Here is a 54,303-nt window from a genome sequence, read left to right on the forward strand (position 1 = left end):
CGCGAGCCGGTTTCGGCGACCGCTGCGCCGTCAGCGTCGGTGACATAAGCGAGCGGTGCGTCGGTCTGTTCGACGACCGTCGAGTAATGAAATTCATGGCCACGCAGCCGCGTGCCCGCCGCCAGCGCTCCCACCGGCGCGACCAGTTCGGCAAGGCGATAGCCCAGATGCATGCGGCGCTGGGCATGGCTGGTGACCAGCCCGAGCAGACCGGCCATGCGATGCGCTGCGCCGTCTTTGTCGATCAGCGCCGCGCCCAGCACCATATAGCCGCCGCATTCGCCGTGGACCGGGCGCGTCTCCGCATGGTGGCGAAGGCCACCCAGAAAGGTTGTGGCGGCGGCGATCGGCCCTGCGTGGAGTTCGGGATAGCCGCCGGGCAACCACACCATGTCGGCGGTGGCATCCGGTGCTTGATTGGCGAGCGGCGAGAAAGGCAAGATTTCCGCGCCGCCGCGTCGCCACCCCTCCAGCACGTGCGGATAGACGAAGGAGAAGGCGGCATCGCGCGCGATCGCGATGCGTTGGGCTGGCGGCGCGGACAGGAGCAACCGGTCGGGCGTGTGCGCCCGTTTCTGCGCGGCGGCGGCGCAAATCGCGTCGAGATCGGCATGGTCGCGCAGGAAGGCGGCATAATCGGCGATCGCGGCATCGAGCGCGGGATGTTCGATCGCCTGGACGAGCCCCAGATGCCGCTCGGGCAAGGTCAAGTCGCCACGGCGCGGCAAGGCCCCCAGCACCGCAATCCCCACCGCCTCCAGCCCGCGCCGTACCAGCCGTTCATGGCGTGGGCTGGCGACGCGGTTGAGGATGACCCCGGCGAGCGGGACAGTGGGGTCGAGCAGCTTGAAACCAAGCGCGATCGCTGCCGCAGACTGCGCCTGGCCCGATACGTCGATTACCAGCACGACGGGCCAGCCCATGCGGCACGCAATGTCGGCGCTCGCCCCGTTGCCAGTGGCCCCGGCACCGGCAACGCCATCATAAAGCCCCATCGAGCCTTCGGCGAGGACGAGATCCGCGCCCGCTGCTTCGCCTGCGATCGTATCGAGCAAACCACCCGTCATCGCCCAACTGTCGAGGTTGAACGACGCGCGCCCGCAAGCCGCGCGGTGAAAGGCCGGATCGATATAATCGGGTCCGCTCTTGAACGGCTGCACCACCAGCCCGCGTGCGCTGAGCGCGCGGAGCAGGCCGAGCATGACCGTTGTCTTGCCCGTGCCCGATGCCGGGGCGGCGATCATGAGGCCCGGCACGCTCATTCGGCAGACTCCGCAAAACGCGAGGTTGCATCCTGCGGCCGGAAGCGCCGGTCATAGCCGTGGGCGTAAAGGCTGCTTTCGGCGAAATCCTCGGCTGCCAGCACGCGGCCGACCAGAATCAGCGCGGTGCGCTCCATGCTGCCCGCGACCGCATCCGTGATCGTCGCCAGCGTGGCGTGCACGATACGCTGATCGGGCCAGCTCGCCCGCCAGACCACCGCCACCGGACAGTCCGCGCCGTAGGCCGGGGTGAGATCGGCGACGACGCGATCGAGCGCGTGGATCGACAGATGGATCGCCAGTGTTGCCCCGGTGACTGCGAAATGGGCGAGGCTTTCCGCAGGGGGCATCGTACTGGCGCGTCCCGGCGTGCGCGTCAGCACTACAGACTGGGCGAGCGCGGGCAAGGTCAGTTCCGCCTCCAGCGCGGCAGCGGCCGCGGCAAAGGCGGGCACGCCGGGGGTGACCGTGACGGGAATGTCCAGCGCGCGCAGGCGACGCAGTTGCTCGCCCATCGCCGACCATAGCGACAGATCCCCCGAATGCAGCCGCGCGACATCGTGCCCCAGCGCATGGGCGGTGGCGATTTCGGCGATGATCGCGTCCAGGTCCATCGGCGCGGTGTTGATAATCCGCGCCCCCGGCGGGCAGTGGCGCAGCACCGCTTCGGGGATAAGCGACCCCGCATACAGGCAGACCGGGCTGGCGGAGATCAGATCGCGCCCGCGCAGCGTCAACAGATCGGGCGCGCCGGGGCCAGCCCCGATGAAGTGAACGGTCATGGCAGATGTCCTTCGGCGATTGCGCACGTTGCCCGGCGATCGGGCGAAACGTGGCGCGGGCCGAGCAGGCGCGCGCCGCGCCCTGCGGCGCACAGCGCGCTGGCCTCGGCGACGCTCCCGCTGGCATAGGCGGCCAAGCTGGCGATGGAGCGGGTCGGCGTGGCGACGCTGGACAGTGCCTCGGGCGAGATCGCAAGAACCGGTAAATCCAACGCCTGCCCCAATGGCGACAGGCCGGAGAGTTTGTCTGTCACGGTGGCGAGGTGGGTGACGGAGGGATGCCCCCGTTGCGCCAGCCGCAAGGCCGCGCGCAGCGACTCCAGCGGTGCACCTGCCCGAAATCCGAACCCGGCGACGATCACAGGATGACACTCCATTGCACGACGGGATAGCTCGACCGCCAACCGCGGCGGCGGCCCAGCAGAGCAGCCTGAGCGAGCTCTATCCGCAGCAGTGCACCGCCCTTGGCGCTGTGCCAGGCGGCGAGCAGTGCTTCCGATTCCAGTGTCACCGCATTGGCGACGAGCCGCGTGCCGACCGGCAGGCGTGCCCACAGCGCCTCCAGCAAATCTTGCGACAGGCCACCACCGATAAACACCGCAGCGGGCGCGGGCCCTTCGGGCAAGACCGAAGGTGCGGTTCCGATCAGCACCTCCAGCCGATCGACACCCAGCGCGCTGGCATTGGCGCGGGCGCGTTCGGCGCGGGGCGCATCCGCCTCGATCGCCAGCGCGCGGTTGGCTGGGTGCGCCAGCAGCCATTCGATCGCGATCGATCCCGATCCAGCCCCGATGTCCCAGAGCGTTTCCCCCGGGCGCGGGGCCAGCGCCGACAGCGTCAGCGCCCGGATCGGGCGCTTGGTGATTTGGCCATCATGATCGAACAGGGTGTCGGGCAGGCCCGATGCACGCGGCACAACGGCCCCCGAACCCGCGCATTCGACTGCGACTGCGACCGGATGGGCGATATCGACAACATCGAGCGTATCGGCTTGCGCCGGACGGATGCGCTCGTCCGGTCCACCCAGTCCCTCCAGTACGTGCAGCCGCGACGCGCCAAAGCCGAGATCCCGCAGATAGGTGGCGAGAGCCGCCACCGCTGCGCCATCGCGCACCAGCACCAGCAGGCGCGCGCGCGTGGCAAGGTGTGGGCGCATCCGTTCCAGCGGCGCGGCATGGAGGCCGAGACAGACGGTATCCTGCAATGCCCAACCCAGGCGCGCGGCGGCGAGGCTGAAGGTGGAGGGCGTTGGATGCGCCACCCATTCATCGCGGGCGAGATGGCGGGTCACGCTGCTGCCCGCCCCGAACCAAAACGGATCGCCCGACGCCAGCATCACCATTTTCCGCCCGCGATGCGCCAGCAACAGCGCAATGCCCTCGGCAAAGGGCACTGGCCATTCGATCACGGGGCAGGTAATCGCCGGGAACAGCGACAGATGCCGGGCCGATCCGATGACCAGCTCGGCCTCGGCCAAAGCCGTCTGGCTGGCGGGCGAAAGGCTCTTCGGGCCTGCCGCCCCGACGCCCACAATCGTCAACCACGGCTGTTGCCGAAGCTGCGGAGCCGTTTCAGCCATGCGCAAGGTCCTTTTGCTGGGCGGAACGACCGAGGCGAGCGCGCTCGCGGCGCTGCTGACGGCAAACGGCGTTGATGCCACGCTCAGTTACGCCGGCCGGACGCAATCGCCCCGTCCGCAACCCGTGCCGGTGCGGATCGGCGGCTTTGGTGGGGTTGCCGGGCTGGTCGCCTATCTGCGCGAGCACCGGATCACGCATCTGGTCGATGGGACACATCCCTTCGCAGCGACGATGAGCACCAACGCCATCGCCGCTGCGCGTCTGGCGGGAGTTGCCCATATCGCCCTGACCCGGCCCGCCTGGGTGCCCACCGAAGAGGATCGCTGGAGCCACGTCGCCGATATTGCCGGTGCGGTGGCGGCGCTGACGGTGCCGCCGCGTCGCATCTTGCTGGCGCTGGGGCGGATGCATGTGGACGCCTTTGTCGCCCAGCCACAGCACCGTTATCTGCTGCGCTTCGTCGATGTCCCGGATCAGCCACCGCCGCTGCCGCACTACAGCTTGATCGTGGATCGAGGACCGTTCACCGTCGACGGCGACGTCGCTGTGCTGCGCGATCACGCGATCGATCTGGTGGTGTGCAAAAATGCAGGCGGAAGCGGGGCGGAGGCCAAGTTGATCGCCGCCCGGCGTCTCGGTGTGCCGGTGCTGATGATCGACCGCCCGGCCATGCCCGAGCGGCACCAAATGTGCGATCCCGCAGCGGTGCTGGATTGGCTGCTTCATGACACGTCTGCCGAACGCGGCGTGTAGAGAAACACGCCGCTGGAGCGTTGGATCGTCCGCGTCTGGCTCGATCCTACGATCACCATTGTCCGCATGTCGGCCATCTCGGCGCGCGCCTGCCCCAAGGGCACGATTTGCAGATGTTCCTCGGGGGTCGAGACGGCGCGGGCGAACAGGACCGGGCGATCGTCGCCACATGCCGCGCGCAACACCGCGAGGACGCGGGCAAACCCCTCGGGCCGCGCCTTTGAGCGCGGGTTGTAAAAGGCCATGGCGAAATCCGCCTCTGCCGCCAGCCGCAGGCGTTTCTCGATCATCGTCCACGGCTTGAGATTGTCCGACAGGTTGATCGCACAGAAATCGTGGCCGAGCGGGGCACCGGCACGCGCGCCGGCGGCGAGCATCGCGGTGATCCCCGGCAGCACCCGGATATCGAGGTCGCGCCATGCGGGCAGCCCCGCCTCGACCGCCTCGAACACGGCTGCTGCCATGGCGAACACGCCGGGGTCGCCCGACGAAACCACCACCACACGCCGACCCTGCGCCGTCAATGTCAACGCGTGCGCCGCCCGGTCCAGCTCGACGCGATTGTCGGAGGGGTGCAGCGTCAACCCCGCGCGCGGCGCGACCCGTGCGACATAGGGAAGGTAGCCGATCACGTCGCTCGCGCTGGACAACGCGTCCGACACTTCCGGGGTGATCTGCGCCGCGTCGCCAGGGCCCAGGCCAGCGATAGCGAGCCAACCTGCGCTCATGGCCTGCGCCCCTGTCCGTGGATCAGCAGTATCGAGAAATAGGGCGTGACGCTGTCGGCCTCGGCCAACCGTGTGACTTTCTGCCCCGGCATGGCGGCATGTTCGACCAGCCACGCCGAATCCGCGCGCCCGGCGGCGGCGACAGCGCGGCGCAGCTTGGCCAGATGGCGTCCGATTTTCATCACGACCAGCGCGTCGGTATCGCGAATCCGGCGGACGAGTTCCGTTTCCGGCAAGGTGGCCATCGCGACCGTCAACACGTCGTCGCCCCAGGTGATCGGCATGGCGGTTGCGTTCCACGCCCCGGCCATTCCGGTAATGCCCGGCACCACCTCCACCGGCACCACGCCCGACAGGCGCGCATGCAGGTGCATGAACGACCCGTAGAAAAAGGGGTCGCCCTCGCACAGGACCACAACGTCCGCGCCCGTTTGCGCCAGCGCGGTCAGCCGCGCGCTGCAGTCGGCGTAGAAAGCGGCAAGGCAGGCATTGTAGCGCGGGTCGGTCAGCGGAATTTCGGTCGTCACCGGATATTCCATCGCCAGCTCGATCGCGTCGGCGCGCAGCATTCCCTCGACGATGCGCCGCGCCTGTCCGGGGCGTCCGGCCTTGCGAAAATAGGCGATATGGGTGGCACCGCGCACCAGCCGATCGGCCCGCACGCTCAGCAAATCGGGCGCACCGGGGCCCAGCCCGACGCCGTAAATGGTGCCCACCCGCGCGCTCATTCGGCGCGGCTCGCGAGTGCGTTGACTGCGGCAACGGTGATCGCACTGCCGCCCAGCCGCCCTGCCACGACGCAGCATGGCACAGGCTGTACGTCCCACAAGGCCGCCTTGGATTCCACCGCGCCGACAAAGCCGACCGGGCACCCGATGATCGCGGCGGGACGCGGACAGTCCGGGTCCTCCAGCATGTTGAGCAAATGGAACAAGGCGGTCGGGGCATTGCCGATCGCCACCACCGCCCCCGCGAGATGCGGCCGCCACAACTCCAGCGCCGCCGCCGACCGCGTATTGCCCATCGCCCGCGCCAGATCCGGTACGTGCAGATCGTGCAGCGTACACAAGACCGGGTTGGAGGCGGGCAAGCGCACGCGCGTAATCCCCTCGCTCACCATGCGCGCGTCGCACAGGATCGGTGCGCCCTCCGCCAGCGCGGTGCGCGCTGCGGCGGCGAAGCTAACGGAAAACCGGATATGCGGGGCCAGTTCCACCAGGCCCGAGGCGTGGATCATGCGCACCGCGACCGGTTCTTCTTCAGAGGTGAAGGGAGCAAGGTCCGCCTCGGCGCGGATCGTGGCGAAGGACTGGCGATAGATTGCCGCGCCGTCGGTTTGATAGTGGTACGGCATCAATTGCTTCCGAATTGGGCGAGCAGCGCGGCGCAGCTGAGCGCCGTGCGCACCGCCGGAGCCCCGGCGCGCGCGTTGAGGGAAAGGTCGTAAAGGCCATCGCGCCCGGTCACTGTGACGTCGGCGACGCGTTGTGATGCGCAGCCCTTGGCGCAGCCCGACACATGCAGTCGCCCGGCGATCAACGGCGCCAGGCGAGCGGCCAGACTGCGGGTTTCGACGCTTGCTTGCGGGCAATATGGCGCACCGGGACAGGCATCCGCGCGCAGCAGGAAGTCGGACGGGTCGGCCAGCATTCCGTGCGGCGGCGATGGCGTGCGGTCGCCCTCGACCAGAATCAGCCGCCACGGCGTGATCCGCACCGCCGCGACGGTCGACCCGGGCGTGACAAGATCGGCAAGCACCGCCGCTGCGATCTGGCCGAAGGGCAACCCCCATGCCATGCCGCGCTGCCACGTGCCCGGCTGAAGTGGAGCGAGCGATGACGAGGGGGGCAGTGCGCCCGTCGCCCAATCCGGCAGGGCCGCTTCGTGGCGGGCCATGCGTCCGGCGACCGCACCACCGCTGTCCATGAACCACCGCGCCAGCGCGATCAACGCGGTGGCCTCGTCCCCGCGTGCCACCGCAACCCCGGTCGCCCGGCCATCGGCGCGCAGGATCAACGCCCCGTCGGCTGCGCGCTCGACCCGGAAATCGCCGGTCTCCGTCCCCAGCACGCGCGTGGCTCCGGCATCGACGACGAAACCGACCTTGGCCGGCAGATCGGGTGCGGTGTGCAAATGTTCGACAAGGTCGCAGGCGATGCGGTGGGTGTCGTCGCCCTCCTGCCACTGAGGCGCGACGAGGATCATCCGCCGCTTCTCGCCTTCTGCATCGGCATCGACCAGATCCAGTGCGATCAACGCCTGCAAAAGCGGCTGCCAGCCATCCTCCGACACGCCGCGAAGCTGCAGATTGGCGCGCGATGTGAGGTCGATCACGCCGCTACCATAAGCGATCGCCGCCGCGCACAGCCCGCGCACCTGGTAGGCTGTCAACCGGCCAAGCCGGGGCTTCACCCGCACCAGCAGTCCATCGCCCGAGCGCATCGGTCGCCACGCATCGGGGCACCAGCCCTTTACGATGAAGGGGCTCATGCGACCCCCTGCAACTGCGCGAGGATCGAATTGCGGCGCGTCGGCCACAGCCCGGCGGCATGGAGCGCGGCAAAGCGCGCCTCCATCGCCGCCAGCGCGCCCGGATTGTCGCGCTCCAGAAACGCCCGCACCTCGGCTTGGCCGAGCGTGGCATCGTAATAGAGGTCGAACAGTTGTGGCGGCACGCTGGCGGAGAGGTGCGCGAACGTGCCCAGATGGTCCAGCGTCGCCGCCAATTCCGCCCCGCCGCGAAACCCGTGGCGCATCATCCCCGCCACCCAGCCCGGATGCGCCGCGCGCGCGCGGACCACCCGCGCCAGTTCCGCGGTCAGCGTGCGCGCTGCGGGCCGAGCCGGATCGCGATGGTCGAGATGGTAGAGCGCGACGGGTGCGGCCACGATCGCCCTTGCGGCGGCGAACCCCGCTTCATGCGCCGCATAGTCGGCGGCCAGCAGCAGGTCGGTTTCGGGCAAATCCTGGAGATGGACGAACGCATCCGTCTCCGCGACCCGATCGCGCAAGCCCTGGGCGTCGGGCCCCGCCTGTCCCTCCGGCAAATCGAGCGGATAGGCAGATGCCGCAAGCCAGGCTTCGCCAGCCGCGCGTCGCGCGTCGTCGGTATATAGATCGATCGTCTCGCCAAGCCCAACGCCATAAGCGCCGGGCCGCGGCCCATAGACTCGCGCCGTCGCGATCCGGCCTGCAAAGGGATTCCAGTCGGGGGGTTCTTCGCGTGCGGCGAGCGCGCGCACCGCTTGTCCGAAGAGCACCGGCAGCGTGGGGAAGGCATCGCGGAACAGCCCGGACACGCGCAAGGTCACGTCGATCCGTGGATGGTCGAGCAGCGCGAGCGGCAGGATTTCGATTCCGCTGACTCGCTCCGAGGCGGTGTCCCAGACCGGCTTTGCCCCAAGCAGATGCAGCGCCATCGCAAATTCTTCGCCTGCGGTGCGCATGGTTGCCGATCCCCACAGATCGACGATCAGGGCGCGCGGATAGTCGCCATGATCCTGCAAATGGCGGCGGATCAATTCCTCCGCCAGCACCACGCCCTGTTCGTGCGCCGAACGCGACGGGATTGCGCGCGGGTCGATCGTGTAGAGGTTGCGTCCGGTCGGCAGCACGTCGCTGCGCCCGCGATAGGGAGAGCCCGACGGCCCGGCCGCCACGCGCCGCCCGGCCAGCGCTGCGAGCAGGCCGGCGCTTTCCGCCGCCCCCTGCGCTCCACGGCCGAACACGTGCAGGCCATCGGTGAACTGGCTTTCCTTCACGTCGCAGACAAAGCGGTCGATGCGCGTGATCGCGTCGCTCAAGCGGGTCGCGCAATCCAGGCCAAGCTCGGCCTCCAGCCCCAGCGCTTTGGCTTCGGCGCGAATATCGGCCTGCAATCGGTCGCGGCGCGCCGGATCGAGCCCGTCGGCATTGGAAAATTCGTCGAGCAGCGCCTCGATCCGCCCAAGCCCGGCCCCCGTACCTGACGGGGCCAAGGGTGGCGGGACGTGGCCGATGGTGACGGCACCGATGCGGCGCTTGGCTTGTGCTGCCTCGCCGGGGTCGTTGACGATGAACGGGTAGATGAAGGGCAACGGCCCAACCAGAGCTTCGGGCCAGCAGCCTTGCGACAGCGCGACCGATTTGCCCGGCAACCATTCCAGCGTGCCATGTGCCCCCACATGGACGATCGCGTCGGTGCCGATCGCGCGCAGCCATAGATAGAAAGCGACATAGCCATGGCGCGGGCATCGGGTGAGGTCGTGATATTCCTGATCGCGCCCGGTGCTGGCACCACGTTCCGGCTGCAGTGCCACCAGTGTGCGCCCGGCGCGCACCGCCGCAAACCGGAACATCCCGTCCATGAGTGCCGGATCGTCTTCGGGTTCGCCCCACGATGCGGCAAGATCGTGTCGCAAGGCCTCGGGCAATGCCGCCAGCGCGCGGCGATAGTCAGCCAGCGGCCAGGTCAAAGTGTTGGAGCGAAGCCCCTCGGCGAGGTCGTCGCGCGTCGCTGCGTCATATCCCGCGCTGGCCAGATCGGCCAAAATCGCCTCGGCCGATGCCAGCGCATCCAGTCCGACGGCATGGGCCATCTGATAGGTCTTGCCGGGATAGGTGGACAGGACCAGCGCCACTTGCCGTTCGCCGACGGCTTTGGCCGCCAACCTAGTCCAACCAGCGACCCGGTCCGCGATCGCGGTGATCCGCTCGGGCTCGGCCCGATGCGCGGTCCGGGCAAATTCGAGCAGCGGATCGCGCGTGCCCGCTTCCTTGAAACTGGCGACCCCGGCGAATAGCCGACCGTCAATCTCGGGCAATACGACATGCATGGCGAGATCGGCAGGTGACAGGCCGCGCGTGCCGTCTGCCCAGGCGGCGCGTCCCGAGGTTGCCAGCGCCACTTGAAACACCGGTACCCCCGCCGCGTCGAGCGGTGTTTCCCCAGCCTCGCCCCGCGCCGAAAATGCGGTCGCGTTGAGGATTGCGACGGGCGATAGTGTGCCGATCCACGCCGCGATCCGGTCGCGCGTTTGCGGGTGCTTCAGCGACGGTCCGAACAGCGACAGAGTCGCAAAACCGCGCTGCTCGAACGTGCTATGCAGCGCGGCAAAGGGGGCAAGGTCCTGCGCCGCGAGATAAGCGCGGTAGAAGACGAGCAAGATCAGCGGTCGATCGGGATCGCGCGCAAAAGTGGCCGGATCGACCACCCCGCAATCGGGATGCCATCCGCCCGTCAGCGGCAACGATCGGGGCGTGACCGTATCGTCCCAACACAATCCTGCGGCGCGCGCCAGCAGCGTCAACGCGGCTCCGCTCGCTTCGGGCCCGCCTTCGTCGCACAAGCGCGCCAGCGCGCGCAGCGTCTGCGCGGACAGGGTGGAGACGGCGTCCAGCCGTGCGTCGGCGCGACCATCGGCGGGCAACACCGCCAGTGCAATCCCCCGTGCCCGCGCAAGCAGTTCGACCTGCTGCAACCCGTAACTCCAATAGGGCATGCCGCCGATGAGCCGGATGAGGATCGCTTTGGCACCGCTCAGCGTGCGCTCGACATAGGTATCGACCGACAGCGGATGGCCGAGCGCTGCGAGATTGGCCAACCGGAGCGAAGGCAGCGTTTGCCCGGATCTTCGCGCGGAGTGCCATGCCCCCGCGAACGCACCAAGGTCGCTGTCCGAAAAGGACAGGATGACCAGGTCAGCCGGGCTCTGCCCCAGATCCTGCGGGATCGCGGCTTCCTCCAGACCGTGGCTTTCGCGGAAGAGGATGTGCACGGGCTGGCCTCAGCCGACCAGCGCCGTATGCAACGCCTCACCATCGATATGGTCGCGCTCGGCAATGACGACCAGCGTGGTGCGCCGCGCTTCACCCGGCCGCCACGGACGGTCATAATGGTAGCGCACGCGCGTGCCGACCGCCTGGACCAGCAGCCGCATCGGCTTGTCCGCCACCGCAGCATATCCCTTCACGCGCAAGATCTGGTGCTGCTGCGCGATGCGCACGATCCGGGCAGCCAGATCGGCGGGATCGGCGATTTCGCCGATGTCGAGCACGATGCTCTCGAAATCGTCATGCTCGTGATCGTCGTCGCCATCGTGATGCGACGGACGCGCCGCGATATCGTCTTCGGCGGCTGCGCCAAGCCCCAGAATTACGCGCGGATCGACCACGCCGTCGGTCAGCTCGAGGATCGGCACCGGTCGCGGTGCCTCGGCGGCGATAATCGCGCGTGCCGCCGCCACGCCTTCGGGACCCGCCAGATCGATCTTGGTGAGCAGGACGATATCGGCACAGGCCAGTTGGTCCTCAAACACTTCGGACAACGGGGTTTCATGGTCGATGCCGGGGTCGGCGGCGCGTTGCGCCTCCAGCGCTGCGAGATCGGGTGCGAAGCGGCCTGCCGCCACCGCCTCGGCATCGGCCAGCGCGACGACGCCATCGACGGTGATGCGGCTGCGGATCGCGGGCCAGTCGAACGCCTTCAACAAGGGTTTGGGCAGGGCGAGGCCGGAGGTCTCGATCAGGATATGATCGGGCCGAGGGTCGAGTGCCAGCAAGCGTTCGACGGTCGGAATGAAATCGTCGGCGACGGTGCAGCAGATGCAGCCATTGGCCAGTTCGACGATGTTTTCCGCAGGGCAATCCGGAATGGCGCAGCCCTGTAGAATATCTCCGTCGATGCCGAGCGTGCCGAATTCATTGACGACGACCGCGAGCCGCCGGCCGCCAGCGTTGCGGATCAGGTGCGTGATCACGGTGGTTTTTCCGGCCCCGAGGAAGCCGGTGACGATGGTGACGGGGATCTTGGAAAGATCGGACATGGTACATCTCCCCGCGCCAGGACGAACACAGGACGGGGCTTGCCGGCGCATGACCGGTCGGCGTGCGACCCGGACCGACGCGAGAGCGCCCATGGCCGCACGACCGTGCAGCCCCAGCCGCACAGTTTCGTCGCCCAGACGGAGAAGTACCGTGCCAAGACCATCCCCTGGATCTGGGCAAGAGCGACCGGTGCACTGGCAGGTCTCCTGGCTCACGGGTCACCGTTTGATACGCACCTTCCCAGATCCCCACTTGCGTGGCGTTCCAGTGGCTGCTCCCGCAAAGGGGAGACCTGCGCATCGCACTATCCGCTTACAGTTGCAGGGACAGCTGTGGATTTGGGAGCACGCTCCCGCACCACATTCCCATTCAAGCCCCTCGCGGGGCACCGGTGCGATCATGAACCCCCGGATTTCTCCGGAGAATTCGAGCACCGCTTAACCGAGTTCGCAGGCAATGCCAATGCGGCATGTTGGCCGGGTTCAGCCGGGCAGGCGGACCTCGATCTCGTCGAAGCGTTTCCAGCGATAGATGCCGAAGCTGACGATCCAGCACAGCACGAACAGGCCGATGATGGCAAACCCGAGCGTGTTGAATTGCTCGCCCAGCCGTGCCGCCGTCTCCCACGGCCAGCCCGCCAACCCCAGCTTTCCGCCGATCAGCGCCAGCGCCTCGATGCCGCCGATCACGATCGCGACGACTGCCGACATCAGCGTGATGGTGATGTTGTAATAGAGTTTGCGGATCGGTTTGACGAAGGCCCATTCATACGCCCCCAACATGACGACCCCGTCAGCGGTATCGATCAGCGCCATGCCCACGGCAAAGAGCAGCGGCAGCACGAGGATGGTGCCGATCGCGGTGCCATCGGCGGCCTGCTGTCCGGACAGCCCGAGGATCGCGACCTCGGTCGCCGTGTCGAAGCCCAGCCCGAACAGGAAACCGAGCGGGGCCATGTGCCACGGTCGGTTGACTAAGCGGAACATCGGTCGAAACACCCGCGCCAAGATGCCGCGCCCGGCCAGCAGCAAGTCGATATCCTCATCGACATAGGCACCGCCCGCGCGGACATGGGCAAAGGTCTTCCACACCGCGCGCAGGATGATGAGATTGGTCGCCGCGATGGCGAACAGGAACCCCGCCGACACGATGGTGGCGACGGTGCCGCCAATCTGCTTTAGCACCGCCATGCCGGCGAGTGCGCTCGCCGTCAGCGCGACGGCCACCGACGCGATTGCGATGATCCCGGAATGGCCGATCGCAAACCAGAAGCCCGTGCTGACCGGGCGCTGGCCATCCTGCATCAGCTTGCGGGTGACGTTGTCGATGGCGGCGATATGATCGGCATCGACCGCGTGGCGCAGCCCCAGACCCCAGGCGAGCAGGGCGGTGCCCAGCATCAGCGGGCGTTCGTGAAACAGCGTGAACGCCCAAATCCACGCGCCGATATTCGCCAGGATCAAGATCGTGAACAACCAGCCGATGCGGCGGCGCAGACCATCCTGGCGGGGCGGGGACGAAGCCGACGGTGCGTGCGTCATAACCAACAGACCCTTATCAACCGCTTGGGTCCCGACGCGCGGTCGCCCTTCAGACGCGCGCCGCCGCTACCGTCATTTCCTGCTGCATGGCAAGAGCCTGCCCAAAATCGAGAAGAGCCGGATCACGCCCCCTTGGGTCGCGCGATCTCGAACAGCGCAGGCCAGTTCTTGCCCGTGACGTAGAGCTTCCGCGCCGCGCGATCATACGCGATGCCGTTGGCAACCGAATCGGGGTCGGTCAGTTGCACCTGCGCGAGGAGCGGGGACAGGTCGATGAAGCCGAGCACCTTGCCGCTGACCGGATCGATCCGCGCGATATAGTGCGTCATCCAGATATTGGCGAGCAGCTCGCCATCGACATATTCGAGCTCGTTAATCTGGTCGAGCAAGCGGCCGTTGATCGTCACCGTCACGCGCCGGACGACCTTCTGAGTGGTCGGATCGAGAAAGCGCAACACCGGCGTGCCGTCCGACAGGATCAGCGCGTGCCCGTCATCGGTCATCGCCCAGCCTTCGCCGCTATAGCGGAATCCGCCGGTGCGCTTGAGACCCGGGAGCGACCAGCGAAACCCTTGGCCGCCATGCCAGGTGACGCTGAACAGTTGCTGTTTCCATGCAACGATGCCTTCACCAAACAGGCTCGGCGGCAATTTCACCCGCGCCAGGACGCGGCCGCTGGCCAAGTCGACGCGGCGAATGTCAGATTGCCCCTCCCGTCCGGTGCTCTCGTAGAGCACGCCGTGGTCGATCAGCAGACCTTCGGTAAAGGCGCTGGTGTCATGCGGGTAGCGGTTGAGGATCTGCGCCGTGGTGACGGGCGGCGGGGGTGCCGGTGGCGGAGCCGCGCCTTGCACGGCGAGGAGCGCGGCGAAGAGCAGGGTGCGGATCATAAAGCGCGAACCAATGTAACGGCGGTGGCGATCCACGGCGGATCGGTAACGACTTGCTGGCGGGCACCGGGGCCGAGCGGGAGAAGGTGCAGCTTCCCGTCCTCGCGCCCGATCAGGCGTGCGAACAGGAAACGACCCGCCGGGCGCGGGACAAGCACATCGCGGTTGAGCGCCTGGGCGAAATCCGTCGGTGGAATACGCACGCACCAGATGGTGTCGCCAGCACGATAGTCCCCCACGCCGGCCTGGACCGACACCGCGACATGCTCGGGTGCGGGGGCCGGGGGGACGACGGTTGCCGGGCGCTTGGGGGCATGCGCTCCGGTCGTATCGAGGATTGCGGCCACGGCGATGTCGGCGCGGTCGGGCAAGGTGACCAGATCGGCTGCGCGCACCCCCAATGCTGCCGCGATCCGGTTCAGCCAACCGACCGAGACGGTGCGCGTGCCGGTTTCCAGGCGACCGATCGTCTGCGCGGTGGTTGGCGGTATACACGCGCGCGCGACATCGTCGAGCGTCATGCCCTTGGCGCGCCGGACTTCGCGGATAGCGGTGATCATGCCAGCCTTCTAACCAAATTGGTTTTTTGCTGTCCTACATCCGTGGCCTCATGGCAACGCTTTTCGCGGAAGCGATGTGAGAGGAAACGGCGATGCGGGAACTGGTGGAGCGAGTGATAGAGGAATGCGGTGTGGTGCGCGGCGCGGCGACACCGCGCACGCATCGGCCTCGGCGCAGCGTCAGTGTGCATGTCGGCGAATCGCCGCTCAGCTGGCTGCGGGCGCATGGCAAGATCGATGCGCGGCAGTTCGAGGCGGGGGAGCGCTTGCGCGCGGACTATGAAATGGCGGCGCTCGCCCCGCGGGTGACGATGCAGTGGGCGGCACGGGTGGATGGCGGCGCTAGCGGGCTCGATCCGACACTGGCGCAGATAGCTGCAAAACGGCGCTTCGATGCGGCGATGGCGGCGCTTGGCGGTGGCTTGCGCGATGTCGCATGGCGCGTGGTGTGCGCGGGCGAGGGGCTGCCGGTCGCCGAGCGCGCACTCGGGTGGCCGCAGCGGGCCGGGCGAATCGTACTGACACTGGCGTTTGATCGCCTGGGCGATCATTATGGGTTGCGATGAGGTGGATCGTTGGGGGAAGAGGATGCCGATCAAGCGCGAAATGATGGTGCGGCGCGATGCGCTGACGCAGGTGGCGGTCAACGAGACGCTGGCCCCCGAGCCGGGCGAGGGTGAAATCCTGCTGCAGATCGAGGCGTTCGTGGTGACCGCCAACACCGTGACCTATGGCGTGGTCGGCGCGCAGATCGGATATTGGAATTTCTTCCCCGCGCCCGAAGGCTGGGGGATCGTGCCGGCTTGGGGCTATGCCCGCGTGGTCGCGTCGCGCGTCGCGGACATTGCGGTGGGCGAGCGGGTTTATGGCTTCCTGCCGATGGCGTCGCATCTGATCGTGCAGCCGGGCAAGATTTCGGCCGGGCTGTTTCGCGACATGGCGGCGCACCGCCAGCCGATGAGCGCGGTCTACAACCAATATCAGCGGCTGCGGGCCGATCCCGCGCACGACGCTGCGGTTGAGGATCTGCGGATGCTGTTCGAGCCCTTGTTCCTGACCAGCTTCCTGATCGAGGACACACTGCGCCGCGCGGGCTGGTACGGCACCGACACCGTCGTGCTGACCAGTGCGTCGAGCAAGACCGCGCTGGGCACAGCCTATGTGCTGCGCGAAGGCAGCCCGCAAATCCGCCGGATCGGTTTGACCAGCGCCGCGCATGTCGGCTTTGTCGAAAAGACCGGGCTGTACGATGCGGTGCTGGCTTATGACGCGATCGATGGTCTGGCGAGCATTGGCGAGGCTGTCCTCATCGATTTTGCCGGAAATGCGGCGCTGTTGCAGGCAGCCTACGCTGCGCTGCCGGACCGGGTGGCGCAATGCCTGCGCGTGGGCGTGACGCATCATGACGCAGGTGGCGAAACCGCGCTGCTGCCGGACCCGAAGCCGGTATGGTTCTTTGCACCCAATGCCGCGACCGCGCTGATTGGCGAGATCGGGCAGGAAGGGTTCAATGCAGCCGTCGCGGCGCAATGGAGCGGCTTTGTCGCCGTCGCGGCGGGGCTGGTACACGTCGAGCATGGCCAGGGCGTCGAGGCGTTGCAACGTATCTGGCGCACGCAGGTGGCGGGGCAGGCCGCGCCGGATACCGGGTTCGTCGTGCGGCTGTAGCTATCGTCGCGCGGGCCGCCCCGCTAAGGCCACAGACATGCACATCGATTTCATCAAATGTCATGGTTCGGGGAATGACTTCCCCCTGGTGGACGCGCGCGCGCTGACGCTGGACGACGCCAGCTGGGCACGGATCGCGGTGGCGCTGGCGGATCGGAACGGCAGCGTCGGCGGCGACGGGCTGTTGCTGTTGACGGCGGGGGATGCGCTCCACGCGATGGGCTTTCGCATGTTCAATTCCGACGGCAGCGAAGCCGAGACGTGTTTGAACGGCGTGCGCTGCGTGGCGCGTCTTGGGTTCGAGGCGCTCGGCATCGAGCGCGCGGCGATGCGGTTGCAGACATCGACGGTCGAGGTGTGGCGCGATCCTGACCTCGCACCGGGCGTGGCGACGATCCGCGAAGTGGCCGGGCCGGTCAATCTCGACGTGACGCAGTGGCCGATGACGGTGGGCGCGGAGCGGATTATCGATGCGCCGATCCCAGCGCTTGGCAGCGCACGCGTCTTTACTGCGGTGGCGATCCCCAATCCGCATCTGGTGAGCTTCGTCGATTCGGTCGACGAGGCCGAACTGGTCGCGCTGGGCGAGCGGTGCGAAGCGGCACCCGCCTGGCTGCCCAACCGCGCGAACGTCTCCTTTGTCGAGCTACGCGGCGAGGATGCGCTGTTCGTGCGCACGTTCGAACGCGGGGTGGGGCTGACCGACAGTTGCGGCAGCGCGATGGCGGCGTCGACCTATGCCGCGTGCCTGACCGGAAAGTGTGCATTCGGTCGCAACATCACGGTGTTCAATCGTGGCGGACTCGTTCGCGCCGAGGCGAGTGCCGATGGTATGGTGCGGTTGTCCGGCAATGCGACCTTCGAATGGGCAGGATCGGTCGATGTCGATCTGGCGACACGGACAGCGGGCCCGGTCACGGTGACGCACCGTAGCGATGACGAGGTTGCGGCATGGCGTGGCGTGATCGCGGCCATCGCCTAGGCGGTTCCTTGTCGCAACCAAAGTCGCGGTGCATCGTTGTCGCGCCGTAACATCCAAGGAGTTCCCCCGATGAGCCGTTTTTTTCGTAGTGCGCCGATGCTGGCGGCACTGATCGCTGGGTCGTGCGTGGCGACTGCGGCCCCGGCGCTGGCGCAGAGCCCAGCCGACGACCAGCGCTTCCAGCAAGCGCAGCAGCGCTTCGATAACGAGCTTGCGGTGTTCCGCCAGGAATTCGACCGCTACCAGCGTGCCCGCGCGCGCGGCTATGCCCCGCCGCCGCGGCCATATTACGATCCGCGTGGCGATGACCGCGACGAAGGCGGTTATGACCCCGCACGTTATTATCGAGACGATCCGCGTTATCAGGAGCGCGTGCTGAGTTCCGACGACCGCGTCTACCGCGGCAGCGACGGGCAGCTCTATTGCAAGCGCAACGACGGCACGACCGGCTTGATCGCCGGCGCGGTTGGCGGCGGTGTGCTCGGCAACCTGATCGCGGGCGGGCATTCGCGCGGCGTCGGCACGCTGCTTGGCGCGATTGCCGGCGGCGTGGTCGGCAAGACGGTCGACCAGAACAATACGCAGTTGCGCTGCCGCTAACGTAACCGGCTGCTGGTGCCGGGCTGCTGCAGGATCAATGGCGACCGAAGGTCGCGATCATCCGCAAGCCCAGCACCAGCGTATCCCGATCGCCGCCCTCGGTGCAGGCGCGCCGGATATATTGCAGATCGGGCTGAATCGTCAGGAACGGTGCCAGACGATCCTGATAGGTGATCTCGATCCCGTTTTCGGCCGATGCGGCGCGTTCGCCGGTATCGGCCACATTGGCCCGATAGCCGCTTGACAGCAGCCCGTGGGCGAGGCCGAACGATAAACGGCCTTCGGGGCGGCCGGGAACGACACCCCGGATATGGGCCCCGATCTGAAACCCGCCGCGGAACGGTGTGGTCTTCCCCTCCGAAAGCCCCGCGCGCAGGAACAAGGACAGCGCGTGCGCATCCCCGCCCGCGATATGTTGATCGACCAGCAGATAGGCCCCCATTGCAGCGCGGTGGACCGGGTTGCCATCGACATCGACCACGCGAATGTCGTCCTGCCGCCGCGTGTAGCGCCAAAGGCCGACCGCCAGTTTTCCGCCGCGCGTGCTTCCCGCCTCGGCGATGAGCAGCGCGCCGTCATGCATGGTCAGGTCAACGCCATATTGATCGCCGAGCACGCCCGCGCGCGCATTGACCACGGCAGCGCGCGCATAGCCTGACGTACCGATCGTAACGTTCAGCCGGGCCATCAACGCGGTCGAGGGAAAGATCGACGGACCATTAGGCCCGGTCGCGGCCAGTTCCGATCCGACGCCGAAAGCGGGGGCCATCAGGATCGCCGCCCCGTCATTCTGGTAGAAATCTGCGTTGAGATCGGCCAGCCCGACCAGCAGCGCGGCGCGGCCTCCGGCAAAAGCCTGCTCGATCCAGGCTTCGTACAGTTTGACCCGGCCATCAGCCACTTCGATATTGTCGATCCCCTGCAGCGTACCCGCAGCATCGTTGATGGCGCGGCCTTGATTGCTCAGCAGATGTACCCGGGCCTTCGCGCCGCGCCATCCGACCAGACGCGAGAGATCCGCGTCGGCGGTAAGTTCGAGATTGTCCAGAATGTCGGTCTGGCGCGCCTCGCCGCCGGCCGCGACGCCGATAAGATCGATGACATAGCGGCCGTCAAAGGTGATCGGACGCGGTTCGGGGGCAGCGGCGGCGCGGTCAGGCGCGTCCGATTGCGCAAAGGCCGGGCGGCCGCAGAGTATCGTCAGAGCAACAACGGAAGCAGAGAGCCAGCGCATCGATCATTTCCCAGACGAGCCCACGCCCGTTTTCAAAATATAGTCTATTATAGGATGGCTGAGGGGACTTGTGGGGGACGCGAACTACTCGCGAGCGACCGGGCGACATGTTCGGTGATGCAATGCTTCGCTTCCACGGACGTTGATCATCGAGTCCATTTGAAGGGGTTGGCCAAAATGACATCCAATAATTTTAGCGGCGGCCTGGCCAAGATGTCGCTCGCTCGCGCGATCCGGATCGCGGGGGTTGCGCTGCTCAGTCTGATGGTGGTGAGCGGTGGCAGCGGGATCGCCGCCGCCTGGTTACAGTCGGCCGCGTTGGAGCGGCAAAACGAGGCGGGTGCGCTGCTTGCCAATCATGAACTGGCTGACATGATGCACGACGCGATCCGCAGCGACGTCCTCGCCGCGTTCGAATCGACCACGCCCCATAGCGGCATCAAGATGGACGATGTCGTGAAGGACTTTGACGAACATCTTAAAGCGCTGCGCGACGGGATCGCCGCCGACGGCAGTTACACCGGCTCCGCCGACGTTGCGGCCGTCACGACCAAATTGGTCGCGCCGATGGAGGCTTATGCGACCTCCGCGACGCAGATCATCGCTCGGATCAAGACCGATCCGACGGGGGCCCGGGCGGATCTTCCGGGATTTTTCGATCAGTTCCGCACTCTTGAGGTTTCGATGGGGAAGGCGTCGGACGCAATTACGGCAAATGCCAAGCAAGCGTCCGATTCCGGCAAGATCGTAGGGATCGTGGCAATGGTCGCGTTGATCCTGATTGTCCTGCTGGGCATCGCCGGGACCTCGGCGCTCGTAATGGCGGCCATCCGCCATGTTATCCGCCCGATTGCGGGCCTTGCCGACACGATGCGCGAACTCGGCGCGGGCAATCTGGGCGTCGCGGTGGTCGGGGCGGATCGCGCTGACGAACTGGGCGATATGGCGCAGGCGATGCTGGCGTTTCGCGACCAGTTGCAAGCTGCCGAAGCCTCGAAGCAGGCGCAGGCGCAATTGATCGTCGATAGTCTGGGATCCGGCCTGACTTCGCTTGCCGAAGGGGATCTGACCGTTGCGGTGACCGCTAACCTGCAGGCACCGTTCACCGCGTTAAAGGACAATTTCAACAGCGCGGTCAGCGGATTGAACGCGCTGATCGCGGCGGTGACGCAGAGCGCGTCGGCGATCAGCACCGGATCGGGCGAAATCGCACAGGCGAGCGAGGATCTCGCCCGGCGCACCGAAGGCAATGCCGCCAGCCTGGAGCAGACCACGGCGGCGATCGCGCAGATCGAACAACGGCTAAAAGCAACCGCCGCCGCCGCCGCGCGCACCGTGCAGCGCGCAGACGGAGCGATCGCCACCGTCGCCGGCGGGCGCGGCATCGCCGATGAGGCGGTGCAGGCGATGAACCGAGTGAGCGAAAGCGCCAAGGGCATCGACAGCGTGATCGAGGGGCTCGACAAGATCGCGTTTCAGACGCGCGTGCTCGCCATGAACGCGGCCGTCGAGGCGGGGCGGGCGGGCGAGGCCGGGCGCGGCTTTGCGGTGGTGGCGGATCTCGTTTCGGCGCTGGCCATTCGGGCAGAGCAGGAAGCAGGGCGTGCGCGCGACCAGTTGACCGCAACGCAGACCGACATCGTCGCCGCGGTCGAGCGCGTCCACAGGGTCGACGGCGCGCTCTCGACGATTTCCGGGGATGTCGGCGAGGTTCATATGCTCTTGGGCGAGATGGCAAGCGACAACACGGCGCAGTCGACCATGATCTCGGAAATCAGTGCGGCGATTGGGACGATGGACCAGGCAACACAACAGAATGCAGCGATGGTCGAAGAAACCTCGGCGGCCGCGCGCAATTTGACCTCCGAAGTCGCCTCGCTGGCGAATCAGGCTGCGCAGTTCACGATCGGGGACGCGGGGTCACCGCCGCAGATGCGGAGCTATGCAAAGGCGGCGCGCAAAGCGCCAGCCGGTCGATCGCGCACCTTGCCGGTCGTGGCGATAGTGACCAAGAGCGGCGCAGGTGACGATTGGGCGACGTTTTGAGGCGGCACGCTCCGCGATAACCAAATAGGCACAAAACGGCTTGACATCGCGGCGCTGTTTTGGTACATAAAGAGAACGATGAAGAATTGCGAGTCGGCCCCTCGGGGTCGACCAACGGGCCGGGGCGGAAACGCCTTTCGGCCCGTTTTGCTGTGCGGAGGGCCGAATGGACGGGATTACGGCAGGAAACAATCGCGTACTGCAAGTCCGCCGGTTGCGCCCGGGCGGGTTCGACAAGGCCAAGCGCAAGCGCTTCCTCGATACGCTGGCGGCGACGTGCAACGTCACCTCGGCGGTGCGGGCGGCGGGCGTGGCTCAGTCGAGCTGCTATCGCGCGCGGATGCGCGATGCGGCCTTCGCGGCGGCATGGGAGGCGGCGATCGCCACCGGCTATCAACGGCTGGAGGAGGCGTTGCTCGATTATGCGCTGGCGCGCGTTGTCGGTGAGATGCCCGATCCCGCCGCCGCCGATCCCGAGGCGGTGGCGCAAAGCCCGATCACGGCGCTTGCCGAGCGCACCATTTCGGCCAGCGATCTGCACTTCGCGGTCGGCTTGCTCAATCGGCAACGCGCTGCCGCCGAGGGAAAGGTTACGCTCGGGCGCGGGGTGAAAATGGCGTCCCCGGCTGAAACCGACGCGGCGCTGCGGCGCAAGCTCGATCAGCTCGCACGGCGGATGGGGTCGAAATGAGCGAGCGATATTCCGGCGAGCAAGCGCGGGCGCTGGTGCTGGAGCTGGCGCGCTTGCCGGCGGGCGTGCGCGAAACAGTGCTGCGCGACCTGACCGCCGCGCAGCGGGCCGAACTCAATTGGAGCTGGGAGCGCTGGACGCAGGAAGGGCAGGAGCCGCCCGCCGGCCCGTGGCGGGTGTGGCTGATCCGCGCCGGGCGCGGTTTCGGCAAGACGCGGGCGGGTGCGGAATGGGTGAGCGAGATCGCGCGCGCAACGCCGGGCACGCGGATCGCGCTGGTCGGCGCGACGATCGAGGATGTGCGGCGCGTGATGATCGAGGGCGAAAGCGGGCTGATCGCGGTGGCGCGGCCGGGCGAATCGGTCGACTATCGATCGCGCGGCACCGAAGTGGAGTTTGCCTCCAAGGCCCGCGCGACGATCTTTTCGGCGAGCGCGCCCGAGAAACTGCGTGGGCCTGAACATGCCGCCGCCTGGTGCGACGAACTCGCCAAATGGCGCAATGGCGATGCGACCTGGGACAATCTGATGCTGGGGATGCGGATGGGCGACGCCCCGCAAGTGGTGGTGACGACAACGCCGCGCCCGACTCCGTTGCTGCGCCGGATCATGGCGCTGGAGGGCTTGGCGCAAAGCGGTGGGAGCTCCCACAAGAACGTGTTCCTACCCGAGAGCTTTCTGGCGGCAATCGAGCGGGCCTATGGCGGCACGCGGCTGGGGCGGCAGGAGATTGCGGGCGAGCTGCTCGCCGATGTCGAAGGGGCTTTGTGGACACACGCTCAGTTCGATGCGGCGCGGGTGGTGTCTGCCCCGGCGTTGGTGCGCACGGTGGTCGCGGTCGATCCCCCGGCCGGGACCGAATCCGGGCGCGGCGGCGATGCGTGCGGGATCGTCGCGGCCGGGCTCGGGCGTGACGGGCGCGGTTATGTGCTGGAGGATGCAAGCGTCACGGGCTTATCCCCCGAAGGCTGGGCGCAGGCGGTGGCGGGGTGCGCCGCGCGCCACCGCGCGGACCGTGTCATCGCCGAGAAGAATCAGGGCGGGCGGATGGTGCAGAGCGTGCTGCTCGCCGCCGATGCGAGCCTGCCGCTGAAGCTGGTCCATGCCAGCGACGGCAAGGTCGCGCGCGCCGAGCCGGTGGCGTTGCTGTACGAGCGCGGGGACGTCTCGCATGTCGGCGCGATGCCCGATTTGGAGCGCGAATTGTGCGGGTTGGTGGTGGGTGGCGGCTATCAAGGGCCGAGCCGCTCCCCCGACCGCGCCGACGCCTTGGTCTGGGCGCTGGGCGAGCTGTTGCTCAAACGGCGCGGCGGCGGGCGGGTGCGGGGATTGTAAGGTAGGACCGTTCCACCGCATGGCGTCCGTTCGTCGTGCGCGCTAACGCCGTCACCTACGACAGGAAGGACGAACGTCATGGTTCCCCGCGAAATGATCGACAGCGCGCGCATCCCTGGTGGGGACGAGATGACGCTGTACCGGCGCGGCGACGATTTCATGATCGTGGTCGACCGCAACGAATTGATGAGCACGCGGATGAACGGCTCGGAAGAGGCGCTGGGCACGATGGCGTGCGCGCGGATCGCGGGAGTGGCGGCACCGCGCGTGCTGATCGGCGGGTACGGCATGGGCTTTACGCTGCGCGCGGTGCTGGGCGTGGTCGGCCCCAAGGCCGAGGTGACGGTGGCGGAACTGGTGCCCGAAATCCTCGCCTGGGCGCGCGGGCCAATGGCGGCGGTGGCGAAAGGGTGCCTCGACGATCCGCGCGTGTGCGTGGTCGAGGCCGATGTTGCCGAGGCGATTGCCGCTGCGCCGGGCGGCTATGATGCGATCCTGCTCGATGTCGATAACGGGCCGGACGGGCTGGTGCGCGCCGAGAACAACCGGCTTTATGCCCCGCGCGGGCTGGCGGCGGCGCGCGCGGCGTTGCGGCCGGGCGGGGTGCTGGCGGTGTGGTCGGCGGCACCAGATGCGCGCTTCGTCACGCGGTTGAAGAGCGCGGGCTTTGTCGTCGAGGAAGTGGCGGTGAAGGCGCGGCAGAACGGCAAGGGGCCGCGCCATGTGATCTGGTTCGCGACGCTGGCGGGGTAACGGGCAAGAGACGCGCGAGCCTCTCGTCACCCCGGGCGTGTCCCGGGGTCCACCGTGCCGCGGGTTCTGCGGCCGCAGGATAAGGATCGGGGTGGACCCCGGGACGAGCCCGGGGTGACGGATGCTTGGGGTTCTCCCAGAGCGCGACGTCTGCCCGTCTTTTCTCTACGAGAAGGAAAACAGCATGAAATGGTTCGGCTGGAAGGCAGCCGGGCGCGAGGAATCGCGTCCGGCGCTGGAGTTTCGGCGTGCGCGCTTTGCCGAGGGGGCGGCGATCGGCGCGCTCCCGCAAAGTTATGCGGAACAGGTGCGCGCGCTGTATCTGCGAAATGCGATTGCGCAGCGCGCGGTGCGGCTGGTGACCGATGCGGTGGGCGATGCGCCGCTGAGCGGCGATGCAGACGCGGTGCGGTTGGTGCAGGCGCGCTCCGGCGGGCAAGCGCTGGGGGCGACGGTGGCGGCGCATTTGCTGCTCCACGGCAATGCCTATGTCCAGTTGCTGACCGATGCGGCGGGCGAGCTGGTCGAGCTGTTTGCGCTGCGCCCCGAGCGGGTGACGGTGGAGCCCGATGCCGCGGGCTGGCCCGTCGCCTATCGCTATACCGTCGGCGAGCGCAGCGTGCGGCTGGGGGCGGAGGCACCGCGGCCCGAGATCGTGCAGATCAAGCTGTTTCACCCGCTCGACGACCATTATGGCCTGGGCTGCCTGAGCGGCGCGGCGAGCGCGATTGCGCTGCACAATGCGACGGCGGCGTGGAATGCGGGGCTGCTCGACAATGCCGCGCGGCCCTCGGGCGCGTTGATCTATGATCCCGGCGACGGCGCGCCGCTGTCGCGCGAGCAATTCGCGCGGCTGCGCGCGGAAATGGAGGCGAGCTTTGCCGGGAGCCGCAATGCCGGCCGGCCGATGCTGCTGGAAGGCGGGCTCAAATGGCAAGCGCTGAGCCTCTCCCCCGCCGACATGGATTTTGCCGGCATGAAGGCGACGGCGGCGCGCGAGATTGCAACCGCCTTTGGCGTGCCGCCGATGCTGCTCGGCCTGCCCGGCGACGCGACCTATGCCAATTACAAGGAAGCCAGCCGGGCCTTGTGGCGATCGACCGTGTTGCCACTGGCGGGGACGATTTTGGACGGGCTGGCGCAAGGGCTGCGCGCCTGGCTGCCGGGGGTGACGCTGAGCGTCGATCTCGACCGGGTGACCGCGCTGGCCGAGGATCGCGAGCGGCTGTGGGGGCAAGTCAGCGCGGCCGATTTCCTGAGCCGGGAGGAGAAGCGCGCGATGGTCGGCGTGGAGGGAATGCCATGAGCAGTGCGGTGCTGGCGCAATTGATGGCGCAAGGCGCGGGCGAGGGCGCGGATCTGGCGACGCTGCGCGCGATCATCGAGGAAGCGGGCGAACTGGCGGCGGCGCGGGCGATGGCGCGGCTGGGGCTGGATGATGCCGCCGCCGCCAAGGACATGGCCGAATTGCGCGAGCTGCTGGGCGCCTGGCGCGACGCCAAAAGATCGGTTTGGAAGGCAGTGCTCGGATGGGTGGTGCGCATTGCGGGCGCGCTGCTGCTGACGGGGCTCGCTGCCAAATTCGGCTTTTGGGATTGGGTGAAGTGAGCGGGGGCACCGGACAGCCCCTCCCCTTCAGGGGAGGGGTTGGGGTGGGGCCCATCCACCAATCGCAGATGTCGAATTTGCGGCCCGGCCCCACCCCCAGCCCCTCCCCTGAAGGGGAGGGGAGGAGAGCGGTGCCACTCCGCTTCGCCGGCTATGCGGCGGTGTTCGATGCGGTCGACCATGGCGGGGACGTGATCCGGCGCGGGGCGTTCGGCGATGCGCCAGCGGCGGTGCCGCTGCTGTGGCAGCATCGCGGGCAAGCGGTCGGCACGATCGAGCGGATCGCCACCGATGCGCGCGGGCTGCGTGTGATCGGGCGGATCGACGATGCGCGCGTCGCGCGGCTGGTGCGCGGGGGTGCATTGCGCGGGCTGTCGATCGGCTTTCGCGCGCGGGGTGCGGTGCGGGGCCAGGTGCGCGAGCTGACGACGGTCGATCTGGTCGAGGTCAGCCTGGTCGCGCGGCCGCTGCAGCCGCTGGCGCGGGTGCACCGCGTGGAGGAGCAGGCCACCGGCCCGTGACGCGGGGGAGCGTGGCATTTTCGGACAGGGCCTGAAGGGGCGTCGCGCGTGCGGCGCCCTTTTTCTTTGGGGCGGGACTTTCAAGCAAGGAGACGGACATGGGTGACGAAACGATGGATGCGCTCGAGGCGAGCTTCGAGACGCAGCCGGTGCAAAGCGTGGTGGCGCGGCCGCTGCTGGCGGGGAGTGGTGTGGCGAGCGAGGCCGGGTTTGGCGCTTTCCTGCGCTCGGGCGCGAGCGTCGAGATGAAGGCGTTTACCGCTGTGAGCGGCGATGCCGGTGGCTATGCCGTGCCGCGCGAAATCGATGCGGTGATCGACGCGACGCTCAAATCGATCTCGCCGATCCGCAGTGTGGCGAATGTCGTCGCGGTGGGGTCTGCCGGGTATCGCAAGCTGGTGACGACGGGGGGCACGCCCTCGGGCTGGGCGGCGGAGACCGACGCGCGGGGTGGCACTGCGACGCCGGTGTTCACCGAAATCGCGCCGCCGATGGGGGAACTCTATGCCAATCCGTCGGCGAGCCAGGCGATGCTCGACGATGCGGCGTTCGATGTCGAGGCGTGGCTGGCGGGCGAAATTGCGATGGAATTCGCCAAGGCCGAGGGGGCGGCCTATGTCAACGGATCGGGCGTCAACCGGCCCAAGGGCTTTTTGCAGGCCCCGACCGCGAGCACGGCGGATGCGGCGCGTGCCTTCGGGACGCTGCAATATCTGGCGAGCGGTGCTGCGGGCGATTTCGCGGCCAACCCGCAGGACCGGCTGATCGATTTGGTGCAGGCGCTGCGCGGGCCGTATCGGCAGGGCGCGGTGTTCGTGATGAATGCGGCCACGCTGGCGCGGATCCGCAAGTTCAAGACCAATGACGGCGCGTTCCTGTGGGCGCCGAGCCTGACTGCGGGCACACCGGCGACCTTGCTCGGCTATCCGGTGATCGAGGCCGAGGACATGCCGGACATTGCCGCCAACAGTCTCTCGATTGCGTTCGGCAATTTCAAGGCGGGCTATCTGATCGCCGAGCGGCGCGAGACGGTGATCCTGCGCGATCCTTATACCAACAAGCCGTTCGTCAATTTCTACGCGACCAAGCGCGTCGGCGGCTGCGTGTCCAATTCCGAGGCGATCAAGCTGCTGAAGTTCGCGGCGAGCTGACGTCGTGGGGTGAGGGCGCGCGGTCGGTGTGCGTCCTCACCCGTCTTGCTCCTGGTGGGGGCGGGAGATGGAGGAACAACGATGATCGAGACGGATGGGCCGGGCGTGGTGACGCTCGGCGAAGACGACCGTGCGCTGGCGGTGGCGGCGGTCAAGGCGGTGCTGCGCGTGGCGAGCGACGACGAGGATGCGCTGATCGCGGCCTTTGCCGAGACCGCCTTGGGGCTGGCCGAGCAGTTTCTGGGGATGGTGCTGATCGCGCGGGCGCTGCGCGTGCCGGTGGCGGTGCTGGGGGCGTGGCAGGCGCTTGGCGTGGCACCGGTTTCGGCGATTACGGGCGTGGAGACGGCGGCGGGGGTGGCGCTGCCGAGCGATGGCTTTGCGATCGACATCGATGCGACGGGCGAAGGCTGGGTGCGGATCGTGGGCGCGCCGGGGGTGATCTCGGTCGTGGTGCTGGCGCGCGCGGGTCTGGCCGAGGGGTGGGCGGGGGTGCCCGCGCCGATCCGGCAAGGCGTGGTGCTGCTGGCGGCGCATCTGTTCGAGCAGCGCGAGGCCAGCGTCGCCCCGCCGAGCGCGATCACCGCTTTGTGGCGGCCGTTCCGGCGGATCGCGCTGCGCCCAACGGCGCACGCATGTTGAGCGCGCTGGAGGCGCAGGGGCGCGTGCTGGCGGAACACGCGGCGGAGCGGGCGCGGGCGCGCGTGGCGGAGGCGCTGCGCGCAGACCTGCCGGGGGTGGCGGTGACGGTGGAGGGCGAGGCGGTGGTGCTGAGCGGGCGGATTTCGCCCGACGATGCGCGGCTGCGCTGGATCGGGAGTCTGCTGCCATGAGCGCGGAGAGCGTGGTGCAAGCGGCGGTGCTGGCGGCGCTGCGCGGGGTCGCCGGGTTGAACGGCGTTTATCTGGGGCCGCCCGTCAAGGCGACGGTGCCCTTTGCCGAATTGGGCGACCTGCTCGGCGGCGACTGGAGCGTCAAGGACCGCATGGGGCGCGAGCTGCGGCTGTTGGTGACCGTGCGCGATGCGGGCGAACGCCCGGCGCGCGTGCAGGCGTTGGCCGAGGCGGTCGGCGCGGCGATCGAGGCGGTGCCGCGCAATCTGGCCGGGTGGCGCGTGGCGAGCGTGGTGCTGGTGCGGTCGCGGTTGAGTGGCGCGGCGGGCGGGCGGTGGAACGCCAGCGTCGAATATCGCGTGCGGGTTCTCGCGGGGTAGCGACTGCAGGTGCTGGCTGGGTTCACGCGGAGACGCGGAGGCGCGGAGAGGGTGCGCCTGGTTGATGGCGTGCGTGTTCCAAGGATGTGGTGCTTGGGGGCAGTCGCCCCCTTTGTGCGCGCCATCTCCGCGGCTCCGCGTCTCCGCGCGAACCCAATTCCTAAAAGCGGCAGGCGCGTCGACGTGGCGGTGGCGCGCGCGGCAGCGTTGAAGGGTTCGCGCAGAGGCGCGGAGGACGCGGAGAGGGGGCGCGTGGGGCGCGGTTGTGCCTGGTACTTGGCGCACACGGCATTTGTGCTGGGCGGGCCTGCTCTGCGTCCTCTGCGCCTCTGCGCGAACCTGATTTCGGACCCTCACCCTTCCCACTGCCTTTGGCAGCGGGTCCCTTCCCTCTCCCGGTGGGAGAGGGCGTTTTTTTGAGGAGAATATCATGGGTGCGGAACGGGGTAGTGCCTTTTTGTTGAAGGTGGGGAATGGGGCGTCGCCGCTTGTCTATGCGACGGTGGCGGGGCTGCGGACGACGCAGATGAGCGTCAATGGCGAGATGGTCGCGATCACCTCCAAGGATTCGGGCGGGTGGCGCGAATTGCTGTCGGGCGCGGGGGTGCGATCGGTCAGCGTGTCGGGGGCGGGGATCTTTACCGGGTCGGCCGCGGAGGTGCGGATCAAGGGCAATGCGCTGGCGGGCACGATCGACGATTACCGGCTTAGCTTCGAAAGCGGCGAGACGCTGTCCGGGCGCTTCCTGGTGACCAAACTGGACTATGCCGGGGATTATAATGGCGAGCGCAGCTACACGCTGAGCCTGGAGAGTTCCGGGCCGGTGGTGTCGGCGTGAGTACGGCCAACCCCGAGCGCGGCGAGGCGGCGCTGCGCGTGGGCGGCGCGACGGTCGTGCTGCGGCCGAGCTTTGCCGCTTTGGTCGCGGCCGAGGGCGAATTGGGGCCGCTCTTCGCCCTGGTCGAGCGCGCGGCGGCCGGGGGCTTGTCGCTGGGCGAGATGGTCGGCCTGTTCTGGCATTGCCTGCATGACGCGCCCGCGGGGCTGACGCGCGAACATTTGGGTGAGGCGGTGGTGCTGGGCGGGTTGTCGCGCGCGACGCCAGTGCTGCGCGTGCTGCTCGGGCAGATTCTGGCAGGGCGGTGATGGAGCGGTTCGCGCCGGGCGCGACGCGGCTGGCGGGCTTTGCCGGCGTGGTGCTGGGCTGGGCGCCCGACACCTTCTGGCGCGCGACCCCCGCGGAACTGGCGGCGGTGGTGGCGGTGCTGCGTGGCGGGGAGGGCGAGATTACCCCACCCGATGGCGCGACGATCGCGCGGATGCAGGAGGCGTTTCCCGATGGATGAGGAAATCGAACGGCTGGTGGTGGGCGTGCGCGCCGATACCGCTGGGTTTGCGCGCGATGTCGATGCGATGCGCGCGAGCCTGGACGGGCCGCTGACGAGCGGGGTGGATCGCGCCGGGCGTGCGATCGAGAGCGCGCTGGGCAAGGCGATCCGGAGCGGGAGCCTCAACTTTGAGGATTTGCGCAAGGTCGCGCTGTCGGTGCTGTCGGACATTGCGGCGTCGGCGCTGCGCAGCGGGTTGAGCTCGATTCTGGGCGGTGGGTCGAGCGGGTCGTCGGGCGCTGGCGGGTTGCTGGCGACGCTCGGCAGTCTGATCGGCGCGCCGGGACGGGCGACGGGCGGGCCAGTGTCGCCGGCGCGGCCGTATCTGGTTGGGGAGCGGGGGCCTGAGCTGTTCGTGCCGACCACCAGTGGGAGCGTGATTGCGGCGGGCGGCGGTGGGGCTGCGCGCGATGTGCGCGTGGCGATCACGGTGCAGGGCGGGAGCGATGCGCCGCAAGCGCTGGCGGCATCAAGCCGGCAGGTGGCGCGGGCGGTGCGGGCGGCTTTGATGGAGTGAGGCTACTGCTTTGGCGGTGGCGGCTGAGATGTTGGGAGAGCGGATTGGGGCGGCGGTTCTTGGGACTGCCCCTCTCCCCGACCCTCTCCCCGCGAGCGGGGAGAGGGAGAAAGATGGCTTTCTGGTTGGCGAGCGAGCGCACGGTTCAGATTGAGGGCGTGGTTTCGCGGTTCGATCCGCGCTTTTGGACGGTGAATTTTCCGCGACCGATGATGGCGGCGGTGACGACCACCGCGCCCGATGCGCTGCGCGTCGATGCGGTGTTCTATACCTCGGGCGATCTGGCGGGGCTGATCTGGGAGGCGGAGGACCGCTACGATCATCCGTTGCTACGATATGAGACGGCGCGCGATTTTCGGGGGTGTCGGCTGTCGTTCCGTTGGCGATCGGCGGGGGTGTTGCCGCTCGATGCGGTCAATGGCCCGGTGCTGACGATCGAGGGGCGCGATGCCAGCGGCGCGGCGCGCGCCTGGTATGTGCGGCTGTGGAACTATGCGGTGGGATCGCCCGAGGATGCGACGGTGTCGCTCGACTTTGCCAACCTGTCTGGCGGGTTTGTGCTGCCCGATGAGGCCGATCCGGTGTGGGCGGGCGATGTCGACCGGATGTTCGTGTCGCTGGTGCCGCCGGGTTTCGATGGCGGGAATGCGCCGCTGGCGGCCCCGGTCGAGGCGTGGGTCGAGCTGACGCAGATCGTGTGCGACGGGCCGGGGGCGGTGCTGGCGATTGGCGATGTGGTGGTGCCCGAGCACCGTTTGCAGATCGCGAGCGGCTATGACGACAGTTACAACCTGACGCCCGCGCGTTTGCTGCGCAACGCGCTGTTGCTCGGTTATCGCGGAAGCATCGTCCATTATCTGGGGATGAGCCATTATCTGCGGCTCGAAGCCAATTCGGGCGGCTTTTATGCGAGCCTTGCGGGGGGCGCGCTGAATGTGGCGGCGGCGGCGTGGCAGCGCGACTTTGCCGAGCGGGCGAAGGCGCTCGGCTATGACGTGATCTGGTCGCTCAGCTACGAACTGTTCGACGCGCATTGCTGGGGCGACTGGAAGCAGCGGGCGTGGGATGGCAGCCCGGCGCTCACCGGTTGGGCACCGCCGTCGACCTTGTTGTCGCCCGCGCATGACGGGGCGATGGGCTATTTGCGCGCGGTCGCGGTGGCGATGATCGAGATTGCGGTGGCGGCGGGTCTCGCGCCCAAATTCCAGGTGGGCGAGCCGTGGTGGTGGATCACGCCCGATGGCCGTCCGTGTTTGTATGACGCGGCGGCGCGGCAGCATTTCGGGGCGGGCGCGGTCGAGATTGCGCGCGTCCAGGCCGTGACCACCGCCGCCGAGCGCGCTTTGCTCGATTCAGCGGGGGCGCTGCTGGCGGCCTCGACCGCGGCTTTGGTCGCGGCGGTGCGGGCGGTGGCGCCGACGGTCGAGACGCATGTGCTGGTCTATTTGCCGACGGTTCTGGCGGGCGATGCGCCGGAGGTGCAGCGCGCCAATGTGCCGGTCGGCTGGGCGCATCCCGCCTTCGACGTGCTGCAACTGGAAGATTATGATTTCGTGGTGGCGGGCAATGTCGCGGGGACGGCGCGTGCGGTTGACGCCGCCACCGCGCGGCTGGGCTATGCGGTCGCGGATACGCACTATTTCTCGGGCTTCGTGCTCAGGCCCGATCAGACGGCGCAGTGGCGCGAGATCGAGGCGGCGGCGCTGGCGGCGCAGGCGCGCGGAGTTGCCGCCGCCTTTGTCTGGGCGCTGCCGCAAGTGCTGCGCGACGGGTTCGTTCATTTCCAAGAGGCGGAGGATGCGGTGCAGGCTTTCGACGATGTGCTGTTCCCGCTCGCTTTGGGGCGCGAGGCTGAGGTCAGCCCGGAATTCTCGACCGCGATCGTCACCAGCGCGGGCGGGCATGAGGCGCGCAATGCAAGCTGGGCGGAGGCGCGGACGCGCTACGATGTCGGGCCGGGGGTGCGATCCGAAGCCGATATCGCGACCTTGCTCGGCTTCTTTCGCGCGCGGATGGGGCCGGCGCGCGGGTTCCGGTTGCGCGACCCGTTCGATGCCAGTTCGGGGACGGCGACGCCGGGCGCGCGCGACCAGGTGCTGGGGACCGGCGATGGCGTCACGGTGCGCTTCGCGTTGGTCAAGCGCTATGGCGACGCGGTGCGGCGGATCACGCGGCCCGTTGGAGGGAGCGTGCGCGTCGGGGTCGGCGGGGTCGAGACGGCGGCCTTCTCGGTTGTCGCGGGCGGCTATGTCGAGCTCGATGGTGCGCCGGCCACGGGCGTAGCGGTGACCGCGGGTTTCCTGTTCGATGTGCCGGTACGGTTCGCCGAGGACCGGTTGAGCGTCAACCGCGCAACCTTCCTGGCAGGCGCGGCGACGGCGGTGCCGCTGATCGAAGTGCGCGAGGATTTGGCATGAGCTTCCTCGAAGGTACGCTCACCACGATCGCCCTGTGCTGGCGGATCGAGCGGCGCGACGGGGTGACGATCGGGCTGACTGACCATGATCGCGATTTGGTCATCAACGGGCTGGCACATCGCGCCGCGCCGGGAATGACGCCGTCGGCGATCAAGCGCAGCGCCGGACTCGAGGCCGATACGATGGACATTACCGGTGCGCTGACCAGCGCGGCGATTGCCGAAGGTGATCTGTTGGCGGGGCGTTGGGATGGGGCGCGGGTGGCGTTGTTCGCGGTTGACTGGACCGGCAGCGGCGCGACGCAAGTGGCGCTGGGCGAAGGGACGATCGGCGCGGTTGAGACCGATCGCGGGGCCTTTACCGCCGAATTGCGCGGGGTGAGTGCGGCGCTCGAGCGGCCCGTGGTCGAGGCGACCTCGCCCGAATGCCGGGCCGAGCTGGGCGACAAACGCTGCCGCGTGGCGATGGCGGGGCGGCGGCGGATAGTGCGGGTGACGGGCGCGGCGGGGCAGGTGGTGACGGTGGATGCGGTCGAGCCTAGCGACAATGGCTATGGCGCGGGGCTGCTGCGCTGGATCGGCGGGGCGAATGGCGGGCTTGAGAGCGCGATCGCGCGATCTGCGGGGTGGACGGTGACGCTGCGGAGCGCACCCGCGCTGCCGGTGGTGGCGGGCGATTTGGTGGAGTTGATCGAGGGGTGCGATAAGAGCCTGGCGACGTGCGCCGCCCGGTTTACCAATGCGGTGAATTTTCGCGGCGAGCCGTATCTGCCGGGGATCGACCTGCTCACCCGTTATCCGGGCGCATGAGCGCGGCCGAACGCGCCATTGCGGCGGCGCGCGGTGCGATCGGCGCGCGTTTCCGCTTGCACGGGCGCGACCCGGCGTTCGGGCTCGATTGTGTCGGGCTGGCTGGGTTGGCCGCGCGCGCGGCGGGTTTCCGGGGCGAAATTCCTAGCGGCTATGCGCTGCGTGGCGGGAGCGCGGCGGCAATCGCGGCGGCGTTCTCGGCGGCGGGGCTTGTCGCCAGCGACGCGCCCGGTCCGGGTGACCTTGCCCTGTTCAAAACCGGACCGGGGCAATTTCATCTGGCGGTGCTGGTGCCGGGCGGGATCGTCCACGCCGACGCGATGCTGCGGCGCGTGGTCGAGCGACCGGGGTCGCCGCCGTGGCCAATGCTGGGATGCTGGCGGGTGGAGAAGTAAGCGATGGCGACTCTGATTCTTTCGACCGTCGGCGGGATCGTGGGCGGACCGATCGGCAGCGCGATCGGCGCGGTGATCGGCAACGTCTTTGACCGCGAGGTGCTGCTCAAGCCAAAGGCCCGGGAGGGGCCGCGACTGACCGAGCTGCAGCTGCAGACATCGAGCTATGGCACGCCGCTGCAACGCGTCTTCGGGACGATGCGGGTGGGTGGTTGCGTGATCTGGTCGACCGATCTGATCGAGAGCAGAACCAGCAGCGGCGGCGGCAAGGGACAGCCGAGCACGACAAATTACAGTTATTCGGCGTCGTTCGCGGTGGCGTTGTCGGGACGGGCGATCCAGGGAGTCGGGCGGATCTGGGCCGATGGCAAATTGCTGCGCGGCGTGGGCGGGGATTTCAAGAGCGCGACCGGTTTTCGCCTGCATCTGGGCGACGAAGGGCAAGCGGTCGATCCGCTGATTGCATCTGCGGAAGGGGCGGGCCTGACGCCTGCGCATCGTGGGCTTGCCTATGCGGTGTTCGAGCATTTCGAACTGGCCGATTATGGCAATCGTATCCCCTCGCTGACCTTCGAGGTAATTGGCGACGCGGCACCCGTGGCGGTCGGCAGGATCGCCCAGGAGCTGACGGACGATATGATCGATGGAGCCGCGGCAACGCAGGCGGTCACCGGCTTTGCGGCTTATGGCGACAGCGTCCGCAGTGTGGTCGAGACGCTGGCGGTGGCGGGGGGCGCGTGGTTCGCGCCCGAGGCGATGGGCCTGCGGATGCGGGCGGGGCTTGCCGCCGACCATGCGATCGCCGATGGCGAAGTCGTTGCCGCCGGGGCCGCGCGCGGCAAGCACGGCCGAGCGATGGCGGCGTTGGAGACGGTGCCGCACCATGTAACCCTGGCGCATTACGACCCGGCGCGCGATTATCAGACCGGGATACAGCAGGCGCGGCGACCGGGGGCCGGGGTCCGCGAAGAACGTGTCGACATGCCGGCCGCGATCACCGCAGACACCGCCAAGACGATGGCCGAGGCTGTGCTGTCGCGGGCAGAGGCCGCCCGCGAGCGGCGCACGGTAACGCTCGGCTGGGACGCGTTAGCGGTGGCACCCGGGGCGTGTGTGACGATTGCGGGGGTGGCGGGGGTCTGGCGAGTCACGGGGTGGGCGCTCGAACATATGGTGCTGTCGCTGGAATGCGTGCGACTCGCCACGGGAACCCTGGCCGTTTCGGCGAGTGCGGGGCGGGTGCTGCACGCGCCCGACGTCGCGACGGGCACGACGGTGCTGGCCGCGTTCGAAGCGCCGCCGGAGGACGCGGTCCTCTCGGTTCCGCGCGTGACGATAATCGCAGCGGGAACCCAGCCGGGCTGGCGCAGGGCGACCTTGCTTTACAGCACCGACGGAGGTGCGCGGTGGATGGCGGCCGGTGCCACGAATGTGCCGGGGATTCTTGGGCAGGTCGTGACGCCACCTGGGGCGGCGGGCGCTGCGATCGTCGATCACGCAAATGTGATTGAGGTCGAACTCATCCATGCAGGCATGACACTGGTCGGAGCCGAGGCTGGGGCGCTCGATGCTGGGCTGAATACAGCCCTGGTGGGGAACGAGCTGTTGCAATTCGGCGAAGCCACGCAGCTTACCGCGACACGGTGGCGACTGGCGGCGCTGCTCCGCGGGCGGCGCGCGACCGAGAGTGCGATCGGCACGCAGCGCGCCGGCGATCGCTTCGTACTGGTCGAGCCGGACGCGAGCGCAACGCTCGACCTGCCTGGGACCACGCAGGGAGGAGACCTGCGCATCATGGCGTCTGGACCCGGGGACGTGGAGGGGCCGGTAGAAGTCGCGCTCACGCTTGCAGGAACCTCGATCTTGCCGCTTTCGCCAACGCATCTGACGTGGTCCGAAGTGGGGAATGGGGATGTCACGGTGCAGTGGGTGCGGCGCAGCAGGGCGGGCCTGCGCTGGGTCGACGGCGTCGACGCGCCGCTGGCAGAAGAGCGCGAGGTCTATCAAATTGCGCTCCTCTATCCCGACGGACGGGGGGGCACGGTCGAAACCACGGAGCCGACCTTGGTGATTCGGCACGTCGATCGCATTGTCGGCCTGTCGATCGCGGTCACCCAGGTTGGCGCACATGGCCAATCCTACCCCCTTCACGGCATGATCCCCGCTTGGGCGGGCTAAGAAAGGACCGTCAATGAACGATCAAACGAGCGTGCGGCTGAGCCTGCCTTTGCTCCAGCTGGGGCAGGCGCAGAAGGAATTGTCGCATAACGAAGCGCTGACCCTACTGGACTTTGCGGTCCAGCCAGTGGTCGAGGCGGTAGGCGTGGGGTCCCCGCCGGTTAGCCCAGACACGGGTGCATGCTGGATCGTGGGTCCATCGCCGACCGGGGCATGGAGCGGGAGTCCAAACGCGATCGCCGGGTGGACCAACGCTGGCTGGCGTTTCCTCGCCGCCCGCGATGGCATGAATGCGTGGAGCAGGGGCGATTCCGCATTCGCCCGCTTCGATGGATCGCGTTGGCGCATCGGGGAAGTTACGGGCGCGTGCTTGTTGGTTGCGGGACGTCAGGTCGTCGGGGAGCAACAATCGGCGATCTCTGCCGCTACCGGTGGGACGACCATCGACGCCGAGGCGCGGGCAACGCTTGCCGCCGTGCTTGCTGCAATGCGGTCGCACGGCCTGATCGCTTCGTGAGCGATTGCAGAATCAGAGGCTTACCCCGTCACGCTGTTGCTTTTGTACAACAGCCGCATCTATTTGTGCGCTTGCGTGGAAACATTCCTTTGGGTAGGGAGTTTGCGCTGTCCGAGTGACAACCAGAAGAAGGGGTTTTTTTATGCGGAAGCTTGCCGTTGCTATGGCGCTTGCCTCCACCGCGATCGTCGCCACACCTGCCCTCGCCCGCGACAAGTCGTGGTACGTTGGCGTCGAGGGTGGCGCGATGATTGTGGAGGACGTTAAGTTCGACATCAATTCGATCAAGGGTGCCAGCGCTGCTGACCACCGTTATGGCTATGACGTCGATGGCGTCATTGGTTACGACCTCGGCATTTTCCGCATCGAAACCGAAGTCGGTTACAAGAGCGCCGATGTAAATGGGTATCGCTCGACCGTAACGACGCCAGGCGGCTTCGCGGCTGGCAGCTACGGCGGCGCACGTGGTCGTAGCTCGGCGTTGAGCTTCATGGTCAACGGCCTGCTCGATTTCGGTGATGCCGATGAAGTCCAGGGCTTCGTTGGCGGCGGCGTCGGCGTCGCACGCGTCAAGGAAGGCGTTGCGCTCGGCGCGTCGCGCTTCCTGAACGACAGCGATACCGTCTTCGCTTATCAGGGTATCGCGGGTATCCGCGCGCCGCTGACCAAGAATGTCGACGTCTCGCTGAAGTATCGTTTCTTCACTGCCGACAACGTCAAGCTGGTCGACATCGCGGGCAGCTCGTACGCGAGCAAGTTCCGCACGCACAGCCTGCTGGGTGGTCTGACCTACAACTTCGGTGAGCCTGCTGCACCGCCGCCGCCGCCTGCTCCCGCACCGGCACCGGCTCCGGCTCCCGAGCCCCCCGCACCGCCGCCCGCGCCGGTCGCAGTGCCGTGCTCGCCCGGTCCGTTCATCGTGTTCTTCGAATGGGACAAGTCGGACGTTACGCCTGAAGCCGCAGCAATCCTGGACGGTGCGGTTGCACAGTATCAGAACTGCGGTAGCGCAAAGGTCATGCTGGCCGGCTTCACCGATCGCTCGGGTACGCCGAAGTACAACTTGGCCCTGTCGCAGCGCCGCAACGATGCGGTTCGTGCGTACATGACCGCCCACTCGATCCCCGATGGTGTGATCTCGACCGAGGCGTTCGGTGAAGATCCTGCTCACCTTCGCGTTCAGACTGCCGATGGCGTTCGTGAAGTGCAGAACCGTCGTGTGGAAGTCACCTACGGTCCGGGTTCGGGCAACTAAGCCTTTACCTGAAGACGAAAATTGTGGGGAGGTCAGCGTAAGCTGGCCTCCCCATTTTTTTGTGATATCGACAATTCCGGCATGCGAGCGCATGGCGGCGATGTTGCGACACTATGACGATACCGTCAGGGGATCGTAATCATTCGACGTTCCATTCGCGCTGTCGCATGCACAATGGCTTAGGGAAACATCATGCGAATTACGATGGTTGGCTCGGGTTATGTCGGGCTTGTCTCTGGCGCTTGCTTCTCCGACTTCGGCCATGACGTAATTTGCGTCGATAAGGATGCGAGCAAGATCGCGGCGCTCGAAGCGGGCAAGATGCCGATCTTCGAACCTGGTCTCGACACATTGGTGGCCACCAACGTCGCTGCAGGCCGTCTCAAATTTTCGACCGACCTCAAAGCGGCGGTTTCAGGGGCAGATGCTGTGTTCATCGCGGTAGGGACGCCGTCGCGCCGTGGCGACGGCCATGCCGATCTCAGCTATGTCTTCGCGGCGACGCGCGAGATTGCAGCGGCGATTGACGGCCCGCTGGTGGTTGTCACCAAATCGACCGTTCCAGTAGGCACGGGTGACAAGGTCGAGGAGATTTTGACCGAACTGGCCGGCGACTTTCCGATCGCCGTCGTTTCCAATCCGGAGTTCCTGCGCGAGGGCGCGGCGATCGGCGACTTCAAACGCCCCGATCGGATCGTTATCGGCACGGATGACGCGCGCGCCCAGCAGGTCATGCGTGATATCTACCGCCCGCTCTATTTGAACGAGAGCCCGATCCTGTTCACCGGGCGGCGCACGTCGGAACTGATCAAATATGCGGCAAATGCGTTTCTCGCGACCAAGATCACCTTCATCAACGAGATCGCAGACTTGTGTGAAGCCGTCGGTGCGAACGTTCAGGATGTGGCGCGGGGCATCGGCCTCGATAACCGGATCGGCTCCAAATTTTTGCACGCGGGTCCCGGCTATGGTGGCTCGTGTTTCCCGAAGGACACGCTCGCCCTGCTCAAGACGGCCGAGGATTATGAGACGCCGGTACGCATTGTCGAGGCGGTCGTGCAGGTCAACGACGCGCGCAAGCGCGCAATGGGTCGTAAAGTGATTGCCGCGTTGGGCGGCGAGGCGAAGGGCAAGACCGTTGCGGTGCTGGGGCTCACCTTCAAACCAAACACCGACGATATGCGCGATGCGCCGAGCTTGGCAATCGTCCAAAGCCTGATGGATGCGGGGGCAAAGGTGCGGGCGCATGATCCCGAAGGCATGGAGATTGCTAGGACCATGATGCCCGACGTGGTGTATTGCACCGATGCCTACGAAGCTGCGGCGGGTTCCGACGCGGTGGTGATCGTGACCGAATGGGACATCTACCGTGCACTGGACCTGAAGCGGTTGGCGGCGACGATGGCGGGTGCGGTGATGGTTGATCTGCGCAATGTCTATCCGCCGCGTGACGTCGAAAGAGCTGGCTTCAGTTACAGCTCGATCGGGCGGTAAGGGCGGCGGGTCCGGCGGCGCAAGGCCGCTCGCGGCCCGGCCTGCGGGGGGTCGCTACACGCAGCGGCGTGGCGCGGGGCCACGCCGCTGCCGAGAATTCAGGCAGGGATCTTGTCGGCCTTGGCGGCATGATACCGCTCGATCGCTTCGGTCACGATCCGGCGTGCTTCGTCGCGATCGCCCCAGGTGCCGATGCGCACCCACTTCTTCTTTTCCAGATCCTTATAGTGCGTGAAGAAGTGTTCGATCTGTTCGAACACGATCTCGGGCATGTCGCCGCGTTCGTTGACGTTCGAATAATAAGGGAAGGTCGAATCGACCGGCACGCAGACCAGCTTTTCGTCGCCGCCGGCTTCGTCTTCCAGATTGAGCACGGCGATCGGGCGGGCCCGCACGACACAGCCCGGGATGAAGGGCGAACGCGCGATGACCAGCGCGTCGAGCGGATCGCCGTCGGGGGAAAGCGTGTGCGGCACGAAGCCGTAATTAGCCGGATAGCGCATCGGCGTGTGCAGGATGCGATCGACGAACAGCGCGCCGCTCGCCTTGTCGAACTCATACTTTACCGGCTCGCCGCCGGTTGGCACTTCGATGATCACGTTCAGGTCATCGGGCGGGCTCTTGCCGACCGGAATCATGTCGATACGCATGCTAAATCCTTAAACTGATGCAGGTCTGTAGTGCAGCCGTTTACCGGGCTGTCAGCAACCGATCCAAACCACCCTCTCCGGTGCCGATTTTCTCCAGGTGCGGATAGCGCAGCCCGCCATGATAGTCGATGCTGACCGGCGCGACGCTGTCATTGGATTTGATCAGCAGCACGATCGGGTCGGTGCCGCCCTTTGCGGCGGTCACGGCGGCCTTCAGCGCGGTATCCGAGAAAATGGTGCCGTTCACCGCCACGATGGTGTTGCCGATCGTCAACCCAGCTTTGAACGCGGGCGTGTCCCAACCCACGCCGGTGATGGCACCGTCTTTGTTGAGCGTGAGGCCCAATGAGTAGGTCAGATCGGTGCTCTTGCGCGTCGCCTCGGCGTTCTTGAAAGCGAGCGAGGGCGTGTCGGTATAGACAAGCTTGTAGCCATTGGCTTCGAAGCCCTTGAGCGGCGCGGCCCGCCAGTCTCGGTCAGTCGCTTGTTGAGCAGGCTGGCCCAGTCATAAGGCTGGATCGCGTTGAGCGTCGCGACGACATCGTCGAAGGTGTAGGTCACCTCGCCATAGTCGCCGTCGTTGAGGCCGAAGAACTTCGCTGCGAAGTCGTCGATCGACTTGGTACCGCCCGATTGCTGGCGCAGGATCGAGTCGACCTCCATCCACACCAGCAGCCCCTCATTGTAATAATCCTCGGAGCGCTGATAGCTGACCCAGCCCTTCGGGCGGCGCTGCGAAATCGTCGGGTCGTTGGTGGTATCGACCAGGTCGCGCCAGTTGCGCGCGGGGCGATTGTCGAGGCTGGCGAGGATCGAAGCATAGCCGTCGAGCGTGTCCTGCTTCGACACCAGCCCCGAGCGCGCCTGGAAGACATAACCCCAGAATTGCGTCTGGCCTTCATAGACCCACAACAGGCTGCCACGCATCGGCGTGCGGTAATCCGGGGTCCAAAGGTCGGCTCCGCGCCGGAATTTCCCATCCCAGCTATGATTATATTCGTGCGGCAACAGGTTGCGCGAGCCCGGACCATCCTTCCACTTGGTGAAATAGCCAAGCTTCACCCCGTCTTCGGACGAGCGGTGATGTTCGAGCCCGATTCCGCCCATCACGTCGGAGATCGACAGCAGGAATTCGTAGGTGTCGTAATGCTGCGCGCCGTAGACCTTGACCGCTTGCTCGACGAGCTTCTTGTGCGCATCGATCTGTTCGGGTGTCGCGGCCAATTCTGCGGCATTGTCGGCATAGACGTCGAGATTGACGCGCGGGCTGAGCGGCCACTGCTTGTAATAGCGCCCCGCCAACACGGGCGAGTCGACCAGGATTTCGTAATTGGTCTTCTCATAGCTGTAGGTCGAGCCGGTCGCCTTCGACGGCAGGCCCGACGACGCGGTCCAGCCGGCCGGGTATTTCACGGTCGCCTTTACCGGAATCTGCCGGGTGAAATAGCCCGCCGGATAGAGGCTCATCGAATTCCACTGCAGTCGCAGCATGTTGGGCGACATCACTACCGCACCCTGGTCACCGGCAGTGGCGGAGAGGAATTGCAGATCAATGTCGAGCGCCTTGGCACCGGCGGGGACGTCGATGTGGAAGGCGTAGACATCGACCGGGTCGCGCGTCCACGCCAGTTCCTTGCCGCCCGCGTGAATGTGCAGCCCGGCCAGCTTGTCGAGCTGGCCCGTCGGCGAATGGTTGCCGGGCAGCCATTTCGGGAAGAGCAGCACCATATGGCCTGCGGAAACGCCGCTGATCGTCTCGCGCGTCGTGAAGATGCCGCGGCGTGTGTCGGTCGCATCGATGTCGAGCGTGATCGTGCCGGGAAAGCGGATGTCCTGTGCGGCGGGGATCGTGTCGACATATGGCACCGGCTGCGGCTTGGAATTTTCCGCCAACACCGGGGCGGCGGTGGCGAGCAACAGGGTAGTGAGCGCGGCACGACGGATCATTCGGGATTCTTTCGTGAGAGGAGTGCGGTGACAGGGATCTAAGCGGCTCATGCGGTCGGCGTCCAGCCTAGGACGTGCTGCTGCTGCCGAGCACGTTGATGGTGAAGGCCAGCACGCCGATGTTGAAGACGAACGCCGCCAGGCAATGGCCGAGCGTGACGCGGCGGATCTGGCGCGAGGAGATTTCGACGTCGGAGGTCTGGAAGGTCATGCCGAGCGTGAAGCTGAAATATAAAAAATCCCAATAATCGGGCTCGGCGCAATTGGGGATCTCCAGGCCACCGGCATCCTTGCCGTCACCGTCGCAATCCGAATAAAACAGATGCGCGTAATGCAGCGCATAGACCGAATTGGAAAACAGCCACGCCAGCACCAGCGTCGCGATGACGAGCACGGTCGCGACGAGATTGGCTTTCTCCTGCATTTCCTTGGCGACCGAGGTGAGGATGACGACCATCGTCAGCCCGGTCAGCACCAGCAGGCCCGCGCGATTGGCGTCGTTCGCGGCGGCGGCTTTGCGCATCTGATCGGCCTTCCCCTTGCGCAGCAGGGTCGAGATCGCGATCAGGAACACCGCCGCCGCGACATCGAACGCGCCCATCGTGCCGCGCCCCCAGCCAAAGGCGGGAATGGCGAAGAATAGCCCGGCCACGAACAGAATCGTGAACAGGATGAAGCGGGGCGGGGCGATTCTCTTGCCGAGGTTCAGGGTCATCGGCGCGGTGCTACCGCGCTTTTGACCCAGCGCAAATCACATATGCATGGCGCGATTGAACATGACCCCGGCGATGAACAGCAAGTACACGCCGAACACGCGTTTGAGTGGCTCGGCCGGCAGGGCGTGCGCCGACGCGACGCCAAGCGGCGCGGTCAAGATAGACATTGAGGTGATGATCGCGGCCCCCAGAAAATTGACATAGCCGATCGACCCGATCGGCAGCCCGGGCTTGCCCAAGCCGATCAGCATCCAGCCGATTGTACCCGGCACCGCGATGATGAAGCCGAAGCCCGCCGCCGTCGCGATCGCCTTGTGGATCGAGCGACCGCACAGCGTCATCACGATCACCGCGACCGTGCCCCCGCCAATGCCGAGCAGCGAGGAAAAGATGCCGAGGCTTCCGGCGATGCCCGCGCGCACCATCCCGGTCGGCATCGTATCGCTGACTTGTCGACGCGCGAGCTTGGGCACGAGGAAATTGATCGACATCAGCGTGATGCCAACCGCAAAGATGATCGAGAGCGCCTGGCCGGTCAGCACGCGTGCGAGCATCACGCCGATGCCGACCCCGCCGATAATCCACGGGGCCCAGCTTTTGAGAATCTCGAAATCGACCGCCCCGCGCTTGGCGTGCGATAGTGTCGAGCGCAGCGCGGTAATGACGATCGTGGCGAAGGACGTCCCGATCGCGACATGCGTATATTCGGCGTGGCTACCGCCGAGCAGCGGCAACAGCGCGATCATCGCCGGCACGACGACGAATCCGCCACCGATGCCGAACAATCCGGCGGCAAAACCGGCGAACAGACCAGCGGCGAGCAGGGCAAGGATCGCGGGCCCCCATGCGATCAGCAAGCTCATGCGATGATGGCGAGGTTGTAGGAAACGAAAGCGGCGGGACTTTGGGAAGCAAACGGACGCATGACTACCTTTCCGAAACGAGCCGGGTGGGGTCCTGCGGAGGCTGAAAAGGGAACTGTCGCCGTTCCCATTGCGACGATGCTGCGATGCAGCGAAGGCGCTGTCAAGCGCTGTCATAGGGATGACGCACAAGCATCTGGCGCTTGGTGCCGGGCTCGCTTAGAGAGCCAGCCTTTATGGCACGTATCGAAACCCCCAAACGCATCCGCGGCACGCAGGATATCTTCGGCGACGATCAGCGGCGCTTCGCGCGCGTGGTCGATACCTTTGACCGGGTGCGGCGACTCTATTGTTTCCAGCGCGTTGAACTGCCCGTGTTTGAATCGACGGCGGTGTTCGCGCGGTCGCTGGGCGAGACGACCGACGTGGTGTCGAAGGAGATGTACACCTTCGAGGATCGTGGCGGCGATTCGCTGACGCTGCGGCCGGAATTCACCGCCGGGATCGCGCGCGCCTATCTGACCGAGGGCTGGCAGCAATATGCGCCGCTCAAGATCGCGACGCACGGGCCGGTGTTCCGCTATGAACGCCCGCAAAAGGGGCGCTACCGCCAGTTCCACCAGATCGACGCTGAGGTGATTGGCGCGGCGGAACCGGCGGCGGATGTCGAATTGCTGGTGCTGGCGGACCAGTTGCTGCACGAACTGGGCATCGCCGAGGGCGTGACGCTGCAGCTCAACACGCTGGGCGATGCCGAGACGCGCGACGCGTGGCGCGCGGCGCTGGTGGCGCATTTCGAGGCGCATCGTGATGTGCTGAGCGAGGACAGCCTGGCGCGGCTGGAGAAGAACCCGCTGCGCATCCTCGATTCGAAAGACCCGCGCGATCGGCCGGTGGCGGATTCGGCACCCGATATCGATGCGTATCTGACGCCTGAAGCGCGGGCGTTTTTCGATGCGGTGACGGCGGGGCTGGATGCGGCGGGCGTGGCGTGGACGCGCAATGCGCGGCTGGTGCGCGGGCTCGATTATTATCGGCACACCGCGTTCGAATTCGTGACGGATCGGCTGGGCGCGCAGGGCACTGTGCTGGCGGGCGGACGCTATGACGGGCTGATCGGGTCGCTCGGTGGCCCGGAGACGGCAGGCGTTGGCTGGGCGGCGGGGATCGAGCGGCTGGCGATGTTGCTGGAGGAGCCTGACGAGGAGCGCGCCGAGATAATCGTTGTTGGGGGTAATGACGACGAAACGGAAAAAGCCATTGCAATCACGGCGATGGTCCGGCGCTTTGGCTTCTCTGCTGACGTGATCGTCTCGGGGTCTCCTCGCAAACGGACGGACAAGGCTGACAGCCGCCAACCAGGCATTATCGTTTACGTGCAGTCGGAGGACGATCCTTCGCCTGGCACGATCACCTTTAAATTCTGGAAAGCCCGAGGCGCATCAGAGCGTTTCGATGCACTGAAAGACCGGCTTCTTTCGGCTATCCGGACTGAGTTTCGAGTGGACCACGCGGTGCAGGCAAGCCACTGGACCGGCGATGATTTCTTCCGGGTGCATCTGGTTCAATGACCTCCATCTCCCCAGACCGCATCCGCCAGATCGAGGCGCGGCGCGACGAGCTTTCGGCGCTGATGGCGACCGGGGATTTGCCGTCGGACCGCTTCGTGCAGGTGTCGAAGGAATATGCCGAGCTTGAACCCGTTGCGCAGGCCGCGGGCGAGGTGCGGCGGTTGCGCGCCGAGCTCGACGTGCTGGCCGGCATGGAGGATGACGGCGACCCCGAGATCAAGACGATGGCGCGCGAGGAGATCGACACGATCCGCGAGCGCCTGCCGATCGCCGAGCGCGCGCTGGCACTGTCTCTGCTGCCGCGCGATGCCGCCGACGAACGCGCCGCGATGCTCGAAATCCGCGCCGGAACCGGTGGGGACGAGGCTGCGCTGTTCGCCGCCGACCTGTTCCGCATGTATCAGCGCTACGCCGAAAGCCAGGGCTGGCGGGTCGAGCTGATCTCGACCTCCTCGTCCGAAAGCGGCGGCTTCAAGGAAGCGATTGCCTCGGTCGAGGGCAAGGGCGTGTTCGCCAAATTGAAGTTCGAAAGCGGCGTCCACCGCGTCCAGCGCGTACCCGCGACCGAGGCGCAGGGGCGCATCCACACCTCCGCCGCGACCGTTGCGGTGCTGCCCGAGGCCGAGGAGGTCGACGTCAAGATCGAGGACAAGGATTTGCGCATCGACATTTATCGCTCGTCCGGGCCGGGCGGGCAATCGGTCAACACCACCGATTCGGCGGTGCGCATCGTCCATATCCCGACGGGCCTGACCGTCATCCAGCAGGACGAGAAGAGCCAGCACAAGAACAAGGCCAAGGCGATGCGCGTGCTGCGCACGCGTTTGTACGAGGCTGAGCGGGACCGTTTGCATCAGGAGCGCGCTGGTGCGCGCAAATCGATGGTCGGGTCGGGCGATCGTTCGGAGCGGATCCGCACCTATAATTTCCCGCAAGGGCGCGTGACCGACCACCGCATCAATTTGACGCTGCACCGGTTGCCCGAGATTCTGGCGGGCGAGATGGATGAGTTGCTCGGCGCGCTGATCGCGCAGGATGAGGCCGAGCGGCTGGCGTCGCTCGATGGGTGACGATTTCTCCCTCTCCCCGCTGGCGGGGAGAGGGTGGCCGAGCGGAGCGAGGTCGGGAGAGGGGCAGTTGCAGAATGCGTCGCCTGATACTGCCCCTCTCCCCGGCCCTCTCCCCCGAGCGGGAGAGGGAGTACGCGCAGCGCTGGCTGCTGCCTCATCCGTCCTTGCCGACGTCAGCGAAACGCCGCGGCTCGATGCCGAGCTGCTGATGGCGCACGCCCTCGGCGTCTCGCGCGAAACGCTGTTGCTGCAGCGGCTCGACTCCCCAACGCCGCACAGCTTTGGCCCGCTGCTCGCGCGGCGGCTCGCGCATGAGCCGATCGCCTATATTACCGGCAGTCGTGCCTTCTGGACGATCGAGCTGGCGGTGGGGCCGGGCGTGCTGGTGCCGCGCGCCGATAGCGAGACGCTGATCGAGGCGGCGGTCGATCATTTCGGCACGGCTGGCCCCAAGACCATTCTCGATCTGGGGACCGGACCCGGCACCTTGTTGCTGGCGGCGCTCGACCAATGGCCTGCGGCCACCGGATTGGGCGTCGATGCGTCGCCCGAGGCGCTGGCTTATGCCGAGCGCAACCGGCTTGCGCTTGGGCTGGCGGCCCGCGCAACCTTGCGGCGCGGCGATTGGGGCGAGGGCGTGACCGAGGTGTTCGACCTGATCTTTTCGAATCCGCCCTATATCGGCACGCAGGAGCACCTTCCGGCTGAGGTTCGCGACCATGAACCGGGCGCTGCTTTGTTCGCGGGCTCGGACGGGTTCGACGACTATCGCCGCATCGCCCCGCAACTGCCCGGCTTGCTCGCGCCGGGCGGGGCCGCGATCCTTGAGATTGGGGCTACGCAGGCTTCCGCCGTCACTGCGCTGCTGGAAGCGCAGGGGTTTGCCGTGGCGCTGCGCCATGATCTCGGCGGGCGTCCGCGCGCGTTGATCGCAACGCGCTCGTCCGAATTGGTCACGCGACAGTCATAATATTCCGCTTGGCGATTGCCTTTGCAGTCGCTATTGAACGGCGCAGGGGCTCGCGTTTTCATCACAACTGGTTGAAAACGGGCTGTAGCCTGCATCCTTAGTCATGCAGTCGCTGTCGTCCGGCGACCGTGGCGGGCGCGCGTTGCCGATGGTCGGCGGCGGTGCCGGGGGCATTTGCATCCAGATTTATTGGAGCACGGCCGGGTTGGTTTCCAAGCACAGGACAACAAGAACTTGATCAATAATCGTCAGGCCGGCCGCCGTCGCGGCCGTGGCGGGCAGCAGCAGCGCTCGTCGGGTGGCAATCCGGGTCGTCAGGACACCGGCAATCGCATCGACAATCGCGCGCGCGGCAATGCCGCCCAGTTGCTCGAGAAATACAAGACGCTCGCGCGCGACGCGCAGATGCAGGGTGACCGCGTCAACGTCGAATATTATCTGCAATTTGCCGATCATTACTTCCGCGTGCTGGCCGAAACCCGCGCGCGCTTCGAGGAAAATGGCGGCGCGCCGTCGACCCGCCGCATCCAGGGCGCGACCCTTGATGAAGACGAGCCCGATTATGAAGATGAGGGCGAGCGCGTTCCGGAGCAGCCGCGCGGCGATCAGCAGCGTGGCGGCCAGAACGGCAACGGCCAGCAAAACGGGTATCGCCAGGACGGCAATCGTCAGGATGGGCGTCAGGACGGCAATCGCTCCTACAACCAGAATGGCGGCCATCAGCAAAACGGCAACCAGAACACCGCACCCCAAAACGGCGCATCCGAAGCGCGCGGCGCGGGCCAGGGTTATGACGACCGTGGCCGTGGCCGGGCAAATGGCAACGCCCAGGGCAGCGAAGGCGGTTATGAGCGGCAGACCGATGCTCCGCGCGAAGAACGCGGCGAACGCCGTCCACGCGGCGACCGCTACGAGCGTGAGGATCGCGTAGCGCGGACTCCCGAGGCGAGCGAAGAAGCGGTGTCGGTCGAAACGATCGTGCCCTTTGAAGGCGCACCCGCCGTCGAAGGCGTGGTCGCGGTCGAGGCGGTTGCAGCGGCACCGCGTCGCGGCCGTGGTCGTCCCCGGCGCGAGCCCGTTGCGGTTGCCGTCGTGGAAGATGCTGGCGAGGATAGCGGTTTCACCGCCGATCGCCTGCCGCCGTCGCTCAACCTCTCTGCAGTCGTCGAGCCTGACAGCGATGGCGAACTGATCGAGAAGCCGCGCCGCCGTCGCGGCCGCCCACCCGGCAGCACGACCAGCACGCCAAGCGAGTAATCCGCCGCTCCGTTTAGCGGGCCTGACTATGGGATTGTAACGCCGTTGTTATATCCATAGCCTAGGCCCGCGATAACGGGAGAGCGATGACATGCGCATGTGGCTGGCGACGACGATGCTCTGCTTGCCCGGCGTGGCGAACGCGCAAAGCGCTGCCCCCGACCCGGTCGCGAGCAGCGCGCAGGGGGACCTGTCGGTCACCATCTACAATAATAATCTGGCGCTGATCCAGGATACCCGCCAATTGGCCCTGCCGCGCGGTCGATCCCGCCAGGAGTTCGCCGATGTCTCCGCGCAGATCCGCCCTGAGACGGTGACGCTCACCGCCGCCGGTGCTGGCATCGTCGAACAGAATTTCGATTACGACCTGCTCTCGCCCGAAACGCTGATGGACAAATCGGTTGGTCGCAGCGTGACGCTGGTGCGCACCAACCCCGCCACCGGCGCGGAAACGCGCGAGACAGCGCGCGTGCTCGCCAATAATGGTGGCACCATCGTCCAGATCGGCGACCGGATCGAGATCCTCGATCGCAGCGGTGGCCGCGTGGTCTTCCCCTCTCTCCCCGCCAATCTGCGCGCGCGGCCGACCTTGTCGGTGACGCTCGACAGCACGAATGCGGGCACGCGCCCGGCCACGCTCAACTATTTGTCGCGCGGGCTGGGGTGGAAGGCCGACTATGTCGCCTTGTTCGATGAGAAAGCCGGCAAGCTCGACGTGCAGGGCTGGATCACGCTGACCAACACCACCGGCACCACCTTCAATGCGGCCAGGACGCTGCTGGTCGCGGGCGCGGTCGGCACGGCGGATGGCGGCAATCGCCCGCGCTTTTACAGTGGTCGCGGCACGCCCGGCCCACGCGGCAACCAGCCCGGCACCGAGACGGCGCGCCGTGAGCAACTCGGCGACTTCTATCTCTATCCGCTGGCCGAGCGCACCACGATCGCCAATGCGCAGACCAAGCAGGTCAGCTTTCTCGACGTGGCCGGCGCGCCTGCCGCCAAGACCTATTTCTATCGCAACCCCTGGCTGCAAAAGCTTGACGAGGCGGTCAGCGTCGACACGGTGTTGAAATTCAGTTCGTCCCGCGAAGGCGGCCTCGGCGATGCGCTGCCCGCCGGCACGGTGCGCGTCTATATGCGCGATGCGCGTGGCGCGCCGCAATTCATCGGCGAAAGCGAAATCCCGCACACGCCGATGGGATCGAAGCTCGCGCTCAAGACCGGTGAAGCGTTCGACGTGAAGATCCTGCCGACTGTCGAAAAGCGCGAGCGGATTTCGAGCGATCGCTGGCGCACGACGATGCGTTACACCCTCACCAATGCGCGCGCGCAGGGCGTGACCGTCGAGCTGGCTCAGGCAGCGCTCGACGGGCTCTACGGCTCGTGGGCCGACACGAAAATTATCGACGAAAGCCAGCCGAGCACGCGCGTCGATGCCGATGAGGCGGTGTGGCAAATCGCCGTTCCCGCCCACGGAACCGCGAGCGTCACGGCGACCTTCGACACGCGGTTCTGAGCGCGGTGCGGCGCGTTCTGCGCTGGTTGATGGCACTGCTGGTCGGCGCGCTGGCGAGCGCGGTGCCCGCGCAAACCGTATCGCGCGCGCCCGACCGCGTTGCCGTGACGATCTACCGTGCCCCCCGGCGTGCGCCCGATCAGGCAATCGATCGCGCCTGGCTGCAAGGCTATGCACTCATCACCGAACAGCGCCGCGTGACCATCCCGGCGGGGCGGACGACGCTGCGTTTCGAAGGCGTCGCGGCGGGGATTTTGCCCGAAAGCGCGATCGTCACCGGCCTGCCGCAGGGCGTGCGCGAGAAGAATCTCGATGCCGATCTGCTCTCACCGCGCAGCCTTTACGCGGGCAGCTTCGGCCGTCCGGTGACGATCCGGCGAACGATTGCCAAGCGCATCGTCGAGGAGGAAGCGATCATCCGCTCGGGGCCGGACGGTGCCGCGATCCTGCAGACGCGCGACGGATTCCTTGCCGCCGATTGCGGGCCTTCGCAGGATGCGCTGGTCTATAACCGCGTGCCGCCAACGCTTGCTGCCAAGCCGACTCTGTCGGTCGAGCTCGATTCGCCGACCGTAGCGAGCGTCACCGTCACGCTCTCCTATCTCGCCTGGGGGTTCGACTGGCAGGCCAATTATGTCGCGACGCTGCGCCCCGACGGCCAAAGCGCCGATCTGCTGGCGTGGGTGACGCTCGCCAGCAGCGACATCACCAGCTTCGCCGATGCCGAGACGATGGTGGTTGCAGGCGCGGTCAAACGAGAGGGCAGCGCGCCCAATCCGGCATGGAGCGCGCGCGACGAGTCGCTTACCTTTACGTGTTTCGCTCGCCCGATCGAGTTTCCGGTACTGGCAGAGTCGGCTCCGCCTGCACCCGCACCCGCACCCGCACCGATGGCGATGGATATCGTGGTCACCGGCAGCCGCATCCGGAGTGCAGGTCTGGTGCAGCAGGAGGATCTCGGCGATCTGAAACTCTACCGCGTGCCCGATCGCACCACCGTTGCCGCGCTCGCGCAAAAGCAGGTCGCCTTGCTCGATCGCGCTGCGGTGCCGGTCGGCATCGTCTATGTGTCCACGATCGACAGCGATGGCGATGCCGACGCGCCGCGAATCACGCTGCGCCTGCGCAACCGTACCGATCAGGGGTTGGGCGTTCCTCTCCCGGCGGGACCGGTCGCCTTGTTCCAGCCCCGCGGTAACACCGCGCTGTTGATCGGGGAGGGCGCGATTGCCGATAAGGCAGTGGGCGAGGAGGTCGAAGCCGGTGTCGCCGATGCCACCCAAGTGACGATCGAAAGCGCGCATTCCGACAGCGGCAAGGATTGGGAGGCCTATCGCCTGACCGCGCGCAACGCCAACCCCTATCCCGTCCGCTTCGAAGCGCGCTTCGCCGGCGAGGATTTGCCCCGCATGTCGCGCATGACCGAGACGCTCACGCGCAAGGACGGCAAAGCGGTGTGGTCGGTGGAGATCCCCGCCAACGGCACGCGCAGCTTCGGCTATCGCATCAAGGATAGCGATTAGAGTCGGGTGATCTTTCACCAGTTCCGTTCGTTTCGAGCGAAGTCGACAAACCTGGCACAGCGATTGCTGCTGTTTCTCGACTTCGCTCGAAACGAACGGGGCGAAGTGAAATCATCGCGCTCAAGCGTCCGACGGTTGGCCCTCGGCTCAGTCCCGCCGATCGACCGACTCATCATGACCCGAGCCCGAGCTGAGGAAGATCAGCCCCATCAGCACCGCACTCAGCATGATCGATCCGCCCGCGCCGCCGATCACCGCGAGGATCGCCACCCACCCCATTGGCCCATAAAAATGCTGCAGCACCACGATCGCCGCGACGACGAACACCGCTGCCAGCACCGCCATCCAGCCGAGGATGCGGCGAAAGCGGGCCCAGGCAAAGGCCGCATAAGCGGGATCATCGAGGCCGGGCGGAGTCGTCATTGCTTCCCATAGATCGTGAAACGTGAAATCCTCAAGCGCCTGAGAGACTCGGATGACGAGCGCAGTAGGAGAGAGCCGATGACGATCGCAGCAATCCTGGGCAATAAGGGCCGTGAAGTGATTTCGATCACCGCGCAGCACAGCGTCGGCGACGCGGTGGCGGTGCTGGCGACGCGCCGCGTCGGCGCGGTGCCGGTGATGGAGGGCAACAGCGTCGTCGGCATCTTTTCCGAACGCGACGTGATTCATGCGATCCACGCGCATGGCGCAGACGCGATGGCGCGCAGCGTCGGCGATACGATGACCGCACCGCCGATCACCGTGACCCCGTCCGAGGCGGTGATCGGTGCGCTGTCGCTGATGACACGGCGGCGGATCCGCCATTTGCCCGTGGTCGAGGGCGATACGGTGATCGGCTTCGTCTCGATCGGCGATTTGGTCAAATATCGCATCGACCGGATCGAGGCCGATGCCGAGGCGATGCGCAGTTATATTCAGTCGGCCTAGGCGGTTGCGAGCGGAGTGGGCTGTTTGCGCACCACCGCGATCATTTCGCGCACCACGCCGCGCGCGAACAGCGCGAGCCATCCGCCATAAGCGCCCGCGCCCACCGCCACCAATATGGCAAGGCGCGGGAAGGCTTGCATCGCGGGCAGAGCCTCGTCGACCAGCGTCACCACCAGTGCCATCGCCAGCGCGGCGAGCAACGCTGGCGCGATTGCGTCGGCGATGGCGCGCGGCGAGGTGCCGATGACGGGCAGTGATCGCCACAGGCTGACGCCGAGATAGACCGGATAAGCGCAGATCCACGCCGTCGCCAGGCCGGTCGCCCCCCAACGCACGCCGATCACAAACGCGATCGTCAGCACCAGCGCGCCAACCGCGCCATTGCGCACGCCGATCCCCGGACGCCCGCACGCGTCGCACGCTGGCTGCAACAACACCTGCAGCGTCATGAACGGCATGGCCAGCGCGAGCAAATGCACGACGGGCGCGGCTTCGCGCCATTTCTCGCCCAATACCGTCAGCACCAGCGGCTCGGCGGTCGCGGCAAGGCCGAAATAGAAGGGGAGCGCCGCGATCATGATGATTCGTACCGATCGCGCAAAGGCGGCGGCGACCAGCGCGCGATCATGCTGGATTCGCGCATAGGCCGAAAAGGCGACTTCGTTGAGCGGCGGCACGAATTTCGAGACGAACACCTGCGTGAGGAACAGGCTCTCGGTGTAGATGCCGAGCGTGTGCGGGGTGAAATGGCGCCCGGCGATGAACACGTCGGCCTGGCTTTGGGCGAACCAGAAGAGCTGGCCAACCGCCATTACGCCGCCATATCGCGCGAGCCTGCCTGCTCCGCGAAAATCGAAGCTTGGCCATACCAGCGACTTGGCGACGATCGTCATGCCGATCGCTCGAACGCTGAAGAGGACCAACGGGGCGAGCACCAGCGTCCATACACCGAGCCCGGCCATCGCCCCGGCCAAGGCTGCGCTCGCGCTGGCGATCGATGCAAGAATATTGACCCGCGCCTGCAGCTTGAATTCGAGCGTGCGCGACAGCAGCGCATAGGGCAGCGCGATGAAGGGCGTCGTCAGATAGAGCAGCGCTTGTACCTGCAGCAGGTGCGCGACGATCGGCTGCCGATAATAAGCGGCGGCGGCGGGGGCGAGGAGGAAGACCTGCGCCGCCGCCAGTACGCCGTTGAGCAGCAGCAACATGCCGAACAGCTGGCGAATGTCGCGCGGCGTGATTTCGGCCTTCTGGATCAGCCCGCTCGCCAGCCCATAGCCGTTGAGCATGTTGAGGAAGACCAGCACCACCCCTGTCATCGCAAACAGACCATAATCGTGCGGGTCGAGGATCCGAATCACGAGAAAGGTGGAAGCCCATTGCACGATTTGCGCGAGAATCTGGCTGCCTGACCGCCAAATCACGGCGCTACGCACCTGATTCGACAGCGATTCGGCCGGGGGATTCGAAGATTCGGCAAGGGCGTCCATTCCGACGCCCTTATCCCGGAAGCCGTTAAGGACCGCTAAACCCGCAGATTTTCGCGGTTTTGCAGGGCAGTGAAAGAAAATTGCAAAAAAGGGTTTGACGGGCTGGAGAGTCGCATCTAGAGACCACTC

At 66.8% G+C, this 54,303-nt stretch carries 53 protein-coding genes, 1 pseudogene and 1 riboswitch (1 of these 55 cut by a window edge); of the genes and pseudogenes, 34 read left to right on the forward strand and 20 right to left on the reverse strand.

Translation table 11 applies throughout. The annotated features are described in order from the left end of the window. The 4 genes in view from EJC47_RS06190 to cbiE are tightly spaced (each overlapping or abutting the next) and all read right to left on the reverse strand, a layout consistent with a single transcriptional unit that may run on beyond the window. A protein-coding gene (locus EJC47_RS06190; protein WP_126846065.1) for a cobyrinate a,c-diamide synthase crosses the window boundary here: on the reverse strand, positions 1-1,262 show its 5' portion. The gene continues 52 nt to the left of window position 1, outside the view; only the first 1,262 of its 1,314 coding nucleotides appear in the window; it begins with the start codon at positions 1,260-1,262; its stop codon lies off the left edge, out of view. Then, the gene (gene cobM / locus EJC47_RS06195; RefSeq protein WP_126846067.1) at positions 1,259-2,044 is read right to left on the reverse strand and encodes a precorrin-4 C(11)-methyltransferase; all 786 of its coding nucleotides are present in this window, start codon (positions 2,042-2,044) and stop codon (positions 1,259-1,261) included. The genes EJC47_RS06190 and cobM overlap by 4 nt, the downstream gene beginning before the upstream one ends. Beyond that, a complete protein-coding gene (locus EJC47_RS06200; protein ID WP_126846069.1) occupies positions 2,041-2,406 on the reverse strand; it encodes a cobalamin biosynthesis protein in 366 nt (121 codons plus the stop codon). The genes cobM and EJC47_RS06200 overlap by 4 nt, the downstream gene beginning before the upstream one ends. After that, positions 2,403-3,623: a precorrin-6y C5,15-methyltransferase (decarboxylating) subunit CbiE gene (cbiE, locus tag EJC47_RS06205; protein ID WP_126846071.1), complete on the reverse strand. Its 1,221-nt coding sequence runs from the start codon at positions 3,621-3,623 to the stop codon at positions 2,403-2,405. The genes EJC47_RS06200 and cbiE overlap by 4 nt, the downstream gene beginning before the upstream one ends. Here cbiE and EJC47_RS06210 point away from each other — a divergent pair. Beyond that, complete coding sequence (locus EJC47_RS06210) at positions 3,622-4,377, forward strand: cobalt-precorrin-6A reductase (protein ID WP_126846073.1); 756 nt, start codon at positions 3,622-3,624, stop codon at positions 4,375-4,377. The genes cbiE and EJC47_RS06210 overlap by 2 nt on opposite strands. On the opposite strand, the gene cobJ is transcribed toward EJC47_RS06210, so the two are convergent. The 9 genes from cobJ to EJC47_RS06255 all read right to left on the reverse strand — a co-directional run bounded on the left by cobJ (position 4,347) and on the right by EJC47_RS06255 (position 14,900). Beyond that, a complete protein-coding gene (gene cobJ / locus EJC47_RS06215; RefSeq protein ID WP_126846075.1) occupies positions 4,347-5,105 on the reverse strand; it encodes a precorrin-3B C(17)-methyltransferase in 759 nt (252 codons plus the stop codon). The two genes, EJC47_RS06210 and cobJ, sit on opposite strands and share 31 nt — an antisense overlap. Then, entirely contained in the window at positions 5,102-5,833 is a 732-nt protein-coding gene (gene cobI / locus EJC47_RS06220) for a precorrin-2 C(20)-methyltransferase (RefSeq protein WP_126846077.1), read from the reverse strand. The genes cobJ and cobI overlap by 4 nt, the downstream gene beginning before the upstream one ends. Further along, on the reverse strand, positions 5,830-6,459 hold the full coding sequence (locus EJC47_RS06225; protein ID WP_126846079.1) for a precorrin-8X methylmutase: 630 nt from the start codon (positions 6,457-6,459) through the stop codon (positions 5,830-5,832). Before EJC47_RS06225 ends, cobI begins: the two co-directional genes overlap by 4 nt. After that, a complete protein-coding gene (locus tag EJC47_RS06230; protein ID WP_126846081.1) occupies positions 6,459-7,595 on the reverse strand; it encodes a cobalamin biosynthesis protein CobG in 1,137 nt (378 codons plus the stop codon). Before EJC47_RS06230 ends, EJC47_RS06225 begins: the two co-directional genes overlap by 1 nt. Beyond that, positions 7,592-10,861 (reverse strand): cobaltochelatase subunit CobN, encoded by a 3,270-nt coding sequence (gene cobN / locus EJC47_RS06235; RefSeq protein WP_126846083.1) that lies wholly within the window; start codon positions 10,859-10,861, stop codon positions 7,592-7,594. The genes EJC47_RS06230 and cobN overlap by 4 nt, the downstream gene beginning before the upstream one ends. A gap of 9 nt (positions 10,862-10,870) precedes the next feature. Then, a complete protein-coding gene (gene cobW / locus EJC47_RS06240; RefSeq protein ID WP_126846085.1) occupies positions 10,871-11,908 on the reverse strand; it encodes a cobalamin biosynthesis protein CobW in 1,038 nt (345 codons plus the stop codon). A gap of 180 nt (positions 11,909-12,088) precedes the next feature. Beyond that, positions 12,089-12,317, reverse strand: a riboswitch (cobalamin riboswitch). Positions 12,318-12,391: 74 nt separating this feature from the next. Further along, positions 12,392-13,450: a HoxN/HupN/NixA family nickel/cobalt transporter gene (locus EJC47_RS06245; protein WP_052192457.1), complete on the reverse strand. Its 1,059-nt coding sequence runs from the start codon at positions 13,448-13,450 to the stop codon at positions 12,392-12,394. Positions 13,451-13,572: 122 nt separating this feature from the next. Beyond that, positions 13,573-14,340: a glutaminyl-peptide cyclotransferase gene (locus EJC47_RS06250; RefSeq protein WP_126846087.1), complete on the reverse strand. Its 768-nt coding sequence runs from the start codon at positions 14,338-14,340 to the stop codon at positions 13,573-13,575. Then, on the reverse strand, positions 14,337-14,900 hold the full coding sequence (locus EJC47_RS06255) for a helix-turn-helix domain-containing protein (protein ID WP_126846089.1): 564 nt from the start codon (positions 14,898-14,900) through the stop codon (positions 14,337-14,339). Before EJC47_RS06255 ends, EJC47_RS06250 begins: the two co-directional genes overlap by 4 nt. A gap of 92 nt (positions 14,901-14,992) precedes the next feature. On the opposite strand from EJC47_RS06255, the gene EJC47_RS06260 reads away from it, so the two are divergent. The 4 genes from EJC47_RS06260 to EJC47_RS06275 all read left to right on the forward strand — a co-directional run bounded on the left by EJC47_RS06260 (position 14,993) and on the right by EJC47_RS06275 (position 18,150). Further along, positions 14,993-15,466: a DUF6456 domain-containing protein gene (locus EJC47_RS06260; RefSeq protein WP_126846091.1), complete on the forward strand. Its 474-nt coding sequence runs from the start codon at positions 14,993-14,995 to the stop codon at positions 15,464-15,466. Between the two features lie 22 nt (positions 15,467-15,488). Next, complete coding sequence (locus EJC47_RS06265; RefSeq protein ID WP_126846093.1) at positions 15,489-16,568, forward strand: DUF2855 family protein; 1,080 nt, start codon at positions 15,489-15,491, stop codon at positions 16,566-16,568. 37 nt (positions 16,569-16,605) lie between these two features. Further along, positions 16,606-17,550 carry a diaminopimelate epimerase gene (gene dapF / locus EJC47_RS06270; protein WP_126846095.1) on the forward strand — a complete coding sequence of 315 codons (945 nt, stop codon included), beginning with the start codon at positions 16,606-16,608 and terminating at the stop codon, positions 17,548-17,550. Positions 17,551-17,619: 69 nt separating this feature from the next. Next, the gene (locus EJC47_RS06275) at positions 17,620-18,150 is read left to right on the forward strand and encodes a glycine zipper 2TM domain-containing protein (RefSeq protein WP_126846097.1); all 531 of its coding nucleotides are present in this window, start codon (positions 17,620-17,622) and stop codon (positions 18,148-18,150) included. Positions 18,151-18,184: 34 nt separating this feature from the next. On the opposite strand, the gene EJC47_RS06280 is transcribed toward EJC47_RS06275, so the two are convergent. After that, positions 18,185-19,384 (reverse strand): carbohydrate porin, encoded by a 1,200-nt coding sequence (locus EJC47_RS06280; protein ID WP_126846099.1) that lies wholly within the window; start codon positions 19,382-19,384, stop codon positions 18,185-18,187. 177 nt (positions 19,385-19,561) lie between these two features. On the opposite strand from EJC47_RS06280, the gene EJC47_RS06285 reads away from it, so the two are divergent. The 22 genes from EJC47_RS06285 to EJC47_RS06390 all read left to right on the forward strand — a co-directional run bounded on the left by EJC47_RS06285 (position 19,562) and on the right by EJC47_RS06390 (position 39,671). Further along, entirely contained in the window at positions 19,562-21,430 is a 1,869-nt protein-coding gene (locus EJC47_RS06285; RefSeq protein WP_231565251.1) for a methyl-accepting chemotaxis protein, read from the forward strand. Positions 21,431-21,596: 166 nt separating this feature from the next. Continuing rightward, on the forward strand, positions 21,597-22,121 hold the full coding sequence (locus EJC47_RS06290; protein ID WP_126846101.1) for a hypothetical protein: 525 nt from the start codon (positions 21,597-21,599) through the stop codon (positions 22,119-22,121). Further along, the gene (locus EJC47_RS06295; protein ID WP_126846103.1) at positions 22,118-23,455 is read left to right on the forward strand and encodes a DNA-packaging protein; all 1,338 of its coding nucleotides are present in this window, start codon (positions 22,118-22,120) and stop codon (positions 23,453-23,455) included. The genes EJC47_RS06290 and EJC47_RS06295 overlap by 4 nt, the downstream gene beginning before the upstream one ends. A 78-nt stretch (positions 23,456-23,533) precedes the next feature. Next, the gene (locus EJC47_RS06300) at positions 23,534-24,208 is read left to right on the forward strand and encodes a spermidine synthase (RefSeq protein WP_126846105.1); all 675 of its coding nucleotides are present in this window, start codon (positions 23,534-23,536) and stop codon (positions 24,206-24,208) included. Positions 24,209-24,392: 184 nt separating this feature from the next. Then, on the forward strand, positions 24,393-25,514 hold the full coding sequence (locus tag EJC47_RS06305; RefSeq protein ID WP_126846107.1) for a phage portal protein: 1,122 nt from the start codon (positions 24,393-24,395) through the stop codon (positions 25,512-25,514). Next, entirely contained in the window at positions 25,511-25,816 is a 306-nt protein-coding gene (locus tag EJC47_RS06310; protein ID WP_126846109.1) for a DUF6127 family protein, read from the forward strand. Before EJC47_RS06305 ends, EJC47_RS06310 begins: the two co-directional genes overlap by 4 nt. A gap of 131 nt (positions 25,817-25,947) precedes the next feature. Next, entirely contained in the window at positions 25,948-26,337 is a 390-nt protein-coding gene (locus EJC47_RS06315) for an HK97 family phage prohead protease (protein ID WP_185867576.1), read from the forward strand. A 98-nt stretch (positions 26,338-26,435) separates the two neighbouring features. Beyond that, positions 26,436-27,488, forward strand: coding sequence for a phage major capsid protein (locus tag EJC47_RS06320; protein ID WP_126846111.1), 1,053 nt, complete (start codon positions 26,436-26,438; stop codon positions 27,486-27,488). Between the two features lie 81 nt (positions 27,489-27,569). Beyond that, the gene (locus EJC47_RS06325) at positions 27,570-28,130 is read left to right on the forward strand and encodes a head-tail connector protein (RefSeq protein ID WP_126846113.1); all 561 of its coding nucleotides are present in this window, start codon (positions 27,570-27,572) and stop codon (positions 28,128-28,130) included. After that, positions 28,124-28,321 (forward strand): hypothetical protein, encoded by a 198-nt coding sequence (locus EJC47_RS06330; RefSeq protein WP_126846115.1) that lies wholly within the window; start codon positions 28,124-28,126, stop codon positions 28,319-28,321. The genes EJC47_RS06325 and EJC47_RS06330 overlap by 7 nt, the downstream gene beginning before the upstream one ends. Then, positions 28,318-28,701, forward strand: a complete 384-nt coding sequence (locus EJC47_RS06335) for a tail completion protein gp17 (RefSeq protein ID WP_126846117.1) — start codon at positions 28,318-28,320, stop codon at positions 28,699-28,701. The genes EJC47_RS06330 and EJC47_RS06335 overlap by 4 nt, the downstream gene beginning before the upstream one ends. 430 nt (positions 28,702-29,131) lie before the next feature. Next, complete coding sequence (locus tag EJC47_RS06340; RefSeq protein WP_126846119.1) at positions 29,132-29,539, forward strand: phage major tail protein, TP901-1 family; 408 nt, start codon at positions 29,132-29,134, stop codon at positions 29,537-29,539. Beyond that, positions 29,536-29,847, forward strand: coding sequence for a gene transfer agent family protein (locus EJC47_RS06345; RefSeq protein WP_126846121.1), 312 nt, complete (start codon positions 29,536-29,538; stop codon positions 29,845-29,847). Before EJC47_RS06340 ends, EJC47_RS06345 begins: the two co-directional genes overlap by 4 nt. Next, positions 29,847-30,047, forward strand: a complete 201-nt coding sequence (locus EJC47_RS06350; RefSeq protein ID WP_126846123.1) for a phage tail assembly chaperone — start codon at positions 29,847-29,849, stop codon at positions 30,045-30,047. Before EJC47_RS06345 ends, EJC47_RS06350 begins: the two co-directional genes overlap by 1 nt. Then, complete coding sequence (locus EJC47_RS06355) at positions 30,040-30,606, forward strand: tail tape measure protein (protein ID WP_126846125.1); 567 nt, start codon at positions 30,040-30,042, stop codon at positions 30,604-30,606. Before EJC47_RS06350 ends, EJC47_RS06355 begins: the two co-directional genes overlap by 8 nt. A gap of 113 nt (positions 30,607-30,719) precedes the next feature. Beyond that, complete coding sequence (locus EJC47_RS06360; RefSeq protein WP_126846127.1) at positions 30,720-33,023, forward strand: DUF2460 domain-containing protein; 2,304 nt, start codon at positions 30,720-30,722, stop codon at positions 33,021-33,023. Next, entirely contained in the window at positions 33,020-33,832 is an 813-nt protein-coding gene (locus EJC47_RS06365; RefSeq protein WP_126846130.1) for a DUF2163 domain-containing protein, read from the forward strand. Before EJC47_RS06360 ends, EJC47_RS06365 begins: the two co-directional genes overlap by 4 nt. Beyond that, entirely contained in the window at positions 33,829-34,227 is a 399-nt protein-coding gene (locus EJC47_RS06370) for a peptidoglycan endopeptidase (protein ID WP_126846132.1), read from the forward strand. The genes EJC47_RS06365 and EJC47_RS06370 overlap by 4 nt, the downstream gene beginning before the upstream one ends. A gap of 3 nt (positions 34,228-34,230) precedes the next feature. Further along, positions 34,231-36,405, forward strand: coding sequence for a phage tail protein (locus EJC47_RS06375; RefSeq protein WP_126846134.1), 2,175 nt, complete (start codon positions 34,231-34,233; stop codon positions 36,403-36,405). 13 nt (positions 36,406-36,418) lie between these two features. Then, positions 36,419-36,922: a DUF2793 domain-containing protein gene (locus EJC47_RS06380; protein WP_126846136.1), complete on the forward strand. Its 504-nt coding sequence runs from the start codon at positions 36,419-36,421 to the stop codon at positions 36,920-36,922. A 142-nt stretch (positions 36,923-37,064) separates the two neighbouring features. Then, positions 37,065-38,177, forward strand: a complete 1,113-nt coding sequence (locus EJC47_RS06385) for an OmpA family protein (RefSeq protein ID WP_260591490.1) — start codon at positions 37,065-37,067, stop codon at positions 38,175-38,177. A gap of 192 nt (positions 38,178-38,369) precedes the next feature. Further along, entirely contained in the window at positions 38,370-39,671 is a 1,302-nt protein-coding gene (locus EJC47_RS06390) for a UDP-glucose dehydrogenase family protein (RefSeq protein WP_033966893.1), read from the forward strand. Positions 39,672-39,769: 98 nt separating this feature from the next. Here the strand turns inward: EJC47_RS06390 and ppa are convergent, their stop codons facing one another. The 4 genes and pseudogenes from ppa to EJC47_RS06410 all read right to left on the reverse strand — a co-directional run bounded on the left by ppa (position 39,770) and on the right by EJC47_RS06410 (position 43,847). Further along, positions 39,770-40,321: an inorganic diphosphatase gene (gene ppa / locus EJC47_RS06395; protein ID WP_033966891.1), complete on the reverse strand. Its 552-nt coding sequence runs from the start codon at positions 40,319-40,321 to the stop codon at positions 39,770-39,772. 40 nt (positions 40,322-40,361) lie between these two features. Beyond that, a pseudogene (locus EJC47_RS06400) lies at positions 40,362-42,268 on the reverse strand (M61 family metallopeptidase). A gap of 67 nt (positions 42,269-42,335) precedes the next feature. Next, positions 42,336-42,983, reverse strand: coding sequence for a DUF1345 domain-containing protein (locus tag EJC47_RS06405; RefSeq protein WP_126846138.1), 648 nt, complete (start codon positions 42,981-42,983; stop codon positions 42,336-42,338). A gap of 36 nt (positions 42,984-43,019) precedes the next feature. Next, the gene (locus EJC47_RS06410) at positions 43,020-43,847 is read right to left on the reverse strand and encodes a sulfite exporter TauE/SafE family protein (protein ID WP_126846140.1); all 828 of its coding nucleotides are present in this window, start codon (positions 43,845-43,847) and stop codon (positions 43,020-43,022) included. A gap of 236 nt (positions 43,848-44,083) precedes the next feature. Here EJC47_RS06410 and hisS point away from each other — a divergent pair, with 236 nt between their 5' ends. The 6 genes from hisS to EJC47_RS06440 all read left to right on the forward strand — a co-directional run bounded on the left by hisS (position 44,084) and on the right by EJC47_RS06440 (position 51,754). Further along, positions 44,084-45,418: a histidine--tRNA ligase gene (gene hisS / locus EJC47_RS06415; RefSeq protein ID WP_260591491.1), complete on the forward strand. Its 1,335-nt coding sequence runs from the start codon at positions 44,084-44,086 to the stop codon at positions 45,416-45,418. Next, complete coding sequence (prfA, locus tag EJC47_RS06420; RefSeq protein ID WP_126846142.1) at positions 45,415-46,488, forward strand: peptide chain release factor 1; 1,074 nt, start codon at positions 45,415-45,417, stop codon at positions 46,486-46,488. Before hisS ends, prfA begins: the two co-directional genes overlap by 4 nt. A 142-nt stretch (positions 46,489-46,630) precedes the next feature. After that, on the forward strand, positions 46,631-47,458 hold the full coding sequence (gene prmC, locus EJC47_RS06425; RefSeq protein WP_126846197.1) for a peptide chain release factor N(5)-glutamine methyltransferase: 828 nt from the start codon (positions 46,631-46,633) through the stop codon (positions 47,456-47,458). Between the two features lie 234 nt (positions 47,459-47,692). Continuing rightward, a complete protein-coding gene (locus EJC47_RS06430) occupies positions 47,693-48,715 on the forward strand; it encodes a DUF4167 domain-containing protein (RefSeq protein ID WP_126846144.1) in 1,023 nt (340 codons plus the stop codon). Positions 48,716-48,806: 91 nt separating this feature from the next. Beyond that, on the forward strand, positions 48,807-50,231 hold the full coding sequence (locus tag EJC47_RS06435; RefSeq protein ID WP_126846146.1) for a DUF4139 domain-containing protein: 1,425 nt from the start codon (positions 48,807-48,809) through the stop codon (positions 50,229-50,231). Between the two features lie 5 nt (positions 50,232-50,236). Beyond that, positions 50,237-51,754, forward strand: a complete 1,518-nt coding sequence (locus tag EJC47_RS06440) for a DUF4139 domain-containing protein (protein ID WP_260591492.1) — start codon at positions 50,237-50,239, stop codon at positions 51,752-51,754. Positions 51,755-51,901: 147 nt separating this feature from the next. Here the strand turns inward: EJC47_RS06440 and EJC47_RS06445 are convergent, their stop codons facing one another. Further along, a complete protein-coding gene (locus tag EJC47_RS06445) occupies positions 51,902-52,177 on the reverse strand; it encodes a hypothetical protein (RefSeq protein WP_126846151.1) in 276 nt (91 codons plus the stop codon). 78 nt (positions 52,178-52,255) lie between these two features. Here EJC47_RS06445 and EJC47_RS06450 point away from each other — a divergent pair, with 78 nt between their 5' ends. Continuing rightward, positions 52,256-52,684, forward strand: a complete 429-nt coding sequence (locus tag EJC47_RS06450) for a CBS domain-containing protein (protein ID WP_033966133.1) — start codon at positions 52,256-52,258, stop codon at positions 52,682-52,684. On the opposite strand, the gene EJC47_RS06455 is transcribed toward EJC47_RS06450, so the two are convergent. Beyond that, positions 52,681-54,174, reverse strand: a complete 1,494-nt coding sequence (locus tag EJC47_RS06455) for a lipopolysaccharide biosynthesis protein (RefSeq protein ID WP_126846153.1) — start codon at positions 54,172-54,174, stop codon at positions 52,681-52,683. The two genes, EJC47_RS06450 and EJC47_RS06455, sit on opposite strands and share 4 nt — an antisense overlap. Positions 54,175-54,303 lie beyond the last annotated feature (129 nt).

The organism is Sphingomonas sp. TF3 (genome assembly GCF_003985085.1).
Taxonomy (GTDB): Bacteria; Pseudomonadota; Alphaproteobacteria; order Sphingomonadales; family Sphingomonadaceae; genus Sphingomonas.

What these genes read in the sequence shown, in the direction of transcription:
- cobM (WP_126846067.1), bottom strand. Translation starts at nt 2,044, where the DNA reads ATGACCGTTCACTTCATCGGGGCTGGCCCCGGCGCGCCCGATCTGTTG.
- EJC47_RS06210 (WP_126846073.1), top strand. Translation starts at nt 3,622, where the DNA reads ATGCGCAAGGTCCTTTTGCTGGGCGGAACGACCGAGGCGAGCGCGCTC.
- cbiE (WP_126846071.1), bottom strand. Translation starts at nt 3,623, where the DNA reads ATGGCTGAAACGGCTCCGCAGCTTCGGCAACAGCCGTGGTTGACGATT.
- cobJ (WP_126846075.1), bottom strand. Translation starts at nt 5,105, where the DNA reads ATGAGCGCAGGTTGGCTCGCTATCGCTGGCCTGGGCCCTGGCGACGCG.
- cobI (WP_126846077.1), bottom strand. Translation starts at nt 5,833, where the DNA reads ATGAGCGCGCGGGTGGGCACCATTTACGGCGTCGGGCTGGGCCCCGGT.
- EJC47_RS06225 (WP_126846079.1), bottom strand. Translation starts at nt 6,459, where the DNA reads ATGCCGTACCACTATCAAACCGACGGCGCGGCAATCTATCGCCAGTCC.
- EJC47_RS06230 (WP_126846081.1), bottom strand. Translation starts at nt 7,595, where the DNA reads ATGAGCCCCTTCATCGTAAAGGGCTGGTGCCCCGATGCGTGGCGACCG.
- cobW (WP_126846085.1), bottom strand. Translation starts at nt 11,908, where the DNA reads ATGTCCGATCTTTCCAAGATCCCCGTCACCATCGTCACCGGCTTCCTC.
- EJC47_RS06245 (WP_052192457.1), bottom strand. Translation starts at nt 13,450, where the DNA reads ATGACGCACGCACCGTCGGCTTCGTCCCCGCCCCGCCAGGATGGTCTG.
- EJC47_RS06250 (WP_126846087.1), bottom strand. Translation starts at nt 14,340, where the DNA reads ATGATCCGCACCCTGCTCTTCGCCGCGCTCCTCGCCGTGCAAGGCGCG.
- EJC47_RS06255 (WP_126846089.1), bottom strand. Translation starts at nt 14,900, where the DNA reads ATGATCACCGCTATCCGCGAAGTCCGGCGCGCCAAGGGCATGACGCTC.
- EJC47_RS06260 (WP_126846091.1), top strand. Translation starts at nt 14,993, where the DNA reads ATGCGGGAACTGGTGGAGCGAGTGATAGAGGAATGCGGTGTGGTGCGC.
- EJC47_RS06265 (WP_126846093.1), top strand. Translation starts at nt 15,489, where the DNA reads ATGCCGATCAAGCGCGAAATGATGGTGCGGCGCGATGCGCTGACGCAG.
- dapF (WP_126846095.1), top strand. Translation starts at nt 16,606, where the DNA reads ATGCACATCGATTTCATCAAATGTCATGGTTCGGGGAATGACTTCCCC.
- EJC47_RS06275 (WP_126846097.1), top strand. Translation starts at nt 17,620, where the DNA reads ATGAGCCGTTTTTTTCGTAGTGCGCCGATGCTGGCGGCACTGATCGCT.
- EJC47_RS06280 (WP_126846099.1), bottom strand. Translation starts at nt 19,384, where the DNA reads ATGCGCTGGCTCTCTGCTTCCGTTGTTGCTCTGACGATACTCTGCGGC.
- EJC47_RS06285 (WP_231565251.1), top strand. Translation starts at nt 19,562, where the DNA reads ATGACATCCAATAATTTTAGCGGCGGCCTGGCCAAGATGTCGCTCGCT.
- EJC47_RS06290 (WP_126846101.1), top strand. Translation starts at nt 21,597, where the DNA reads ATGGACGGGATTACGGCAGGAAACAATCGCGTACTGCAAGTCCGCCGG.
- EJC47_RS06295 (WP_126846103.1), top strand. Translation starts at nt 22,118, where the DNA reads ATGAGCGAGCGATATTCCGGCGAGCAAGCGCGGGCGCTGGTGCTGGAG.
- EJC47_RS06300 (WP_126846105.1), top strand. Translation starts at nt 23,534, where the DNA reads ATGGTTCCCCGCGAAATGATCGACAGCGCGCGCATCCCTGGTGGGGAC.
- EJC47_RS06305 (WP_126846107.1), top strand. Translation starts at nt 24,393, where the DNA reads ATGAAATGGTTCGGCTGGAAGGCAGCCGGGCGCGAGGAATCGCGTCCG.
- EJC47_RS06310 (WP_126846109.1), top strand. Translation starts at nt 25,511, where the DNA reads ATGAGCAGTGCGGTGCTGGCGCAATTGATGGCGCAAGGCGCGGGCGAG.
- EJC47_RS06320 (WP_126846111.1), top strand. Translation starts at nt 26,436, where the DNA reads ATGGGTGACGAAACGATGGATGCGCTCGAGGCGAGCTTCGAGACGCAG.
- EJC47_RS06325 (WP_126846113.1), top strand. Translation starts at nt 27,570, where the DNA reads ATGATCGAGACGGATGGGCCGGGCGTGGTGACGCTCGGCGAAGACGAC.
- EJC47_RS06330 (WP_126846115.1), top strand. Translation starts at nt 28,124, where the DNA reads ATGTTGAGCGCGCTGGAGGCGCAGGGGCGCGTGCTGGCGGAACACGCG.
- EJC47_RS06335 (WP_126846117.1), top strand. Translation starts at nt 28,318, where the DNA reads ATGAGCGCGGAGAGCGTGGTGCAAGCGGCGGTGCTGGCGGCGCTGCGC.
- EJC47_RS06340 (WP_126846119.1), top strand. Translation starts at nt 29,132, where the DNA reads ATGGGTGCGGAACGGGGTAGTGCCTTTTTGTTGAAGGTGGGGAATGGG.
- EJC47_RS06350 (WP_126846123.1), top strand. Translation starts at nt 29,847, where the DNA reads ATGGAGCGGTTCGCGCCGGGCGCGACGCGGCTGGCGGGCTTTGCCGGC.
- EJC47_RS06355 (WP_126846125.1), top strand. Translation starts at nt 30,040, where the DNA reads ATGGATGAGGAAATCGAACGGCTGGTGGTGGGCGTGCGCGCCGATACC.
- EJC47_RS06360 (WP_126846127.1), top strand. Translation starts at nt 30,720, where the DNA reads ATGGCTTTCTGGTTGGCGAGCGAGCGCACGGTTCAGATTGAGGGCGTG.
- EJC47_RS06365 (WP_126846130.1), top strand. Translation starts at nt 33,020, where the DNA reads ATGAGCTTCCTCGAAGGTACGCTCACCACGATCGCCCTGTGCTGGCGG.
- EJC47_RS06370 (WP_126846132.1), top strand. Translation starts at nt 33,829, where the DNA reads ATGAGCGCGGCCGAACGCGCCATTGCGGCGGCGCGCGGTGCGATCGGC.
- EJC47_RS06375 (WP_126846134.1), top strand. Translation starts at nt 34,231, where the DNA reads ATGGCGACTCTGATTCTTTCGACCGTCGGCGGGATCGTGGGCGGACCG.
- EJC47_RS06380 (WP_126846136.1), top strand. Translation starts at nt 36,419, where the DNA reads ATGAACGATCAAACGAGCGTGCGGCTGAGCCTGCCTTTGCTCCAGCTG.
- EJC47_RS06385 (WP_260591490.1), top strand. Translation starts at nt 37,065, where the DNA reads ATGCGGAAGCTTGCCGTTGCTATGGCGCTTGCCTCCACCGCGATCGTC.
- EJC47_RS06390 (WP_033966893.1), top strand. Translation starts at nt 38,370, where the DNA reads ATGCGAATTACGATGGTTGGCTCGGGTTATGTCGGGCTTGTCTCTGGC.
- ppa (WP_033966891.1), bottom strand. Translation starts at nt 40,321, where the DNA reads ATGCGTATCGACATGATTCCGGTCGGCAAGAGCCCGCCCGATGACCTG.
- EJC47_RS06405 (WP_126846138.1), bottom strand. Translation starts at nt 42,983, where the DNA reads ATGACCCTGAACCTCGGCAAGAGAATCGCCCCGCCCCGCTTCATCCTG.
- EJC47_RS06410 (WP_126846140.1), bottom strand. Translation starts at nt 43,847, where the DNA reads ATGAGCTTGCTGATCGCATGGGGGCCCGCGATCCTTGCCCTGCTCGCC.
- hisS (WP_260591491.1), top strand. Translation starts at nt 44,084, where the DNA reads ATGGCACGTATCGAAACCCCCAAACGCATCCGCGGCACGCAGGATATC.
- prfA (WP_126846142.1), top strand. Translation starts at nt 45,415, where the DNA reads ATGACCTCCATCTCCCCAGACCGCATCCGCCAGATCGAGGCGCGGCGC.
- EJC47_RS06435 (WP_126846146.1), top strand. Translation starts at nt 48,807, where the DNA reads ATGCGCATGTGGCTGGCGACGACGATGCTCTGCTTGCCCGGCGTGGCG.
- EJC47_RS06445 (WP_126846151.1), bottom strand. Translation starts at nt 52,177, where the DNA reads ATGACGACTCCGCCCGGCCTCGATGATCCCGCTTATGCGGCCTTTGCC.
- EJC47_RS06450 (WP_033966133.1), top strand. Translation starts at nt 52,256, where the DNA reads ATGACGATCGCAGCAATCCTGGGCAATAAGGGCCGTGAAGTGATTTCG.
- EJC47_RS06455 (WP_126846153.1), bottom strand. Translation starts at nt 54,174, where the DNA reads ATGGACGCCCTTGCCGAATCTTCGAATCCCCCGGCCGAATCGCTGTCG.